This is a genomic window from Paenibacillus marinisediminis (assembly GCF_054343325.1).
In genome coordinates, this window is the sequence record NZ_JBTGUH010000001.1 from 288,358 (window position 1) to 346,028 (window position 57,671).

46 protein-coding genes, 3 tRNA genes and 1 pseudogene (2 of these 50 only partly in view) are annotated in these 57,671 nt (G+C 44.5%); 6 read left to right on the forward strand and 44 right to left on the reverse strand.

The window, feature by feature from the left end; all coding sequences use genetic code 11:
• The 3 genes from corA to ACXX53_RS01415 form a co-directional block, all read right to left on the reverse strand.
• Window positions 1–698, reverse strand: partial view of a magnesium/cobalt transporter CorA gene (corA, locus tag ACXX53_RS01405; protein WP_458566814.1) — the 5' portion only. Its footprint begins 253 nt before the window's first position; only the first 698 of its 951 coding nucleotides appear in the window; it begins with the start codon at window positions 696–698; the stop codon falls past the left edge of the window.
• Window positions 699–831: 133 nt separating this feature from the next.
• Window positions 832–1,431, reverse strand: a complete 600-nt coding sequence (locus tag ACXX53_RS01410) for a hypothetical protein (protein WP_458566815.1) — start codon at window positions 1,429–1,431, stop codon at window positions 832–834.
• 80 nt (window positions 1,432–1,511) lie between these two features.
• The gene (locus tag ACXX53_RS01415) at window positions 1,512–1,961 is read right to left on the reverse strand and encodes a hypothetical protein (protein WP_458566816.1); all 450 of its coding nucleotides are present in this window, start codon (window positions 1,959–1,961) and stop codon (window positions 1,512–1,514) included.
• A gap of 125 nt (window positions 1,962–2,086) precedes the next feature.
• Between ACXX53_RS01415 and ACXX53_RS01420 the strand changes: the two genes are divergently transcribed.
• From ACXX53_RS01420 to ACXX53_RS01430, 3 genes are all read left to right on the forward strand, one after another.
• Complete coding sequence (locus ACXX53_RS01420) at window positions 2,087–2,398, forward strand: N-acetylmuramoyl-L-alanine amidase (protein WP_458567647.1); 312 nt, start codon at window positions 2,087–2,089, stop codon at window positions 2,396–2,398.
• A gap of 613 nt (window positions 2,399–3,011) precedes the next feature.
• Window positions 3,012–3,647: a GNAT family N-acetyltransferase gene (locus ACXX53_RS01425; protein ID WP_458566817.1), complete on the forward strand. Its 636-nt coding sequence runs from the start codon at window positions 3,012–3,014 to the stop codon at window positions 3,645–3,647.
• Window positions 3,648–3,758: 111 nt separating this feature from the next.
• Window positions 3,759–5,222 (forward strand): MFS transporter, encoded by a 1,464-nt coding sequence (locus tag ACXX53_RS01430; RefSeq protein WP_458566818.1) that lies wholly within the window; start codon window positions 3,759–3,761, stop codon window positions 5,220–5,222.
• A 200-nt stretch (window positions 5,223–5,422) separates the two neighbouring features.
• Here the strand turns inward: ACXX53_RS01430 and ACXX53_RS01435 are convergent, their stop codons facing one another.
• From ACXX53_RS01435 to ACXX53_RS01445, 3 genes are all read right to left on the reverse strand, one after another.
• Complete coding sequence (locus tag ACXX53_RS01435) at window positions 5,423–7,747, reverse strand: ABC transporter permease (RefSeq protein ID WP_458567648.1); 2,325 nt, start codon at window positions 7,745–7,747, stop codon at window positions 5,423–5,425.
• 2 nt (window positions 7,748–7,749) lie between these two features.
• A complete protein-coding gene (locus ACXX53_RS01440; protein WP_458566819.1) occupies window positions 7,750–8,454 on the reverse strand; it encodes an ABC transporter ATP-binding protein in 705 nt (234 codons plus the stop codon).
• A 916-nt stretch (window positions 8,455–9,370) separates the two neighbouring features.
• Entirely contained in the window at window positions 9,371–9,928 is a 558-nt protein-coding gene (locus ACXX53_RS01445) for a DUF1697 domain-containing protein (protein WP_458566820.1), read from the reverse strand.
• Between the two features lie 442 nt (window positions 9,929–10,370).
• Here ACXX53_RS01445 and ACXX53_RS01450 point away from each other — a divergent pair, with 442 nt between their 5' ends.
• On the forward strand, window positions 10,371–11,030 hold the full coding sequence (locus ACXX53_RS01450) for a transcriptional regulator (RefSeq protein WP_458567649.1): 660 nt from the start codon (window positions 10,371–10,373) through the stop codon (window positions 11,028–11,030).
• A 234-nt stretch (window positions 11,031–11,264) separates the two neighbouring features.
• On the opposite strand, the gene ACXX53_RS01455 is transcribed toward ACXX53_RS01450, so the two are convergent.
• The 18 genes from ACXX53_RS01455 to ACXX53_RS01540 form a co-directional block, all read right to left on the reverse strand.
• Complete coding sequence (locus ACXX53_RS01455; protein ID WP_458566821.1) at window positions 11,265–12,554, reverse strand: galactokinase; 1,290 nt, start codon at window positions 12,552–12,554, stop codon at window positions 11,265–11,267.
• 111 nt (window positions 12,555–12,665) lie between these two features.
• Window positions 12,666–15,698, reverse strand: coding sequence for a glycoside hydrolase family 2 TIM barrel-domain containing protein (locus ACXX53_RS01460; RefSeq protein ID WP_458566822.1), 3,033 nt, complete (start codon window positions 15,696–15,698; stop codon window positions 12,666–12,668).
• A 39-nt stretch (window positions 15,699–15,737) separates the two neighbouring features.
• The gene (locus ACXX53_RS01465) at window positions 15,738–16,562 is read right to left on the reverse strand and encodes a carbohydrate ABC transporter permease (protein WP_458566823.1); all 825 of its coding nucleotides are present in this window, start codon (window positions 16,560–16,562) and stop codon (window positions 15,738–15,740) included.
• Window positions 16,555–17,451 (reverse strand): carbohydrate ABC transporter permease, encoded by an 897-nt coding sequence (locus ACXX53_RS01470; protein ID WP_458566824.1) that lies wholly within the window; start codon window positions 17,449–17,451, stop codon window positions 16,555–16,557. Before ACXX53_RS01470 ends, ACXX53_RS01465 begins: the two co-directional genes overlap by 8 nt.
• 78 nt (window positions 17,452–17,529) lie before the next feature.
• Window positions 17,530–18,837 (reverse strand): ABC transporter substrate-binding protein, encoded by a 1,308-nt coding sequence (locus tag ACXX53_RS01475; RefSeq protein WP_458566825.1) that lies wholly within the window; start codon window positions 18,835–18,837, stop codon window positions 17,530–17,532.
• A 197-nt stretch (window positions 18,838–19,034) separates the two neighbouring features.
• Window positions 19,035–20,822: a sensor histidine kinase gene (locus tag ACXX53_RS01480; protein ID WP_458566826.1), complete on the reverse strand. Its 1,788-nt coding sequence runs from the start codon at window positions 20,820–20,822 to the stop codon at window positions 19,035–19,037.
• Between the two features lie 15 nt (window positions 20,823–20,837).
• Window positions 20,838–22,400, reverse strand: a complete 1,563-nt coding sequence (locus tag ACXX53_RS01485) for a response regulator transcription factor (RefSeq protein ID WP_458566827.1) — start codon at window positions 22,398–22,400, stop codon at window positions 20,838–20,840.
• Between the two features lie 332 nt (window positions 22,401–22,732).
• Window positions 22,733–23,311, reverse strand: coding sequence for a Swt1 family HEPN domain-containing protein (locus tag ACXX53_RS01490; protein WP_458566828.1), 579 nt, complete (start codon window positions 23,309–23,311; stop codon window positions 22,733–22,735).
• Between the two features lie 12 nt (window positions 23,312–23,323).
• Window positions 23,324–23,962 (reverse strand): DUF5343 domain-containing protein, encoded by a 639-nt coding sequence (locus tag ACXX53_RS01495; RefSeq protein WP_458566829.1) that lies wholly within the window; start codon window positions 23,960–23,962, stop codon window positions 23,324–23,326.
• A 1,699-nt stretch (window positions 23,963–25,661) separates the two neighbouring features.
• On the reverse strand, window positions 25,662–26,627 hold the full coding sequence (locus ACXX53_RS01500) for an ABC transporter ATP-binding protein (RefSeq protein WP_458566830.1): 966 nt from the start codon (window positions 26,625–26,627) through the stop codon (window positions 25,662–25,664).
• Window positions 26,620–27,603 carry an ABC transporter ATP-binding protein gene (locus ACXX53_RS01505; protein ID WP_458566831.1) on the reverse strand — a complete coding sequence of 328 codons (984 nt, stop codon included), beginning with the start codon at window positions 27,601–27,603 and terminating at the stop codon, window positions 26,620–26,622. Before ACXX53_RS01505 ends, ACXX53_RS01500 begins: the two co-directional genes overlap by 8 nt.
• A gap of 10 nt (window positions 27,604–27,613) precedes the next feature.
• A complete protein-coding gene (gene opp4C, locus ACXX53_RS01510) occupies window positions 27,614–28,540 on the reverse strand; it encodes an oligopeptide ABC transporter permease (RefSeq protein ID WP_458566832.1) in 927 nt (308 codons plus the stop codon).
• Between the two features lie 10 nt (window positions 28,541–28,550).
• Complete coding sequence (locus ACXX53_RS01515; RefSeq protein WP_458566833.1) at window positions 28,551–29,504, reverse strand: ABC transporter permease; 954 nt, start codon at window positions 29,502–29,504, stop codon at window positions 28,551–28,553.
• 59 nt (window positions 29,505–29,563) lie between these two features.
• Window positions 29,564–31,294, reverse strand: a complete 1,731-nt coding sequence (locus ACXX53_RS01520; RefSeq protein ID WP_458566834.1) for an ABC transporter substrate-binding protein — start codon at window positions 31,292–31,294, stop codon at window positions 29,564–29,566.
• 236 nt (window positions 31,295–31,530) lie between these two features.
• The gene (locus ACXX53_RS01525; RefSeq protein WP_458566835.1) at window positions 31,531–32,346 is read right to left on the reverse strand and encodes an ArsR/SmtB family transcription factor; all 816 of its coding nucleotides are present in this window, start codon (window positions 32,344–32,346) and stop codon (window positions 31,531–31,533) included.
• 458 nt (window positions 32,347–32,804) lie between these two features.
• Complete coding sequence (locus ACXX53_RS01530; protein ID WP_458566836.1) at window positions 32,805–33,113, reverse strand: L-rhamnose mutarotase; 309 nt, start codon at window positions 33,111–33,113, stop codon at window positions 32,805–32,807.
• Window positions 33,114–33,205: 92 nt separating this feature from the next.
• The gene (locus tag ACXX53_RS01535) at window positions 33,206–35,134 is read right to left on the reverse strand and encodes a hypothetical protein (RefSeq protein WP_458566837.1); all 1,929 of its coding nucleotides are present in this window, start codon (window positions 35,132–35,134) and stop codon (window positions 33,206–33,208) included.
• A gap of 22 nt (window positions 35,135–35,156) precedes the next feature.
• On the reverse strand, window positions 35,157–35,921 hold the full coding sequence (locus ACXX53_RS01540; protein ID WP_458566838.1) for an SDR family NAD(P)-dependent oxidoreductase: 765 nt from the start codon (window positions 35,919–35,921) through the stop codon (window positions 35,157–35,159).
• A 126-nt stretch (window positions 35,922–36,047) separates the two neighbouring features.
• Between ACXX53_RS01540 and ACXX53_RS01545 the strand changes: the two are divergent.
• Window positions 36,048–36,299: pseudogene (locus tag ACXX53_RS01545) on the forward strand (transposase); the annotation flags it as partial.
• Window positions 36,300–36,613: 314 nt separating this feature from the next.
• Here ACXX53_RS01545 and ACXX53_RS01550 read toward each other — a convergent pair.
• From ACXX53_RS01550 to nrdR, 5 genes are all read right to left on the reverse strand, one after another.
• Window positions 36,614–36,688: transfer RNA gene (locus ACXX53_RS01550), tRNA-Ala, on the reverse strand.
• Window positions 36,689–36,730: 42 nt separating this feature from the next.
• The gene (locus ACXX53_RS01555; RefSeq protein ID WP_458566839.1) at window positions 36,731–37,669 is read right to left on the reverse strand and encodes an SDR family NAD(P)-dependent oxidoreductase; all 939 of its coding nucleotides are present in this window, start codon (window positions 37,667–37,669) and stop codon (window positions 36,731–36,733) included.
• A 114-nt stretch (window positions 37,670–37,783) separates the two neighbouring features.
• A tRNA-Lys gene (locus tag ACXX53_RS01560) sits at window positions 37,784–37,859 on the reverse strand.
• A 23-nt stretch (window positions 37,860–37,882) separates the two neighbouring features.
• Window positions 37,883–37,958 (reverse strand) — tRNA-Ala (locus ACXX53_RS01565).
• A gap of 1,012 nt (window positions 37,959–38,970) precedes the next feature.
• Complete coding sequence (gene nrdR, locus ACXX53_RS01570; protein WP_458566840.1) at window positions 38,971–39,450, reverse strand: transcriptional regulator NrdR; 480 nt, start codon at window positions 39,448–39,450, stop codon at window positions 38,971–38,973.
• 159 nt (window positions 39,451–39,609) lie between these two features.
• On the opposite strand from nrdR, the gene ACXX53_RS01575 reads away from it, so the two are divergent.
• Window positions 39,610–39,828 (forward strand): small, acid-soluble spore protein, alpha/beta type, encoded by a 219-nt coding sequence (locus ACXX53_RS01575; protein WP_458566841.1) that lies wholly within the window; start codon window positions 39,610–39,612, stop codon window positions 39,826–39,828.
• A 51-nt stretch (window positions 39,829–39,879) separates the two neighbouring features.
• Here ACXX53_RS01575 and ACXX53_RS01580 read toward each other — a convergent pair whose 3' ends face one another.
• From ACXX53_RS01580 to ACXX53_RS01650, 15 genes are all read right to left on the reverse strand, one after another.
• The gene (locus ACXX53_RS01580) at window positions 39,880–40,458 is read right to left on the reverse strand and encodes a lytic transglycosylase domain-containing protein (protein WP_458566842.1); all 579 of its coding nucleotides are present in this window, start codon (window positions 40,456–40,458) and stop codon (window positions 39,880–39,882) included.
• Window positions 40,455–41,063 carry a dephospho-CoA kinase gene (gene coaE / locus ACXX53_RS01585; RefSeq protein ID WP_458566843.1) on the reverse strand — a complete coding sequence of 203 codons (609 nt, stop codon included), beginning with the start codon at window positions 41,061–41,063 and terminating at the stop codon, window positions 40,455–40,457. Before coaE ends, ACXX53_RS01580 begins: the two co-directional genes overlap by 4 nt.
• Window positions 41,064–41,082: 19 nt before the next feature.
• Window positions 41,083–41,781 (reverse strand): sporulation membrane protein YtaF, encoded by a 699-nt coding sequence (ytaF, locus tag ACXX53_RS01590; RefSeq protein ID WP_458566844.1) that lies wholly within the window; start codon window positions 41,779–41,781, stop codon window positions 41,083–41,085.
• A gap of 90 nt (window positions 41,782–41,871) precedes the next feature.
• Window positions 41,872–42,702, reverse strand: a complete 831-nt coding sequence (gene mutM / locus ACXX53_RS01595) for a DNA-formamidopyrimidine glycosylase (RefSeq protein ID WP_458566845.1) — start codon at window positions 42,700–42,702, stop codon at window positions 41,872–41,874.
• 83 nt (window positions 42,703–42,785) lie between these two features.
• Window positions 42,786–45,458 (reverse strand): DNA polymerase I, encoded by a 2,673-nt coding sequence (gene polA, locus ACXX53_RS01600; protein WP_458566846.1) that lies wholly within the window; start codon window positions 45,456–45,458, stop codon window positions 42,786–42,788.
• A gap of 128 nt (window positions 45,459–45,586) precedes the next feature.
• A complete protein-coding gene (gene phoU / locus ACXX53_RS01605) occupies window positions 45,587–46,246 on the reverse strand; it encodes a phosphate signaling complex protein PhoU (RefSeq protein WP_458566847.1) in 660 nt (219 codons plus the stop codon).
• A gap of 64 nt (window positions 46,247–46,310) precedes the next feature.
• Window positions 46,311–47,084, reverse strand: a complete 774-nt coding sequence (gene pstB / locus ACXX53_RS01610; RefSeq protein ID WP_458566848.1) for a phosphate ABC transporter ATP-binding protein PstB — start codon at window positions 47,082–47,084, stop codon at window positions 46,311–46,313.
• A 12-nt stretch (window positions 47,085–47,096) separates the two neighbouring features.
• On the reverse strand, window positions 47,097–47,972 hold the full coding sequence (pstA, locus tag ACXX53_RS01615; protein WP_458566849.1) for a phosphate ABC transporter permease PstA: 876 nt from the start codon (window positions 47,970–47,972) through the stop codon (window positions 47,097–47,099).
• Window positions 47,973–47,975: 3 nt separating this feature from the next.
• The gene (gene pstC, locus ACXX53_RS01620; RefSeq protein WP_458566850.1) at window positions 47,976–48,902 is read right to left on the reverse strand and encodes a phosphate ABC transporter permease subunit PstC; all 927 of its coding nucleotides are present in this window, start codon (window positions 48,900–48,902) and stop codon (window positions 47,976–47,978) included.
• A 145-nt stretch (window positions 48,903–49,047) separates the two neighbouring features.
• Window positions 49,048–50,049, reverse strand: coding sequence for a PstS family phosphate ABC transporter substrate-binding protein (locus ACXX53_RS01625; RefSeq protein WP_458566851.1), 1,002 nt, complete (start codon window positions 50,047–50,049; stop codon window positions 49,048–49,050).
• A 107-nt stretch (window positions 50,050–50,156) separates the two neighbouring features.
• The gene (locus ACXX53_RS01630; protein ID WP_458566852.1) at window positions 50,157–51,332 is read right to left on the reverse strand and encodes a methyl-accepting chemotaxis protein; all 1,176 of its coding nucleotides are present in this window, start codon (window positions 51,330–51,332) and stop codon (window positions 50,157–50,159) included.
• A 206-nt stretch (window positions 51,333–51,538) separates the two neighbouring features.
• Window positions 51,539–52,663, reverse strand: coding sequence for a foldase protein PrsA (locus tag ACXX53_RS01635; protein ID WP_458566853.1), 1,125 nt, complete (start codon window positions 52,661–52,663; stop codon window positions 51,539–51,541).
• A 256-nt stretch (window positions 52,664–52,919) separates the two neighbouring features.
• Window positions 52,920–53,642: a response regulator transcription factor gene (locus ACXX53_RS01640; protein ID WP_458566854.1), complete on the reverse strand. Its 723-nt coding sequence runs from the start codon at window positions 53,640–53,642 to the stop codon at window positions 52,920–52,922.
• 137 nt (window positions 53,643–53,779) lie between these two features.
• Window positions 53,780–55,597 carry a two-component system histidine kinase PnpS gene (gene pnpS, locus ACXX53_RS01645; protein ID WP_458566855.1) on the reverse strand — a complete coding sequence of 606 codons (1,818 nt, stop codon included), beginning with the start codon at window positions 55,595–55,597 and terminating at the stop codon, window positions 53,780–53,782.
• Between the two features lie 993 nt (window positions 55,598–56,590).
• Window positions 56,591–57,671: the 3' portion of a fumarate hydratase gene (locus tag ACXX53_RS01650; RefSeq protein WP_458566856.1), read on the reverse strand. Its footprint extends 470 nt past the window's final position; 1,081 of the gene's 1,551 nt are visible here — the last part of the coding sequence; its start codon lies off the right edge, out of view; the stop codon is at window positions 56,591–56,593.

A 57,671-nucleotide genomic window follows, 5' to 3' on the forward strand; every position in this document is an offset into this window, starting at 1 on the left:
CGATTAGATTCAATCATCTCAGAAAGTCTCACCAAATGATCGTGAATATCAGTAAAGTAGGCTAATTGATCTTTTATGCCATGGATTTTATCTGTGTTGATGATTCGATAAAGAAGGTCTCGCATCGGTAACACCGTTTTTCTTAATTTATGCAAACTCGAGCGAATATCAAAGACACGATCCATTAACTCTTGAATGCTTTCGTCCTTGACATTGTCTTCGATTTCGTTTAATTGATCTTCTATTTGATACAAACTAGGAAAGTAATTATCCACTAATTTATCCATGATTAAATAGGCAGCAAAGATAGGCCCTTTCTTGGATACATTTTTCTGTTCAATAATGCGTTTCCAAGCTTCATCAACTTCTGTGGATTTTTTAAGATGGAAGGAAACAATAAAATTTTGACCAATAAACATATCTACTTCTTCGGCATTTAACGTTTTCTGATTTAAAGCATGTACAACAAAAAAGTGGACATCTTCGTAATGATCCAATTTCGGGCGTTGCAATACGTGTAAACAGTCTTCTATTGCCAGTGGATGAAAGTGAAAATGTGATTCCAGCAACTTCATTTCCTCTTCAGTAGGTGTATCAAAATCAACCCAGAACCATTTGACATTTTTATCATCTAGATCTGCTATGGAATGACCCTGAATGACTGTTAAGTCCTCAGTTACAGCAATTGTTCGAAGCAAAGTAACAACACCTCTCTAGGCAGGAAATCCCAATTCAGGTTATTGTGCAGCACTGCCTGTTTGTTTATACGCTCATTATACATCAGCTTGTGCTTTATGGCGTTTTGCATAAAAAATAGGAGGATCCCCCCTCCTATTTTTTATATATTTTAACGTGCAAATTGATATTTGTTATAAAGAATATTCCTCCTGTTATATCTGATGACTCCATCTTCACTTCATAATAAAAGTTATCATCGAACTTAATTATTGCTTCAGCTTCATTATAAGAGTTTAATTTTACTTTGATAAAATCCTCTAAAATAGTGTCGTCTTTTTTATACTCATCTGGTACTAAATTAGAAGCTTTTATACTTACAAACGTCTCTGCATGCCCCATCCATGAATGATGCCCTTCATAAAAAGACTTCACCGCTTCTTCTGTTATGAATTCAATTTTTCCGAGCGAGTAAGAAGGGATTCCGCTAACTGGATCATTCTTATAGTCATTAATATTTATAGTGTAGAGCGTTGTTACAATTTCTGTAATGTTCTGATCACTTGTTTTTGATTCTTTTGTTTCTTCTAGAGGCTCTTCCTTAACGCTCTCATTTGTTGCTTTATTAACTTCTGACTCAGGAACTATAGAAGTAATGTTTATTTCATCCGTATTTCCTGTAGAACAAGCAATTAACGAAGTATAAATAAGAAAAACTAACAGTATTAAACTCATCTTACGACTGTTACGACTCATTTTATTTTCTCCGATCATATTTTTATCAACTTGAAAAAAAGAACACTTTCAACTATACATTCAAACCTATACCCCAGATCTTAAACCTTCAACATAGCCAATTTGCTTTTAACTAATTGTGATGTGCTTGAGAGAGGAATCACAATCGAATCATGAAACATAAGATCATAAGAAGCTAAACTAAGCTCAGTATCAAGTTCAATATCAAATATTCCATCATTATTAGAGTCAGCATAGAAGATAAGCTTTCCATATTCATTTGTGGGAGGGCTTATCGAAACGTTGTAATTAAACACCCCATTCTTTTGCAAGTTAATTTTTCCTTCGGATAAGAATCCATGTCCATCTTCGATTAAATAAAAGATGTAATCTTGTTTATATGCCTCCACTTTACCTGACACCGTGAATTGCAAACTAGAAATGACTGGTGGTTGATCATATAACTCAATAGTTACTTTTGAAGCATTGATTTCCATACATCCAGTTACACTAATCAAACTAACAAACAATATCATTAATATTTTTCTCATGTGCACTCCCTACTTTAGATTATTTTCAGAACTGGTTGTTTTTTTAACAGAAAATCCACTGTATATACATAGATTCAAAAATTAATAATTGAAAGGATGATTGTAATGAGTTTGATAGGGGGAAAATTCTTGTTGATGCAGGACACGGCGGTACAGATAGTGGGACTAGCGGAAAGGTAGATGGAATTACGAAATATGATAAGAATTGGGCACTCATGTTTGCACAATCCGCAAAGTCGTATATTGAGAATGATGGTGCTACGGTCGTGATGACTCGAAGCAGCGATACATTTGTCAATGTCGATGCCGTAATCAGTATTCATTTTAAGGCCGGAAGTTCAACCTCTAATGGTACTGAGACCTACAGTAACCCTACGGCTAAGAATCTTGTAAAATGCAAGCACAATCCAACACTTTTAAATAGACAGGATAATTAATTGCATATAAAGTATCAGATTTTTCTATTTTTAACAATGATTCTTGAAGAGGACATACTTAAGAGCCATCTTGTTCGCGACGTAATTGGGGTCTCTCAATTTGAGAAAACATAATCGATTCGTAATTGTTGCTGTTATAATATTATTGAAAAAATAGGCAATCAAAGCAGCGAATGCTCCTCCTCCCCTTTCTGTAGCCTACAATCCACCAATAGCAACAGCAAACAGAAAATGTAGATGTTAATAATTTTCAATCTGTCACAAAGAACTGAAGATCTGCCTCAAACATGGCCAGTACCTTACCAAGAGAAATCATTACACCCGCTGCTGGCATAACAGTGAGTAGCGAATCGTTGGTTGAATAAATACTGTTACCGCTAGAAGATATCATCCTGCAAAAGGGAAACTATCTCTGTAAACCATTTTTAGTGATAGAAGACCAGGATCTTGAGCATGAAATTCGACAACTTGAACAATATGTAACACAACATCAGTACAAGCAGTCGGGGGCAATTATCATCATTGAAAAATCTTATCTTTCCATGTTCAGCAATAACGAACTGCATTATGAAATACAGGTTAACATCAATCATGTTACGGAAGGTGATACCTAATGAATCTGAACCCGATTACAATCGTTCCTTACCAAGAACAAGACCATGAGGAGGTCTGCAAACTAATCGTAGATTCATTTCAAGGAAAATTCCATTCCCTTGTCAATCTGAATGACCATGATATCTCTAAGCTATTAGCTGGCATATGGAAGGACGATGCTAGTAAACAGGTAGTGGCCAAAGAAAACGGAGAAGTTGTCGGTACTCTCAGCTTGAAATGGAAAGGCACTCGTTCCTCAGACAGAACGACTGATCAAATCCACTTTGCAGAGCTATTTAGGCAGTTTGGATATCTTAATGTATGCAAATTTATAGTAGGGCTTCAATTCTTGAACTATAAACCAAGGGAATATGAGTGTTATATTGAGCATTTGGCAGTTCGGTCAACTCATCGCAGTAAAGGAATTGGCAGACAACTGCTGCAGTGGGCACAACTTTTTGCTAATTGTCACACCGAATTTACCCACTTATCGCTGCATGTCTCAAATAAGAACAAGCGGGCGGTTAACTTGTACAAGCAGATGGCATTTGACATTGAAAAGTCCAGCTATAATGGCGTTAGGCATCTAATCTTCAAGGAGCCCGTTTGGCATTACATGACACAGAGAACCATGAGTGGCATCCATGATGAATAGTAGAATTTTCGGATTTATGTAATTTTCATTTCAATCGAACATATTTATATTTCCCGATAAGATGTTAGAATAAAGTAGTCAGTTCACATGATAAGTCAGGAGCATATTAAATTGCGGATACATCCAATCTACTTATTGCGGATCACAGGTCTGTTAGATGGTATATCATTACTTGTATTACTTAGCATCGCTATGCCCTTGAAGTATATATGGGGGATAGACGAAGCCGTAACGATTGCAGGTAGCGTTCACGGCGGGATATTTTGCTTATATGCGCTAGCTATAGTTTATACTGCTATTCGAGTCAAGTGGAGCCCACTATGGTCTGCCGCAGCACTAATCGCAGCGTTTATACCATTTGGAAACTTCGTGCTTGATAGGAAACTGAAGAAGGCGCAAGCCGAGTATAGTGTAAGGCAATTGAACAATGTCTTGCTCGTATACAGTATCGTGTTTTTTTCCTTCTTTGATTTATTTTCACAGTTGCCGATCATGAGTACATTTGCGACTTCAGTCGGTGCAAGCTCATTTATAGTCGGCTTTGTCATTGGACTATATTCGTTATCCAATACGCTCGGTAATATTATTTCCGGTATTATGACGGATAAAGTTGGACCATTCAAGATGCTAATGGTCGGATTGCTCTTATCAAGCAGCGCTCTGCTGCTTTATCAGTTCGTAGAGCAGCCCTTATTCTTGATTATCGTTCGGATCATACATGGCTTTGTAGCTGGTTTAATTGTTCCGGCTGCATTTACATTCTCAGCGAACACCACCGTAAATGATCAGCAAGGGAAAAAAGTAGCCTTTACCGGTACATTTGTAGGTCTGGCTGCTATAATCGGCCCTGCTTTCAGTGGAATTATGGCAAGTAAGATTTCCGTGCCATTCGTCTTTAACAGCGTAGCTGCAATGGGCTTCATACTTACGATCCTATCAGCCATCTTTCTTCGCAAGTATAAGATATCCAAGAAAACGAAAGAAACAAGTGTCAATCAATCATTCGGCTCGATCTTCAATGCAGGTGTTTTAAAGGCTTATGCCGGCGCCTTTTTCTTAATGTTCTCACAGGGCGTAATTGCCTATTTATTGCCCTTGCATGTTCAAGCGCTTGGATATGATTCGAGATTAAGCGGTACCTTAATGAGCACTTTTGGAATCATAGCTGTTCTCATATTCGTGCTTCCTACTAATCGTATATTCGATCGGGTTGCCTCATTCAAAACGATGGCCATTGGAATCGCACTAATGGGAATAAGTCAGCTATTGATTAGCCAATCCACGACCACATTAGCTCTCTATATCGTGTTAGGTCTATATGGTGTAGGCTTTGCCTTCTTGTTCCCATCTATTAATACGATGCTCATTAAAGCTACGCCTTCGGAGCTGCGCGGAAAAGCTTATGGTTACTTCTACGCCTTCTTCTCTCTAGGCGTTGTTGCCGGATCTTCCGTGTTAGGCTGGCTCCCCTTCAACATCACCGAAGGGTTTATCTTCACAGGTATCATTCTACTGCTGTTTGCTGCTTTCGTAGTCTTCAGCGAGCGAAGAGATGTCGCTTTGAATCACTCATGAGGAGCAGCGAAGCCTATTATGCGATGAAAACTTTAGAGGTTGGTTCAGTCTGTGCTCACTATGTGTTAGCACAGACTGAACCCCTGAGCGCATCGCTGCCTGCGAAGCTTTCCCCCGCCATTACCAGTTTCACTACCATTTCTTTAATTCACTTCGGTCACTAGCCCGCTCTAAAGCGCATCTCTTTTTCTCGACTTCCATTACTCTATACTTTTCAATGATTCAATCATATTGATTTTGTTTACTTTTCTTCGAAGTAATAAGTTAGAGAGCATGGTAAGTAAGTATGCAAGAATAACAGATACCAACAATATAACAATACTTAATTGATCTGGGATTTGCTGATGGGCACTCGAAAGTGCCTTTACAACCATTCCATACATATAGCCGCCTATCGGTAAGGCCACAATTACCGCAAATGTGGTTAGACTGATGTTTTCAAAAAATATAAGTCTGTTTATTTTATATTTTTGATAGCCTAATACCTTAAGTGTTGCAAGCTCGCGATTCCTTTCATATATGTTTATGGAAGATATCGTATAGATAGCGCCAAAGGAAAGCACGACCGCACAAATGATAAACATGATAAAGATAAAACTATTTTGCTTCAGTATATATTGGGCTGATTCCTTTAAATCATTCTTATCTGCGATTGTATCTACCTGTTGATCTTGTTCGAAGAAATTACGAACACTTGTAAGGTCTGTGGCGCTGCTGGCCTCCACTAAAAGCGAGGTTGGATTATACTTTATACCAAAGCTCTCAAGATACGCTGGTGTGCAATAAAATGTCGGGTTCGAATACTGGGTAGATATGTGTAGAACCTTCATATCGACCGTTTTATTAGCAAACTCTGGCGCGGTGAACTTGATTTGGATGATATCGCCTTCTGCAATCTGATAGTTGTCGGCATACGATTGGGGTACCAGCACACCACTGTCTTCCAAAGCAAGCCGATTGTCATTTTCATCGAAGAAATGTATGAGATTGTTTTCTTTCTTCGTAACAACTAACGTTGCATTTTTGTTCTCATCACCTTTGATGAAATCCACGGGAAAGGTGGATAAATCATAACTGCTTTTAATGCCGGAGGGTAGTTGCAACGTATCCATAGATGTTCCCGTCTTGTAATCGACTCTTAAATCATAGGTATTCACCTCTTCAATCTGGTCAGCTACTTTTTGCAAAGCCATTTGAGTACCAAAAGCAGTAATCAATAAAACCGTGCTCGCCACAACTCCAACGGAGCTCGCTAGCGCTTTTGATTTATTTAAAAAGATATTCCTCAAAATGAGCTTGTAACTGTAGGAAAGATGACTCCAAATGCCCGGAATTCTTTCGATAAGCAGCTTCTTCATCTTCTTAGGAGGTTTCGGACGCATCGCCTGAGCTGCACGTTCTTGTAGGATGGCTCTGCCACTCAAGTAACAGGACAGGATTCCAAACGCACTCGAGAAAAGGATGGGTAGAATCACAGAAGTTAAGGATACGGAGAAGATGATGTCAGGCAGTGAGTAGGCTTTTGCATTCGACGCTTTTATTAATGGAATAAATACACTAAAGGCAAGGACACAACCTAGAATGGAGCCGATGATCCCTACCAGCACGGGGTAACCCATGTAATGAAGCATGATGTTTCTGTTTCTTACACCCAACGCCTTCATGATACCTACTTGATTTCGTTGAGAATCAATGATCCGCGACATGGTAAGGAATAGAATGATCGCTTCAATGATGAAGAGAAGAAACGGGATAACCCTGCTCATCAATTTATTATTATGGATCGTTTGTTGCAGTTGAGAATAACTGAACGTCCGCTCTTTACTCATTTGGTTTACATAGGTGAGTTCTTTAGATTGTGCTTCAATGGTTTGGCCTAATTGGTCAATATCGTAACCTTCCTCAGCATCAATCAAGATTTCATTATAGTACAAGCCGCCTGCGATTTGAGGTATGGCCGCTTCCGTCATATAAGCTACACCGAAGGTTTTATGGTCTTGGATTTCGTTCTTTTTGGCATATTCCACATTCTCACCCAAGCCGCTAATGGTGAACGTCACATTTTTCTCATTCACACTTATCGGAAATTGATCGCCAACTTGGTACTGATGCTCCTTGGCATAATGGGAATCTAGCAAGATTTCATCCTTTTGTGACGGAATCCGGCCCTCAATCAGCGTAGGCGTATTGATTTCATTGTTTGCAGGGATCGAATGTATCTTTAAAGAAGCTTTCATATCTTCAAATGCTTGCGTCGCATCCAGGGTGTACCGTCCTTCGATTTTGTTTACACCTTGGATTCGGCTTAAACCCGCCACGTCCTGCTTGGAGATTTGGCTGTAATAGACATTTAAGTCGCTTAGATTATGCTCTTTAAAGTAATCCTTCGTATAAGCGCTAAGATTATCACTTAATGTGACCAGCCCCGCATAGAAAAAAGCACCCACTGCGATAACCAACACAAAGGCGATAAATTGCCCGATCGACTGTTTGATATCCCTCAATAATTTTATAAATAACTTCATCATCACCACTCGATCCCTTCAACATTCTGTTTGTTGTGATTCACCGTAACGCTTTCGATCATTCCGCTCTTCACCTTGATAATCTTATCCGCCATAGGAGCGATCGCGGAGTTATGTGTGACCAACACAACACACTTCTTCGTCACCTTGTTCAGATCTTGAAGAAGCTTTATGACGGACTTTCCAGTAACATAATCTAAAGCTCCAGTCGGTTCATCACAGAGCAACAGCAGCGGATTTTTGGCAACAGCCCTCGCGATCGCAACGCGTTGTTGTTCTCCTCCAGAAAGCTGGGAGGGGAAGTTCCTGATGCGGTCCTTCAATCCAACCTTATACAAAACATCTTTAGCATTCAGATGGTTTTTACATACTTCCGTTGCAAACTCAACATTCTCTAGCGCGTTTAAATTCGGGATTAAGTTATAGAATTGAAATACAAAGCCAACCTTCTCCCCGCGATATTTGGTTAATTTATTTTCATTAAACTTGGTGATATCTTGATTGCCAACAAACACATGGCCTGTAGTCGCCGTATCCATACCGCCAAGGATGTTCAAAATTGTGCTTTTGCCCGCACCGCTAGCACCCAGAACAACGACGAATTCTCCCTCTGATATGGAAAAATCAACACCTGCAAGAGCCTTGATCGTCACTTCTCCTACTTTGTATTCTTTCGTTACGTTTTTGAACTCGATTAACGTTTTCATTTTCACATCTCCTCTTATCGCATTTCCATCCCTATTGATCCAGATCCGAGTCAAATTACCATATTATTCAAGTTGATTATACGAAGGCAAGAGAAGAGAAACACCCATCATTAGTCTCCACTTCCGCTAGACCATAGTCGGGTTCAAACAAAAAAACCATGTCCGAAGACGTGGTTTATTTTCATTAGTTGGTGGAACCAAGGGGAATGTTGAATCCTTCCTTGTGTAAGCATTCTTTTTCAGCCCCCCAACTGGCTAGTCACCTTCGACTCTCTGATCGTCAGACTCGGCGTGTCTTGCATGGATTAGTCGAACGAAATCTGCTGATGGTAACCAGCGGGAAGCAGCGATATCGGACTTATCAACTACGCTTGGAGGACAGGAAGTAAGGTGCATAAAAGAGACGCAACACTCTAACGGACACAGTGACCGCAAAAGAAGGTTATTTCGACCTTTTGGAATTCTAACGGACACAGTTGCAGTTATTTCGTAAAAATGCCCCTTTTTACAATGATTTGGAGTAATTAAGCGCTGTAGTGACCGTTATAATCTGAAAATGGCTGCTTTTGATCAATTAACGTCCATGGTGTCCGTTAGAGTTATAGTATGACATTACATTCAGAGGCTCGACCTCTTCATATGCTGCTCAACCTTACGCAGAAAACACGCCAAATTGAATTGTCTCGTTTGTGTATTTGGTTGAGTCTGGGGGGGATATGGAAGTCCCGATTTCACCTGTCAAAAAGCGTACTCGGACGAACCTGGTTCTCGCCCCATTGGGGCTTTCCACATAATCAATAAACCACATCCAATGGACGTGGTATAAATTATTTTTCGAGGTGGAACCAAGGGGGATCGAACTTGCTTTGTATTGACTCAAAAAAAGGATTTATCTCTTATATGGTGTTGTCCGCATTCATCCTTTCAATTGTTTTTCTGTTGCCAGCATAAGCTCATATATTTTACGTGTCGTATTTACATTCCTGATCGTCATCTGCTGATACAATTTCGTACCAACCAACTTTGTCATGCTGCCTTTAGTCACGTTTATTTTGTCAATTGCCCATAGAATCGCACCTGGAGCATACTCCACCGTTTCGATCTCCGGTTTGAAGGTCAGCTTATCGAGAACGGATTCGTCATTGATATCTTCCCATAAAAAAAGGACGTCGCTCCTCATTTTATCATCGTTTGTCCATGATTCGGGGAGCGATGACATTACTTTCTTCATGTCTTCTAAACTAAGCACCAGCACTTTGATATGCAATCCGAAGGTATTCAGAATAGCTTTTTCGAGAATATGCGCTATATCATTTTTGGAGTGTTCGGCGGTTGAAAAAATGATATTGCCCGAATTGATATAAGTTACGACGTTTTTCATTCCGGCTTGCTCGAATGCTTTTTTAAGTATTTTCATATCTACTTTGTTTTTTCCGCCGACATTAATCCCGCGGAGCAGAGCAGTATAGACCATAATTACCTCCTAGATTGGTATAAATTCAGAAGGAAGTTATTTATCCTTGAATATCAATGTTAACAGAATTATGTATTGTATACGAAATATATATTCAGAACAAAAAAATGACAACTCTGCCGTTTCCATAGTTGTTTTTTGGTGGACCCTATCGGGATTAAACCGACGATCTCTTGACTGCCAGTCAAGCGCTCTCCCACTTTGGTTAGTTTAACTGCCAAGGGACGAACATTGAATGTGCTCGATTTCCTGACCCGCTTAAGCGCAACTTATTTATTTTGTTCTTGGAAAACGATTTTTCAATTGTTGTATTCATTATCATGCGTTATACTCTAATCATCATTTAATCGGCATGAAGCACATGCCGCTTCGATACGAACATTCGTTAATGACTGTCGTATTGGGGCGGCTTTTTGTTTTGCTGATGAAAGGAGATTCGGCAATGAGTTTATTTACGAGAGCTTATGAGGAATGGCTGCATAGGAACATAGCGGAAGAGAAAAACCCAAGAAGACGTGAGTTCCTTGAAAAAGGTTTGACCCATAGCACCGCGGAATTTCTTCGATCCTGTTGGTATCCAACGATCGGGAATTTCGATCATTTATACCCCGAATGGGAAGTGAAAGATATGAACAATGCAGTGCGTTATCTCGATCTAGCGTATATGCCGGGAGGGGCCAAAGGTTGCATCGAAATCCAAGACTATCGATCCCATGCCAGAGATATCGGTGTTACACGGTTCAAGGATTTATGCAAAAAACACTCGATGCTTGCTCTTGATGACTGGACGCTGCTATCAATCGCCTATCTCTCCATAGTAGAAGAACCCGGGTTTTGCAAACAACTTTTACTAGCCTTTGTCGGAAAATTCGTATCGACCTCTATGTTATCTGACTTGGATTGGGCTGAAGCAGAAACGCTTCGATTCGCCCGCCGATTGCTGCATTCTTTTTCAGCCCCCCAACTGGCTAGTCACCTTCGACTCTCCGATCGTCAGACTCGGCGTGTCTTGCATGGATTAGTCGAACGAAATCTACTGATGATAACCAGCGGGAAGCAGCGATATCGGACTTATCAATTACGCTTAGAGCTCAGGAAGTAAGGTGCATAACAGGGACGCAACACTCTAACGGACACAGCGACCGCAAAAGAGGGTTATTTCGACAATTTGAAATTCTAACGGACACAGTTACAGCTATTTCGTAAAAATGCCCCTTTTTACAATGATTTGGAGTAATTAAGCGCTGTGGTGACCGTTACAATCTGAAAAAGGCTGCTTTTGGCCAATTAACGTCCATGGTGTCCGTTAGAGTTATAGAATGACCACAGACCTTGATTACATGAAGTTATTTAAGCAGATCGAACCATGCTCTCGAACATTAATGATGTAAGTAGAAGTCCCGATTGTATCCTTTATGAACTGTGTGTATTTCTGAGCATCTTCATTCGGCAGAATAGTAAGTATGACTCCTGCGAAGCCGCCGCCATGCACACGGCATGCACCCCTACCGATAGTCTTAAGAAAAGATTCCGTGATGGCCAGCGTAACCGTAATCTCTTGATGCTGAATGTCAGAATTCAGATAACAGTTTTGCAGCCACTTCCAGGATGAGTTGCCTGAATCGGTAATCAGCTGCAGAAACCGATCCATATTTCCTTGAGCTAAAGCTTCCACTTGGGCATCAACCCTTGTGTTTTCATCGAAGAAATGCAATGCTCTAAGCACAGCTCTATCACCACATCGATTTCTTAGGACATCCAAATTGCCGTATATATCGTTTGATGTCAAGTCGCGACATACCTCTCTACCTAGTGCCTTTGCTACAGCATACATTTCATAAGGTACGGCTCCATATTCCTCTGTTAAATCGGCATGATTTCCACCGGTATTTACGATAACAAGAGAGAAGCCATTCTTCTGAAAATCAAAGTTAACAGGGGTGATGAGCGGCTCATGAGGATTTGCAAAATCAATAGCAATAAGTCCGCCATATGCACATGCCATTTGATCGAGCAACCCGGACGGTTTATTCCAATACTTATTCTCTACATACTGTCCGATCTTGGACATCGCTATCGCGTCTAGGGATCCTTCATTATAAAAAGTATTTAATATATTGCAAATCAGCATTTCGAACGAAGCAGACGAGCTTAAACCGGAAGCCGATAATACATTGGTAGTTATATAAGCATTAAAACCACCGACAGAGTATCCAGCTTCAACAAAACCTGCTACGATTCCCCGCACAAGAGACAACGTAGCTGATTCTTCTTCATTTAGTTCAAGATTAGAAATATCAACAACAAATTTGCCCGGATAACCTTCGGAAATAAACGTAATAACCGATTCCTTAACAGGAACTGCTGCCGCAATTGTATCTAAATTGATGCTTCCGGCAAGAACTTTTCCATGGTTATGATCAGTATGGTTACCTCCAATTTCACTTCGACCAGGTGATGAGAACAATGCAATTTCCCCATCTTCAAAATGCTCCTGAAACGACTTAACCAATGCTAAGTAACGATCAAGCTGGAGAGAAAGCTGATCTTGACCATATAAACTGGTAAGCAATGATCTAGCCTTATTTGTATTTAGCATCTCGATGGTATGTTCAATTGTCATCATAAATATTTTCCTCCTAAGTATGTATTGACCGATGAGAGTTCAATAAAAAAGATCGCAACCCTCAGGCTTGAAACCAGATGATAGCGATCTTTTTACAATTATTTATATAGACTACGCTTTCCGAATCCAGAACTCATATGCAAGATCCTGATCGGACTTAATATGATATTCCTCATGAACTGGAGCTCCCCAGCTGTCGTCACCGCCTACGCCCATTTGGCGACCAGCTACTGTTACAACTGTGTAATGGACTTGTGGCAGCTCATATGGATGCATGGCTTGCTCTAGCTCGAATGCGGTATATGGCAAAATATTGCATTCCACTGGTGCAGATGCAGGTGCACTAATCTGAATTCCTCGTCCTACCTGATTCGTGATATTCACACGACGCACCCCAGTCCGATTGCCCGACTCTTGCGGTACGATGTACGGAGATAAATTATCCGCTGCTTCATTCTGGAAAGTACACAATCTGGCACCATGACAACGATCGATGTAGTTCTCGTCAGGACCCATTGCATACCAGTCAAGCTTATGATAATCTGCCGACAGCTTGAAGGATACTGCGAAAATCGGCATATCTGGCAGCCCTTGAACCCCGTGATAGCTTGGCTTCACTTGAATGCTTCCATCACCATACACCGTATAGGCCACTTGTACACGGACATCTGGATGAATGTTTACCAAGTAAGTGAACGTAATCGTTGCATGATCGGCTTCTTCCACCAAAGCGGTATCGATGCATCTTGGTTTCAGACTTGCACCATACCAAGCGCCGAGATTAAAGCCCATTACTGTACCTCGATCATTATCCGTTGTTGCTCTCCAGAATAGTGGGTAAACAGGCTGTGCAATCATCTCCTGACCCGCATAATTAACTGAGGTCAAGCTTCCTGCTGTTTCGGAGAACTGGATGCTAAAGCCTTCACCCTTCACACCGATATTAACATCGCCCTTAGCTACTCGGATGGTCCCTTTCGGCTCAGATTTAGCCTTCTCCAAAACTTGTTCGAACACGAATTGTCCAAATGCCACCTCATGTCCTGCCTCTGCCCATAACGTGCTAGACTTGAGCTTCATCGACGCATTATAGGTATATTCCCCTGCTGTATCCGCGTATTGATTCCACTTCAACTCGATATATCGTTCTTCTCCTGGTGCAACGATTACGTCCATCTGACCGATATATACCTGATGCCCTTCATGACATACACTGTATTCCAGTACATAACCCGCAGTATCGATAAACAAGTTCTCATTCGTAATTTTGATGCCTGCTTGATTTGGTACAAGCTTCACATTTTGATATAAGAATTTCACTTCCTGCAGCTTAGGAGACGGTGTACGATCTGCGCAAACAATACCATCAGCAACAAAATTGTAGTCTGTTGGCCGATCACCGAAATCTCCGCCATAGGCCATAAATTCATTACCGTAACGATCTTTCTTGATTATCGTTTGGTCGATGAAGTCCCAAATAAATCCGCCTTGATACAACTGATATTTCTGTTCAAGCTCCGTATACTTATGCATACCGCCTAGTGAGTTCCCCATTGCATGGATATATTCACAGTTAATGAATGGTTTAGACGGATTATCGTTTAAGTAAGCTTCGATATCCACCGGCTTCGCATACATTCGGCTTTCCATATCGCTTGTATCATTGTAGCTTCGATCATGGAAGATACCTTCGTAATGAACAAGTCGGCTCGGATCGGTCTTACGGAAATACTCTGATACGTTGTAAATAACTTCTCCACCATACGATTCATTCCCGCATGACCAGATAATGATCGCAGGATGATTCTTGTCCCGCTCCAGCATGGATACCGCACGATCCATTACAATCGGCTGCCATTCTGGCAAATTGCCTGGGACCACCCATGATGGCTCGACAGCTCCTTGCTTCTGCCATGAACCATGTGATTCAAGGTTCATTTCATCGATCACATATAAACCATATTCATCACACAGCTCGTACCACAAGGTCTGATTCGGATAATGGGATGTACGAACCGCGTTGATATTGCTCCGCTTCATCGTTTGAATGTCCCACAGCATATCCTGTTTGGTTACAGCTCGACCGCTTCTGCAGTTGAATTCATGACGATTCACGCCTTTGAACACAATTCGCTTGCCATTAATGAGCATCAATTTATCGATCATCTCAAACTTGCGGAAGCCTACTTTTTGCGGAACGACTTCAACAAGCTGACCTGCTCCATCATAAACCTGTAAGAATAACGTATACAAATACGGCTGCTCAGCACTCCATAACTCCACCTGCTCTAGCGAGAATTGAACCTGCGCTCTATCCGTAGTTATAATAGCCTCACCACTCGCAACCGCTGCCCCACTGCGATCATACAGCTCATACTCCACTTTGCCTGCTGGCTTGCCTGTCAGCTTAAGATCTGCCGAGAAGCTGGCTCCCTTATAAGCAGCATCCAGATCTGTCCGAACGAATATATCCTGAATGTGAACCTCTGGAACCGTATAGAGATATACGTCACGGAAAATACCCGAGAAGCGCCAGAAATCCTGATCCTCTAGCCAGCTTCCTGTACTACGCTGGTATACTTCAACAGCAAGTTTATTATCACCTGCTTGTACAAATGGGGATAAATCAAACTCTGCTGGCGTAAAGCTATCCTCGCTATAACCTACAAAATGTCCATTCAGCCATACATAGAAAGCGGATTCAACACCTTGAAACGAGATAAATACAGGGCGTTCTTGCATCAACTCAGGCAACTTAAAATGCTTCACGTAGCTGCCAACTGCATTATACTCTTCTGAAATAGCAGGCGGGCGAAGCTCTTCATGACCATCCCACGGATATTGGGTATTCACATACTGTAGTGAACCGTATCCTTGCAATTGAATATGTCCGGGTACTTCAATCCCGTTCCAAGCCTCGCAGTTAAATTCCTTCGTAAAAAATTCAGCCGGACGATTAGCAGGATTCACAGCGTAATTGAATTTCCATGTACCGTTAAGACTGTGCCGCATGGACATGGAAGGAAAGCATTGCGCCTCCTCCTTGCTTGTATAGTAACGGTGGTCGGAGTGTGCAGGCACCCGATTAACTGCAAATACATTCAAATCACTCACCCATGCTAATGTCGGTTTCATTTGCTCCATTTCCTTATCCCCTTACCTTTAATATTCATCAAGCTATAATTACTTAACTGAGCCCATCATTCCTGCTACAAAATGTTTCTGCATTATAAAAAACACAGCTGCTGTTGGAATTGTAGCAATCACAATCGCCGTCATAATCACACCATAATCAGGTGCATAGCCAGCCCCTAGGTTGGATATCAACAGCGGAATGGTTGTGTTCTCAGGCGTTTGCAGTACGATCAGCGGCCATAAGTAGTTGTTCCAACTAGACATGAATGTGATAATGGCAGCTGCTGCATAGGTGGTCTTCATCGTTGGCATATAGATTTTGATGAACACGCCAAACTCATTTAAACCATCCATACGGCCCGCTTCGAGCATATCCTTCGGAAACATCTTCGTGCTTTGACGGAAGAAGAAGATCAGAAAGGCAGTCGTCATGGTTGGCAAAATAACTGCAGGAAGCGTATCGATCCCGATTGCGGGGGCGACTTTCGAAATTTGGGCAAAGAAGCGGTACAACGGTACCATCAATGCTGCGAACGGGATCATCATGGACAAGAGAATAATGTTAAAGACGATATCTCTCGATTTGCTGCGGAAGATTTGAAAGCCATAGCCTGCCATTGAGGCAATGAACAAAGCTAATATGGTTGTAATAACAGCAATTTTGGCGGAATTGAGCAGCGCCGTCGTCAAATCTGTTGTATTGAGCAAGTTTTTAAAATTCTCCATAAAATGTGTACCCGGCAGTAAGCTGCCCTTCGTTACATCGACAGACTTATTCGTAGAACTAATAATCATCCATAGAAATGGAAAGATAGATACGAACGATACGAAGCTAAGAAATAGATAAGTTAAGCAGCGTTTAATTTTATACATCTTTATCACCTGCCACTTTGAATTGAATAATTGCTAGGATTACAATCATAAAGACAATCGAATAAGAAACAGTTGCCGCATAACCAAAGTCTGCGTTGTATTTGAAAGATAGATTATAAATGTATTGCGAGATCGACAACGTTGCATTACCAGGGCCACCCTTGGTAATATTCATGACCTCATCAAATAATTGCAAGGTACCAATTGTCGAGGTAATCGATGTGAACAGAATGATTGGCTTTAACATCGGAATTGTGATGTTGAAAAATTGCCTTGGTGCATTCGCACCATCAATCCTGGCTGCTTCATATATGGATTTATCAATATTTTGCAAAGCAGATAAATAGAAAATCATATTATATCCTGTCCAACGCCATGTAATGGCGATAATAATCGTAATTTTAGCCCAGAACGGGTCGGTAAGCCACTGAATCGGATCTGCGATGAGATGTATCTTCATCAGCAGCATATTGACTAATCCATCTGCAGCAAATAGATATTTAAAAATGATTGAATAGGCTACAAGTGAAGTTACACATGGCAGGAAGATGGCCGTACGAAAAAATCCTCTTCCTTTAAGATTACTGTCATTTAGTAAAACTGAAATAAACAGTGCCAAAATGATCATTACAGGTACTTGAATAATTAAGTAGAAAAACGTATTCGATACAGCTGTAATAAATGTACTATCCGTAAACAATCGTTTGTAATTGTCGAGCCCTACAAATTGTAAGTTGGCGCCCATACCCGATTTGAACGAGAGCAGCAATGCTTCTATCATCGGATAAAAGTAAAACAGAACAATCATGGAAACTGCGATTATAATAAAGGACCATGCTGTAAGCCCTGTAGATATGTGCAAACTAAGGCCTGACTTCTTTTCTTTCACGACACCCCAGCTCCTTCCGGTATTGAATAGGAAACCTCAGACCGTTGCTTGCCTGAGGTTTCCGTCTTCATCTCTCTTCTATTTCAATTGTGCCTCAGCTTGTTTCTGAGCATCGTTTAGAACCTGATCAACATCCTTGCCCTTCAAGTAATTTTGAAGCTCAACCTTCATAATATCCTCGATAGCATAGGTGTGAATACCGTAGTTCACTTTAGGAATCGCTTTCGTCCATTCAGCAAAGTCAGCTGTAATGTTCTGTCCGCTAAAGAAGTCATCACCTGATTTATAAGCTGGTCCACTTGTTGCTGGTATATAAGTACCGATCGCACCAACGTCAGTTAATAGCTTTTGGTAGAAGTCGACATCTGCTCCGAAAGTTTTGGCTAAGAAGTCAGCTGCCACATCAGCACCATCCATATTCAGCACATACCAGGAGCTTCCGCCCAAGTTTGAAGAATTAGTAGCATTAGGAGTTTTCGTTAATTTTGGTGTTGCTGCAACTGCCCATTTGCCAGATTGGGATGCTTCAGCCTTAACAGAAGGCGTAATCCAGTTTCCTTGTACAAGAGATGCTACATTGCCGCTATTAAATCCTGCAAGCATTTGACTCCAGTCGGAGTGAATCGTCATAATGCCTTCATCCATCATCTTCTTGTAAATTTCCAAGGATTCTTTTAGTGCTTCATTTCCTGCCAGGTTAGGTGTTTTACCGTCTTCATTTAAGTACCAGGAGCCTCCCGATTGCATCATTACACGGAGAATACCAAGATCATTCGGATCTGTCGACATCATAAACTTTCCTGTTTTTTCCTTTACTTTCTTACCGATCTCAATGTATTTATCCCAAGTGATATTTTCCATATCTTTGGCTGTGTATCCAGCCTGCTCTAGGTAATCCGTTCTGTAATACAAGCCTGTTACACCAGAGTCGAATGGAACACCATATTGCTTGCCGTTAAAGCTTGTTGGACCAATTTTGTTATCTGCAAAGTCCGAAGCTTTAATCACATTGGACAAGTCATAGAACGCATCAGGATAAGACTGTAAGAAACCTTGTGCACGATAATCCTCCATAAGAATAATATTTGGAAGACCTTTCGTTGTGCCTGAATTCAAGCCTGTATTCATCTTCTGAATCGTATCCGGTTGTGCATATTCGATAATATTAATTTTTACATCCGGGTTGATTTTGGCATATGCTTCCGACGCTATGTTCAGTGCAGCAATGTTGAATTTAGGATCCCATGCCCATACTGTAATTTCCTTGGTTTCTTTGACTTTATCTCCGCCGCTTGCATCAGGTTTGTTAGCTGCATCCTTCGATCCTGATGAGCATCCAGCTAGAAGAAGCGTACCTGCCATAATAATGCACATTAGTTTCTTCAAAATCATCTACCCCTTTTGTGTAATATGATGTGAAGCTTATTTGTAAGCGTGTTCAACTTACAAATTAAGCTTATCATTCAGCTGAAAGGGTCCGTTAGGAATATATTTGTATGCATTTGTTCTTTCTTTATCAGATTGCAAGCGTTTACTTGGAGATTGTTTTCACATTGGTAATATTTTTGGAAACTATAAAAATTTTAATGGGAATCATTAATAATAAGCGGAAGGCGTATTTTAACTTTCGTCCCTTCACCAAGTTGACTCGAAATGGTTACGCCATACTCATCACCATATAGCAGCCCAATACGACTATGGACGTTCTTTACACCAATCCCTGAAAACAGCTGCCGCTTGCCTCTTATATAAGGCAGTCCCTGATGATCAGCAGCCAGTTCCATGCCATCACCGTTATCATTGACTTCACAGATCAGTGCCTCGTCTTCTTTGTGCACCATTACCTGAATCGTTCCTTCGCCTTTCTTATTGAATGCATGAAAGAACGCATTTTCAATAAAAGGTTGAATGATTAGCTTCGGCACCCGGTACTCCAAACAATCCGGAGAGATAAAATAGTACACTCGGATCCGTTCACCGTATCGAACTTGATTGATATAAACATAGCTTTTGAGAATCACCATTTCTTCCTCTATACTATTCGTCTCATTAATGTTGCCGATTGCATTCTGCAGTAGAACAATAAGTGCATTTATCGTTTCTGCTGCCTTGTCCTTGCTGCCTTGCTGAACAAGAATTTTAATCGATGCAAGCGTGTTATAGAGAAAATGTGGATTGATCTGCCGTTGCAGTGCGGCTAGCTCAGCATTGCGCTGTTCTTTTTGCGTTTCAACGAGCTTGTCGACATAATCATGGATCTCATCCAGCATATAGTTATAGGCATCGCCCAGTTCTCTAATCTCATAAGAGCCTTCGATCTTGACGTAATTGTCAAAATTGTTGCGAGTCGCCTTTGACATTTGCCTTACCAGCATCGTTAATGACCTTGTAATCTTCCGAGTGATTAAGAAGACGATGATCAGCGCAATAACAACAATAGCCGCTGTGATCACGGTAACGGTTTTGTGATCCAGAATTTGTCCCATCGCTGCCTTTTTATCAATTACATTGACCAGATAATAGCCAAATTCCGGCATGTACTCTGCGAGCACAATACTGTCTTGATCCATAACATTCACATTTAAGCTGTCAATTTGTTCCGTTACGATTTTTTGGGCAATCCCCATTAAACTCGCATCTGTCCGCCCGATCCAATCTTCACGGTTACTGGATACGACAACTCCAGAAGCATCCATGAGCGCGATATCATTACCTTCACTCGTCATATTGTTATATAGCTGCTTAAAATCTCTCTCAAACATCGTCACATACATCGTCCCATACACGACGCCTGTCGACCTCTCCATCAATGCCTTTGTGGCAATGATCAGAGGTTGGCCACGATAGTCCGGATTCAGACTGCTGTTATAGTACTGGTATATCAGCCTTTTAGGCTCTGCTTGAGCATTCATAGTTATATCATGCATCTTCAGTTCCTCATCTGACATCGGAGGTGCTATATTGCTATTCGTCGAGTAACTTCGTCCATTCACACCCAATATTTTTATGCCAACGCTATAAGAATCCAATACTGATCCGAACATCTTCACCTGCTGACTTATATCGTAATACATTCTCGCTGTTGTTACTGAGTCTACTTCCGGTCCAGTCAAAAAGAATTTAATAGAACCGCTTTGCTGAAGCTTGCCAGCTGTGGTAACAACAGAATAATTGAACGATTCAAAATTCATTTTCACCTGATTCACTACTTTGGAATTGGTAATTCCGAAAGTTTTCATGAATAAATCAGTAGTCATGTTGATCGTCAACCAGGAAGTTAATGTCGTAACCCCAGCAATACTAACGACCATGACGACAAATATTTTAAGAAATAGGCTATGCCATTTCAACTTATCGTAGATGATCCGCATATTCGTATCTCTTTTCTAGTTATTATGATTACTGCGATATTGACTAGGCGACAATTCGGTAAATTTCTTAAATACCTTACAAAAATAACTATGATCCGAAAATCCTACCATACCGCTAATCTCTGAGATCGAAGTTGCCTTATCACGAAGTAATTCTGCTGCCTTTTCAATCCGCACCCGATTCAAGTATTCATTAAATCCTTCCTTATTATTTGCTGCAAAATAGCTGGATAAATAGGAGGGATTAAAATGAAAATGCTTCGCCATTTCAGACAATGTCAGCGGTTCTGCATAATGCTTCTGTACATAGTCCAATAATCGTTTCATATTCTGATTGCTGTGATGATCTTGACTTTCGAAAACACTCGCAGCCTCATTCAGGAAGGCTTGCAACAATTCTATGGTCTGTACCGCATACAATGCTTCATCAATGGCCTTAAAATATCGATACTTCGCCTCATCTAATTCCGTTATATCCATTCCCATATTGGACATGATGATGGTGATATTAAAAATCATATTACTGAGAAACGACTTGAACTCATAGACATCCGTTCGATAATAGCGGGACATCCGCTGAGCATGCTCCAGGAGATCTTGAAAAGCTTCTTGATAGCGTCCTCGTTTCAAATCCTCTGTAAGCCCGTTTAACTGGAACTTTGAATCCACCGCCTCTACATTAGGCAATTCATTGTGTACCATAATCAGATGCTCTGGAAAATAGTATTGATATTGAAACAACTTGATAATCTGCTCTTGATAGACAGAGGCCATATCGTAAGCGTTCATGAAAACATCACTAATCGCCCAGCACATTTTCAATTCTTTGTTCGTAAATTCATTTATCGCTTTACAAGCCATACCCGAAATTCCATGCAAGTGAACATGATTCTGGTTGATGATAAAAACAGCAATATGAGGCTCTGGATAAACAGTATAGAGATTCATATGTTCCTGCTGCGAATTTGCCTCCAGTGCAATTCTAAGCTTATCTTCGATCCCTTTCCAATTAGGCTTATCTTGTCCAGACCTCAATTGACAGCTAAGGAGAGCTAATTGGCGGTAAGGCAATGCACTCTTCAGCAGTGAAGACTCACTCTCTTCGCACTCGAGGTCGTACCCTGTGATCGCTTTAGTAAGAACATGGTCAACCGATAGAGGATTATCTTGTCCATTCGGTTTTAACTGAAGTGTAGGAATGAGTGCAGCTGTTTTCTGCAATACACGCAGCAGTTCCTCAGACTCTAGCTTAGGTTTCAAAATATAATCTACCACGCCATGCTGGAAGGTCGATTTGACATAATCAAATTCACTGAAGCTGCTCAGTACGATCACTTCGATCTCTGGATATTGCATCTTCACCCTGCGTGTTAATTCCTGACCATCCATTACAGGCATCACAACATCAGTAATAATGATATGAGGATGTAACTGCTCGACCAGTTGCAAAGCTTCCTGGCCATTCGAGGCCTCCCCAACCAGCTGAAACCCTTCTTTTTCCCAATTGATATAGTGCTTGATCCCCTGTCTAACCAACAACTCGTCATCAACAATCAACACTTTGCATAGCTCGCTCATAAAAAGGACTCTCCCCCATCCTCTCTAAACTTGAACCTTTTAAAAGCGTTTACACCTAACATTATAGCAGAAGTATTAGCACATTTTTCTAGAATCCACCAAAAAGCGACAGCCTTCTCACGTGAAAGCTGCCGCTTGAAAACCTTTCTATACTACAAAAACAATTCATCAGAAACAGAGCCTTAGAGAAATCAAAAAGCACCGGAAAATCCCGGTGCTACAAGGTTTTATTTGGTGGTTCGTCAGGGACTCGAACCCCTGACCACTTCGCTGCCAGCGAAGCGCTCTCCCACCATTGGGTATTTCACTATCATAACAATACAATAAATTAATCAACCTAATTGCCGAATGAAATCTCTAGCTATGCTCTCTATTCGTTCAATTTCATACTGTGGGAGAACGCCAGTATGCATAATGACATTCCTACACATTGTTAAGTCATCCATTCGTGAAACAATCCAAGCTTGATTTGGAATAATATCCGAAAATTCATCCCAATTATTAACAATAATTTGAGCGAGATTATCAAGCATGGTATAATGAATCAATGAATCCCCTCTGGTAGAATGATATTTATTCTTTTCTTCAGCTGTTTTCAACTTATCACCAGCATCTTTAATTCTTTTTGGAACGCATTCTTCCCACCAATCTAAACCTTTCTGTTCAGCTAGTCGCTCAACAATAAAATTTCGCAAAGTATTTTCTACACAAAAAAGCAGAGTATACACTGAAGACATTTGCATTGCTTGTTGCCATAAGATTGGACTGAAGTCACTTTCAACTACCCGTGTAATTGGTGCTAGTACAACACCTTCCTTTACGCTTAGCCCTTCTTTTTGCATAGAAAACAAGGCATCCTCTGTAAGCATTGCATTAAAAATAAAATTTTTTAAATTTCTTGAGGTTTCCATCCTCCCACAACCTTACGATAAAAGATTTTCTTTAATACTTCTAAATATTGCATTATAAACAGATATATCTGTAGTAGCTGGTAGATGGATTTGAATATTATAATGAAAATCAGGTCTTATACTTTGTGTGTTTATTTTTTCTGTAGTGGAATCGGAACTAACAGCATTAGATATTTTCTTATTTTCTTCTGGGGACTCCTTTGCGTTATGTATCGCAGGAATAGACGTACTTTTAATATTAAAATCAGCATTATTGCAAAGTGCTTTAAAAGTAGTGAAAATTCTACCTACATCCTTAGCATCTTTCCCTGTTAAACGACTAATAGCACCTTTGATCTCATCATCAGGTGCCTCGTATATTTTAGTATTTATAGTAAATAATTCAGAATATAGTTCTTTTATGCGGGAGGCTAAAATTGTTTTAGCTGTAGAACCATCTCGAAGAGCATCATAATATACAGTTGGTGTACCATCATCTGTTATAAACCCTAATCTCTTAAATAATGAGGGATAAGCTTGATCATTAGAACTAGTGAACCCTAGTTGTTTCATAAATGAAATTGTAAATTTACTCGGTTTTGCAGCTGTCCGAACTTTTTCGAATACAGCCTGAACATTTTTGTTGCTCGATAGATAAGGGTACTCGGTCAAATTTAATGCCTCCTCAAAAAAATGAGAACTTATACCTCTCATTTTCTCTCATATTCTAGGTATTTCATTCAAGAGATACTTCTTCATTTGTCCTACTTTTCCCTTTAATTTATTTCTATATTCCTACAAAAATAGTTTATTTTATACTAATGAGCTTTATTAAAGCTAAAGAGTATAAATAATATACATGATAACCTGCGACAGCTCTATGCTTAGGCGCCGTGCTCCTACATTTGAAGTATGTTCTCCGAAGCTAACTCTTTCACTTCCTCCGCGCGGACTGAACCCCTGACCACTTCGTTGCCAGCGAAGCGCTCTACCAGCTGAGCTAAGTCCCCCAAGCTATACATTCCCCTTGATTACACATGTGCATCAATAGCTAACCCATAATCAACTCGTTGCACATACTCTATATTTTCTCAACGTTATCACTATTGGTCGCATACTGAGGGTAAGTTCTTGAACCGAATATATTTTCAATTGCGTAATGCCTGTCTCGCTAATGGATGGCTGTACAATCTCTCGTTTATGATTGATTAACTGCCCTGTAATATTGCGGAATTGATCGGAGGTGCAGATCTGAAAGTAATTGTCCACCATGGACTCATCTTGTTAATCGTTTCTTTGGATAATTTGACACGGTTTATCTGCAGAGCATTGACTTTAATCCCACAATCCTTATATTGCTCCGCCATCTTGAAGGTTAAGATCAACAACGCCATTTTCGAATCACCGTACAACTTATAGACGCTATAAGGCCTGTTTATTTACTAAAGCTTATGAGGAATGGCTGCAAAAGAACATTGCGGACGAGAAAAACCCAAGAAGACGTGAGTTCCTTGAAAAAGGTTTGACCCATGACACCTCGGTATTTCTTCGATCCTGTTGATATCCAACGGTCGGGAATTCGATCATTTGTTATCCGATGGGAAGTGAAGGATATGAACGATGTAGTGCGTTACCTAGATCTAGCGTATATGCCGGGAGGGGCCAAGGGTTGCATCGAAATCCAAGACTATCGATCCCACGCCAGAGATATCTGTGTTACAAGTGCAAACAACTTTTACTAGCCTTTGTCGGAAAATTCGTATCGACTCCTATGTCATATGACTTGGATTGGGCTGAAGCAGAAACGCTTCGATTCACCCGCCGATTGCTGCATTCTTTTTCAGCCCCCCAACTGGCTAGTCACCTTCGACTCTCAGATCGTCACACCCGGCGTATCTTGCTTGGATTAGTCGAACGAAATCTGTTGATGGTAACCAGCGGGAAACAGCGATATTGAACTTATCAACTACGCTGGGAGCACAAGAAGTAAAGGCATAAGAGAGACGCAACACTCTAACGGACACAGTGACCGCTAAAGAGAGTAATTTCGGCATTTTAGAATTCTAACGGACACAGTTACAGCTATTTCGTAAAAATGCTGCTTTTTTCAATGATTTGGAGTAAATAAGCGCTGTGGTGACCGTTACAATCTGAAAATGGCTGCTTTTAGCCAATTAACGTCCATGGTGTCCGTTAGAGTTATAGTATGACCATACATCCAGAGGCTCGACTTCTATCAGAATCGACACGATCATCCATGCGGCAAACCGGATTTCCGCTCGCTCGTTTTGCAATGACATGAAAATAAATGCGATGCCGAAGAACTGTATCCAAGAGAGTCCTCTATGGAGAACGATTCTTAATTCATCGATTATACCAAATGGCATGCCACATAATGATCATAGCCGACATGACGGAACACTGGCACTTCAGCCTTGCAAATCTCCGTCGCAAAAGGACAGCGAGTATGGAACTTACAACCTGATGGCGGGTTCGCCGGGCTCGGGATATCCCCTTTGAGCACGATCCTCTCCCGTTTCAGCTTCGGAATCGGAATCGGCACCGCCGAGAGCAGCGCCTTCGTGTAAGGATGCAGCGGATTGCGGAACAACTCGTCGCGCGGAGCCGTCTCCATCATCGAACCCAAATACATCACACCTATTCGTGTGCATAAATGCTCGACGACGCTTAAGTCGTGCGAGATGAACAAATAGGTAAGACCCTGCGATTCTTGGAGACCGCGGAACAAGTTAATAATCTGGGCTTGGATAGACACATCGAGCGCAGAGACCGGTTCATCGGCAATGATCAGGTCAGGGTTCAGGACAAGCGCACGTGCGATTCCGATCCGCTGCCGTTGCCCGCCGGAGAACTCGTGTGGAAATCGATCATAGTGATAGGAAGCCAAACCGCAGGCTGCAAGTACTTCTTCCACGCGGTCCCGGATTTCACCCTTCTGTAATAGTCCGTGATCGAGCAGTGCTTCTCCGATTGCATCCCCAACGCGTACGCGCGGATTGAGCGAGCTATAGGGATCTTGGAAGATCAATTGCATTTGCGGACGAAGCTTCCGCAGCTCCTTCGGAGGAAGCGTGTGAAGATCCGCCCCCTTGAACAGCACTTCACCGGAAGTCTTATCCGTTAGGCGCAGAATGGTGCGTCCCACGGTGCTCTTCCCGCTGCCTGACTCTCCTACGAGGCCGAACGTCTCACTTGCTCGGATCGACAGGCTGATATTATCCACTGCCTTTACATGACCAGACGTACGATTGAACAAACCGCCTGTAATCGGAAAATACTTCTTTAAATTTCTCACTTCAACGATAGGTTCAGACATGTTTAGCCGCCTCCTCGTATAACCAACATGCCACCTTCTGGCGATCTGCGATGTCTCTTAATTGCGGCTGTTTCGACTGGCATATCGACATGCACTGGCCGCAGCGATCATGGAAATAACATGATTCCGTAAGTGATAATGGATTCGGAACTTGTCCCGGAATCGAATACAGATGGTCCTTCCGCTGATTAATAATCGGCTTCGACTTCAATAAGCCTTGCGTGTACGGGTGTCTCGGATTACTGAAGAGCTCGACCACTTCGCCTTCCTCAACAATCTTGCCGGAATACATCACGATCACGTAGTCCGCCATCTCCGCTACGACCCCCAGATCATGGGTGATCAATAAGATCGACATATTCGAATGAGCTTTAATCTCGCGAAGCATATCCAGAATTTGCGCTTGAATCGTCACATCGAGCGCGGTCGTCGGTTCATCGGCAATGAGCAGCTTCGGATTGCAGGAGATCGCAATCGCGATCATGATCCGCTGCAGCATCCCTCCGCTGAGTTCATGCGGATACGAATCGAAAATTTGCTCCGCTCGCGAGATCCCAACCTGTTCGATCAGCTCAATCGCACGCTTACGCGCATCTTTCTTGCTGAGTTTCAGATGCTCCATGAGCGGCTCCGTAATCTGCCCTCCGATTGGCAGCACCGGATTGAGCGAAGACATCGGCTCTTGGAAGATCATTGCGATGTCGTGGCCGCGAATGGTACGCAGTTCATTTTTACTCATCTTCAGCAAATCTTCGCCTTCGAAGCCAATTCGACCGCTCACCACTTTCCCAGACGGTCCTTCGATTAATCCCATGATCGACATCGCTGTCATGCTCTTGCCGCAGCCAGACTCACCAACGATGCAGACGGTCTCCCCTTCACGCACCCGTAAGCTGATATCGTCAATCGCCTTGACCGTACCTTCCTCTGTATAGAAATACGTACGTAAATGATCGATATCTAGTGTGTTCTTCATCATCCATCACCTACTTCTTCTGTTTGGGATCCAGCACGTCCCGAAGCCCGTCACCGAATATATTAATGGCGATAACCGTTGAGAAAATCGCAAAACCTGGAGGAATCCACAGCCACGGATGCTTCTCGAAGTCAATGATGCTATTCGCCGCATCAATCATATTCCCCCATGTTGCCGTAGGCGGCATAACACCAAGACCAAAGTAACTCAGCACCGACTCCGATAGAATCGCACCGCCGATATTGAGCGTTGCCACGACAATTAAGAGTGGAAATAAGTTCGGAAGCAGATGATGGAACAGCTTTCGCCGATCCCGCAGCCCAAGGACAACGGCCGCCTGCATGAATTCACGCTCTCGGAGACTTAGCATCTGCCCGCGAACAAGCCTTGCAAGACCCGGCCAACCGACGAAACTGAGCATCATCATGACGATATACATCCGATAATCGGTCGGGATTTTCCACTCAGACAACAAGGCCCCGAGGATGAACAAGATCGGCAGACTTGGAATGGAGAGCAATAAATCCGCAATCCGCATAATCACTTGATCTACGATCCCCCGATAATAACCCGCAATCGAACCGAGCAAGCTCCCGATAAAGACCGATAGCAGCATGGATGCAAGGCCGACAGTGAGCGAGATTCGACCCGCTTGGAGCAGACGTGTCAAGACATCGCGTCCTAACATATCCGTCCCGAGCCAATGTTTGAGATTAGGCGCATTGTTCATCGCCATCACGTTCACCTTGTTATCGGTGTATGGCGAGAAGAACGGTCCAATAAAGCACGCCGCGAACATAAACACAATAAAAATAAAGCCCGATACCGCTAATTTATTCCTGAGCAGCTTCCGCATGGACTGTTTCCATAATGAGGTTCTCGCTGCACGGAGCTTGCTGCTGCGACCTATCACAACTTCGCTTTGAACCATAGACATAGGCCCCTCCTCACAGTTTCACGCGCGGATCCGCGATGTTATATAGAATGTCAGATAAGAGCGTACCGATGACCGTGAGAACAGCGATGAACATCGTAAATCCCATGAGCAGCGGATAATCTCTGGCACCAAAAGACTGCATGTACAGCTGTCCAATGCCCGGCCAATTGAATATTTTCTCGATAATGAGCGATCCGCCAAAGAGCCCCGGAAGCTCGAATCCGACGAGCGTAATCGCAGGCAGCAGCGCATTGCGCAGTGCATGACGGAACAGCACCTTCTTCTCCGTCATCCCTTTGGCACGGGCTGTTCGGATATAGTCCTGCTTAATAACGTCAATCATGTTACTGCGGAAATACCTAGTTAACGACCCGACACCTAGCAGCGTCATCACGATCACTGGCAGCGCCATATGGTTTATGACTTCCTTGACATAGGCGAGGCCCATCGCATTGCTGCCTGTCGTCATCATGCCGCCTGGCGGCAGCCACTTCAGATCGACGGCAAGCGTCTTAATCAAGAATAACCCGATGAAGAACGATGGGATCGACATCGCCGCGAAGATTCCGATCATCACAAGCGTATCGAACCAAGAGTACTGCCTGTAAGCCGAGATGACCCCAATAATTACGGCGAGCAGCCAAGTCAAGAAGGTTGAAGTAATCGCGAGCAGAAATGAATTCCAGATATATTCATTGAACAACGTCAGTACCGGCTTCTGCTGCGCTAGCGAATAACCGAAATCGCCATGCAGCGCATTTTTCATCCAGAGGAGGTACCGTTCAAATAGCGGTTTGTTAAAGCCATAAATCTCCCGAAGCTCCGCCTTGCGTTCCGCCGTCAGCTTCATATTGCTGGATACGAAATCCCCTGGCGTTAAGGCGTATAAGAAGAAGATCAGCAACGATGCACCGAGTAATATCAAGACCATATAGATCAGACGTTTTGTTAGATACGTGCTCATATATTTGGCTCCTTAATAGTCCATCCCCTGTCTGCACGACAAGGGACGGAAAGGTGATATTATTTCAAAGTCCACTCTGGTAAGCTCGCTGAGATACCTTGCGATGGATTGATTTTGATATTCTCAATACGGCCGTTGTACGCCAGGATCAACTTGCTGTAGCTCGTGAAGATGTATGGAGCATCTTCGTTAATGATTAGATACAGCTCTTTATATATCGCTTTGCGCTCTTCGATATCTGTCGTTGCAAGACCTTTCGCATAGAGCTCCTTCACTTTTGGATTGTCGTACCCTTTCACTTCGCCATCGACGAAGGACAACACGCCATCCGAAGGATCACCCAAAATCGATGTGGAGAAGGAGACGAGATCGTAGTCACCGCTCTCGAACTTCGCAATCTGCGCATTGAAGTCCGCGAATTGCTCGGCTTCCAGCTGTACGCCAATTGCTGCATAGTTTTCTTTGGCTACCGCGATGAAGATGTCTGTTCCTTTCTTCTTGGAGCCGATGAAGTGAACGCTCAACTTCTTGCCATCTTTCTCACGGATACCGTCTTTGCCTTCCTTCCAGCCTGCTTCATCCAGCAATTGCTTCGCTTTCTCTGGATCATAGTTGTAAGGGTTAATGCCCTCTTCGGTATATGACCATGAGCTCTGCTGTGTTGGGATGTTCGCAATAGTCGCCGCTCCTTGGTTCGAATCCACGTAAATCGTCTTCCGGTCCAGTCCATAGGTTAATGCTTGACGAACAAGCTTATCCTTGAGTGCTTCATGCTCCATGTTGAACTGAAGATAGCCATAGTTGCTCGCGGTGTAGGGCTCTAGGTTCAAGAAACCGAGCTTCTGGAGACGCTCAATATTGTCCGTTGTCGCTGAGAAGCTGCCGTAGTCCTGCTCGCCCGTCTCGATGAATTGGAACGCGTCGCCTTCTGTTGTTTTATAGATGAAATGTTCCGTCTTCGGCTTGCCTGCATAGTAATACTCGTTCGCTACGAAGCGTACCTCTTGACCCGGAATGAATTTCTCCAGCTTGTAAGGTCCGTTACCGAGCGGTGTGGCATGCAAATTCTTAATGTAATCCAGTTGACCAAACTTGTAATCCTTGCCGTAGTAAGCTTTGGACAATACATCCGAACCGAGTACTTGAAGCGCCGTTGCATTCACATTCTCCAAAGTTACGGAAATCGTAAGCGGGTCGATGACTTTGATTCCTTCGATAGACGGTGCTTTGCCTTCTTTGTAAGCTTTACCACCTTTGATATTCGTCGAGAGAATATCGTATTGGCCATCGTAGACTTTGTCATGCAGAATCGTCCATGTGAATGCGACATCATCTGCCGTCAATGGGGATCCATCGCTGAATTTCAAATCTTTGCGCAGGTGGTATGTATACGTTAATTGATCGTCCGAGATGTCCCAGCTCTCTGCAAGTCCAGGAATCGGAAGGCCTTTCTCATCCATTTTTACCAGCGAGGAGAAGAGGACCGAAGACACGTTGCCGTCATACCCACTCTGATGGAAATACGGTGTGAAAGCACCGCTTGGATCTGTTAAGCCGACGATAATCGTATCCGTACGTTTCTTCGCATTTTCTGGAAGCTTGGATAAATCCGTTGCTTTCACCAAGCTCGTAATGCCTCCGGTTGCCGGCGTTGTCTGCTCGGGGGTTGTCGCCGCAGCTTCCGTCTTGCCGCTATCTACTACAGGCGTCGAGGCTGGTGATGAGCAAGCAGACAACAAGAGTACTCCACTAATAATGACCGTTAGTAATGAAAATAAACCCTTTCTCATAATACGTCTCCCCGTTTCTAATAAATTGAATTAAACATATAATTCCGATACGAAAGGTGTGAATTATTTTGATTGGTTTTATTATATGAATCAAAATGTGTTCTGTAAAGAGAGAACTTAAAAAAGGTTTTGTGTAAAGAGAATATGTCCCTTCTCCATAAAATAAAACCTGTCTAAACAAAAAACGCCTCCGGTGTCCATAAAGGACGGGAAGCGTCTGGGTGAGAAACCGTATATTATTCCGACCTCGTGGTGATAAAACGATACAGAATTTCATCGATTTGCCGTACCGCCTTGAGCCGGAGACTATAATGTGTCGTAACTTCACCCTCGATATGGGCATGAATAAATCCTGCGCTGCGCAGCTTACCGATATGATCATGGGTAATCCCTTTGGATATTTTCATATGGCGTACAATTTCGGTAAAAGGCTGTGGACCCTGGTGCAAATACCGCAAAATCTTCATTCGGCTCTTCTCGCCAATCGTACGAAGAATTCGATAATGATGCGGAGAGAGCTCCCCAGGTTCATCAATATATACCCTCGCTGCATAGTGACATAGTGTTACTTTGCCAAAGTGCCAGATCACATTTAAAGGCTGAAAATGATATTGCGGAACAAGAATCAACTCTTCAAGCCCTGGAATCGGCGTGAACAGCATCCCATTCGTCGTATCATCGACGAAATCCTCTGGCGACAACTGCGTTAACATCTCAGTTCGCCGAGCCGCTTCGGCATGTAGAAGGCGAAGAATTTCCGGGTCCAACTGAAGAAAATACTCTTCATTCCACGCGGTCAACAATTGCACGGCATGCGTTCGGAAGGCCTCCATCTGCGCTGGAAATTCATTTCCGTACTGCGACAGCAGTTCGTATAACTCCCCCACGGAAAGTCCTTCAATCCACGTCACGAGCTCTTTCGGAGACGTCAAGTCCGGACAGACAAGGGCCAGCAAATAGATAAATCTCCAATCGCCATTCACCTCGATGCTATCGAGCATACTTCGAAGTTCAGGCGATAATCGCTCCTGTGTTATCTCTACCCATTCCATTGAGAGATCGATTTTTTTATAGGATTTACGGCATAAATAAGTATGCAGACTGCTAATAAATTCATGCAAGGGCGTAAAACTTACGCGTAAGCGATAATCCAATGCCACACCCCTCCGCTCCTTTCCTAATATGCGTGTGCAATCTATAATTTCTTATATATTAACAAAAACCACTTCTAATGACGTGATTCAGTTTCGTTTATGGTGGAGCCAAGGGGTAAACCCTTTAGAAAACAAAAAAAAGCCTGACCTTAAAATTCAATAAGATTCAGGCTTCTATATATTCATTTTCTTATTACTAAACGAGATTGAATTCTGTAATGCTCCACGCTGTCAAGGCACTATTTTCTAAAGAATAAGCTATATCCTCCTTCTTGTGATTTCATGTTTTAGGATGCTTTTTTCAATAGATTACGCAGAAAATGGTTCGGGCTTCGCCTTGCACATCCCTTGAAAGATCAACGATGAAGTCGATAAACCTCGGAGGCAACCTGCCATGTTTTCGAAAAGCACTCGCCGGTAAGACGATGCCACTCTTCTTCCAACCGTTGATCAACGATTCGATCGGGAAGCGCTAATGAAGAATCGGACTCAACGATCATAAACAAGACAAGCCCCTCGCGAAAAATGCGCAAAGACACGATGCCCGCCTCCCGCATATGCTTCTCGTTCCCAGCGGGAATTTCGCGATGAAGTTGTTCGTACCGTTCAACTTGATCCGGATGAAGCTGCGCTACTCTCACTTCCGTTATCACGTTTGCTGCCAAGTCCCCCACTCCTTTTCAATCGCTCGCTCACCATACGGGATTGGGTGTTTCCTATCTCTCCCCACCCGCCCGCATAGCCAGTCCCGAAGCCTTCATGAATCGATCCGTCCCCGAATGACGCTAACCTTCTCTTCACTCGGCCAAGGCATATCGTATGATGGAGCATGGACATACCGTTCCATGGTAAGCCGCAAGACGATACCGGTTCCCGATGGCAGCGATACGTGAAGCCATTTCCCCTCGATCGGGAGCGTTCCAGTCACTTGACCGGAAGCATCGACGATTTCTCCAGCGATAAACTGATGTTCTCCGAATACGCCAGCTTGCACGACTAACTCCCGATCATCGAAAAGACTTGTGTTGAACAAATGTACCGTTACCGAATCCGATGTGAGCTTCTCCACCAAGGCAGATACTCCCGGAGGCAATCCCGGTCTCCTCTCGGCTGCGTCGAAATAGCGCACGCGACCATGTTGCAGACCACCATGCGAGATATGCATTGGCCCGCCCAGCGTTAATTGTACGAGCCCTTCGAAATAGAGCGGACACATCTCCTGCCATATATGAATAGCGGAATAAATGCCTTCGTTGAAATGTTCGGTCCAACCGTGCGGATCGCCTTCCGGTGCACGCATCTTGGCGAGCTGATTGCCGATCAATTCGTAATTGGCGCTCAGAATTCGCTGCGGGTAATCCGGATTCAGTCCGCGGATGTACTGGTACCACGGCTGCGTATTACCGATGTAGTGTTTCGTTTCCCTACCAGTCTTCGGGTCTCTGCCGGAGAATGCGGGCACGATTACTTCGTTCCAATCGTGGTCTTTGGGAATGCGTTCGATACGTTCCAAGTCTTCATCAGCCATCGACGTCATCCATAAATAGATCGGGTATCTCGACTGCGCCTCACGGTAATCCGTCCAGCCGCTATCGAAATGCTTATACGGGACGACCTGCTTCCCTTCATGCTCTTTGCGCAGCTCCCAATTGCGATCAAGCTGCTCCCTTGCCAGATCGAGCCCGTTCATGTCTCCGGACAGTAATACCGTGTTCATGCACGCATTCGTGATCGGCTCGATGATCGTCATAAAACCATGCGGCCAGCGCCAACCGTAGTAGCCTCCCCACCATTTGCCGTCGTTGTATTCCCCGATCTGTCCGGACAGTCCGACATTGTCGGGAATGATGCCGCCGTTTAACCGCGCCCTTTCCTTCCACACCTCTACGTATTCGATCACCCATTTTTTCATGCTTTCATCTCCGGAAAACATGAAGGCGTGCGTAATCAAACTCGTCGCGTTCAAATTCAGCGGCACGTCGCCGCGGTTCATCCGATCATTCATCATCTCGATCAAGTGTTTGTATACTACATCATTGGACCAGGCACACTTGCCGCTCTCGAAATTCACACCGGGAATATCTTCGTACGGAGCCAAATAATCGTCGAGGATGCCTCGGTGCGTACTCCAATCTTCTTCCGTCACTACAAAGCGGGGGCCGCGGCTGCCAGTCAGCGGCGACCGAATCAGCTTAAGCTCTTTATCATAGTTCGGCGCATCCGGATCGTCTCCAGTGTACATGGCCGCGAAGTTTTTCGCTCGCTGGCGGTCTTTAAGCGTGGCTGGTCCCGCCAACCCGAGGAAATACAAATACAAATATCCTTCGCCATGATGCATCCAGTCGTAATAAGCGTCGAATTCCCGGTGCACTTGTCCGTATTCCGTCCACTGCCAAGTGATGCCATCCCATATTCTGCGGGACACCTCGTGCAGTTCGCTGCTCCCCCCCAGTACATAAAGCAGGGCCAAGTTCATAAATCCTTCATAGGGGTCGTCGGATCCATCCATACCCGGCCATTGCTCGAACCAAATCAACGAGCCGTCGGGATGAGTATACCGTTCGACGAACTCTTTAGCCGCCTTGTTCAACGTTTCAAAAAGCTGTTGCTCCTGCAAAGCCCACTGCGGAGTAACCATCCGTTCCGAGGCGTGGACATGCGCAAGCGATAGATGAGATAAAGTCATTGTGCCGTTCTCCTTCCTTGGATTAACCGAGCTGAAAGCCACCATGCAGCGGAATAAGCGCCCCGTTGACCCATGAAGCCTTCTCGCTGCATAAATACAAAGCTGCATCCGCCACCTGCTGCGGCGATCCCACATCCGCCCTTAGTTTCTCGGATTCGGCAACCTTTTCGGCCTCGGCGGGATCTTCAATCAACTGTTTAAACCATTCGTTTAGCAATGGCGTCGCAATGCCCGCCGGAAGCAAGGCGTTGCAGCGAATGCCGGTATCTTTCAAATCGAGCGCAAGTCCTGTCGTCAGATGATTGAGCGCGGCCTTGAGCGAATCGTAAACGAAATTGCCAGCGATATTTTTCTGGCTGTTTAACGAGCTGATGTTGACGATCGAACCGCGCGTTTCCTTCAAATTCGGCAGAGCCTTCTGAATTAGAAAAAAAACAGACTTTACGTTAACCGCGAAGAGGCGGTCCCAGTCCTCGTGCGTGACTGCTTCGATCGGCTTGTTGCACACCAGGGCAGCGTTGTTGATGATGATATCGATTCTGCCCCATGTCTTGACGGTCTGCTCTACGATCATATCCGGCGCGGTAGGAAGGAGCTGGTCCGCTTGCACGAAGAACGCCGTGCCTCCATCTCGCTCTATCCCTTCGACGACCTGTCGCAACTTCTCCACATCCCGTCCGCATACGACAACGCGTGCGCCTTCTTTCGCCAAGGACTCGGCGATCGCCTTGCCAATTCCGCTTCCGGCCCCCGTTACGATCGCAACTTTATTCGAAAATTCAGCCATTTCCACCATCTCCTACTCTCCACTATACAATTTCATCCAAAAGTCTATACAACAAAAAATACATTCCTATAGAAAACCTCTATTCGCTAGTAGAATTAGTACAAAACTACAAGGAGCGGATCTACTATGCCAAGACAAAGACGTACATTTACAGATGATTTTAAGAGACAGATGGTTCAGTTATTCGAGAATGGAAAATCTAGAGCTATTATTGTTGAAGAATACGAATTGAGTCCCTCTGCATTAGATCGTTGGATCAAACAATACCAACAGTTAGGATCTTTCTCAGAGAAAGATAATCGTTCTGCAGAGGAGAATGAACTCATTGCGTTACGAATAGAAAATCAACGTCTTAAGATGGAAAACGATATTTTAAAGCAAGTAGCGCTGATCGGTATTTCATTCTAGAGATACTTCTTCATTTGTCCTACTTTTCCCTTTATTTTCTTTTATATTTCGACAAAAATAGTTTATTTTCTACTAATGAGCTTTACTAAAGCTAAAGAGTATAAATAATATACATGATAACCTACGACAGCTCTATACTTAGACGCCGTGCTCCTACATTTGAAGTATATTCTCCGAAGCTAACTCTTTCACTTCCTCCGCGCGGACTGAACCCCAGGGTTCGCCCCCTAGGGGCTCTACCACAACAAAAAAACCACGTCCGATGACGTGGTTAAAATTCGTTTTGGTGGAACTATGGGCGATCGAACCCCTGACCTCTTCGCTGCCAGCAAAGCGCTCTACCGGCTGAGCAGAGTCTCACAAGCTATACATTCCACTTGATTGCACATGTGCATCAATAACTAACCCTTAATCAACTCGTTGCACATTCTCCATATTTTTTCGACGTTATCACTATTGGTCGCATACTGAGGGTAAGACCCCGAGCCGAATATATTTTTCAATTGCGTAAAGCCTGCCTCACTAATGGATGGCTGTACAATCTCTCGTTTATGATTGATTAATTGCCCTGTAACATCGCGGAATTGATCGGAGGTACAGATCTGAAAGTAATTGTCCGCCATTCCAGACGGTAAAGGATTCGTAAGATTCTGAGCCATTGCAAGCACTCTCCACCATGGACTCATCTTGTTAATCGTTTCTTTGGATAATTTGACACGGTTTATCTGCAGAGCATTGACTTTAATCCCTCGATCCTTATATTGCTCCGCCATCTTGAAGGTTAAGATCAACAACGCCATTTTCGAATCACCGTACATCTTATAAGCGCTATAAGGCCTCGAATTCCGGAATTCACCTCGCAAGTTATCGAAGTCGATTGTCCTTTTCGGATCGAAGAAATTCTTGATGTTGGTCGTGCATGCGTTGAGCACTCTTGGATCTTGAGACAGTTCTAGATGATCTGCTAATAGATTAGTCAATAGATAGGGTCCGAATGTATTCGTAGCAAATGATAATTCGATATGTTCGGGGCTAAGTTTATACTCTTTTTCACCGTGATTTAAGTAAGCGGCATTATGGATGAGGATGTCTATGTGTGGATATGCGTCTTTAACCTTTGAGCAGAAAGTACGGATAGAATCAAAAGAAGATACGTCCAGTTCTAATAGATCTACTTTCGCATTGTTCGATGCCTGAATGATATCTTGCTGCACAGCTACACTAATTCTCATATTGCGGCATGCCATAATAACTCGATATCCTTCGATCGCGAATCTTAGTGCCACTGCTTTCCCAATCCCTGAGTTAGCTCCTGTAATGATAACGATCTTATCCTCCATACCAATCGCGACCTCCAATAGGAAATTTCACCAGAAACACCTTTAGACATCCTTCATCTGCATCTCATCGGATAACAAAAAAAGACGACATCTCTGTCGTCTCTAAGTTCGATATGGTGGACCGTCAGGGACTCGAACCCTGGACCACATGATTAAGAGTCACGTGCTCTACCAACTGAGCTAACGATCCATGATGTAAGGTAGAGGTAAAGTTGGTGGAACCAAGGGGGATCGAACCCCTGACCTCTTCGCTGCCAGCGAAGCGCTCTCCCAGCTGAGCTATGGCCCCACAGAATAACATTCAGCATAGATTATACTGTTCGTAAACTGCCTTACTAGTATAGCACCATCTTAAAATGAACACAAGAAAAAATTGACTTAATGATATTTAACACCTTACAGCAAGCCAATGAACAACATAAAAGCCCTCCAGTGGGAGAGCCTTGTTTCATAAGGAAATGGGCGGTTGGCTTATTACTTGGAAGAAAGGCGCGTGCCTATGAGCGTTGCGATGCACTTAAACTCATTTTCCAATTCAGGGAGGTGATCCATTCTTGCCTATTCAATTGTGCTTGCCGTTATACTCACTTGCCAGAAGATTAGTTAGAACTTAAAGCTACAGTTCCTCTTCTTGAAGTTGTATAACTATTTGAAGCCTCCCGCCCTTTTCTTGCTACCGCAGAAGCCTTGCTTGTTATCACTTTCTCCTCTTCTGCTTAACTTTATAATACCACTTTATGTAAGCGTTTGCAATATTGAATTGTAAAAATAACATATAGAGCATTTCAGTCCTTCAGCGCACATTGTCCACCCACAACTTCAAATAAATAAGCCCTCCATCAGGAGAGCTTTAATCGTAAAGATATTGGGCGGTTGGCTTCATTGCTTGAATGAAAGGCACGTGCTTAAGAGTGTTGCTCTTGCACTTCAACATATAACCCATTCGCTTCCATATGCTACTGCTTGCGGATGTAATACTGCTCACTGCTATACTTTACTTCAAGAAGTTCTGTTCTACAACCTGAATTATAGATCTCCTTCCTGTTCTCGTATAACTACTATAAGCCTACCGCCCGTATCTTGCTTCTACAGAAGATGTGCTGGTTATTACTTTCACGTCTTCTGCTTGAATTCATTATAGCACTCTGGTTAAGCGTTTACAACACCAGCCACACAAATATCACTTCTTCGCCTTACCCTAAATTACGCTCCGACAACTCGCGATTTCAGCCCGACTTGATGATCAGCAAAAGAAGCCAACCCGCAGCCCTTCCCAGGCAGCAGACAAGCTTCTTGCATCATTATTGCTTATTCATATCGGATAGAGGATGCTTGGACAACAGCCCTGTCAATTCCTTCATAAACATGTTAATGTCTTTAAACTGACGGTACACCGATGCAAAACGGACATACGCCACTTCATCTACAGGATACAGCTGCTCCATCACTAATTCACCAATATTTCGGCTCTCAACTTCCGCTTGCGCAGTTGTTCTCAATTGCCTCTCTACCTCAGACACAATTGCTTCAAGCCTTTCCACAGATACCGGACGCTTCTCACAGGCGCGAATTAGACCTCGCAGCAACTTCTCACGGCTGAACTCTTCTCTGCTTCCGTCCTTCTTAATCACGATAAGAGGTGTTTCCTCCACCATCTCAAACGTCGTAAATCGTCGGCTGCACTCTTCACATTCACGACGACGACGAATGGACTTGTTATCATTGGCTGGCCTTGAATCCAGAACCTTAGTGCCAAAGTGGTCGCAATATGGGCATTTCATCGCGGGTGTCCTCCTTTCATAAACATATATACGGTTACTTCTTGCATGTACACGCAGTCAATCCAATACTATTCGCCAAGAAATCCCAGACCTTACCTGTAATGAACTTCGAAACTTTGCGCAAAATACAATTACAAACGGCAAGGAGGTGAATAGATTATGAGCCAGAACCGTTCCAGCAACAACTTGGTTGTTCCTCAAGCAACTGGCGCACTCGAGCAAATGAAGTTCGAGATCGCACAAGAACTCGGTATTGCTATCCCACAAGATGGCTACTATGGAAACATGGCGACACGTGATACAGGATCGATCGGTGGTTACATCACAAAACGTCTTGTCCAAATGGCAGAACAACAACTTGCAGGTCAATACAAATAAAGTATAGGCATAGCAGCGGACTAAGCGGCGCAAGCTGCTTGTCCGTTGCTACTATTCATAGGCTTTTTTATATTTATCATAATAATGGAACACGCGTTGAACATACAACCGGGTTTCGTTAAATGGTATTTGTTGACTTGCCGTTTCCAGCCGCCCATCCCAGACATCGTCTCGCAGCCACTGGCTCACATTGCCGGGTCCTGCGTTATATGCAGCGACAGCAGCGATCCAATTATTATCGAATTGTTTGATTAATGAATTCAGGTACCACGTTCCAAGCATGATATTAGGTTCAGCCTCGTACTTCAGCTGTTCTAACGTCCACTGATCCTTCACCTTCATCTGCCCCATAATCCAGGTTGCCGTGTCAGGCATCAGCTGCATCATCCCTATCGCACCTTTTCTTGATTCCTGTCCAGGTCGATAGTTCGACTCTACCCGTATTACAGATGCAACTAAAAATGGATCCACCTGATAGGCTTCCGCATTCTCCCTGATCGTATCCTCATATGGTATGGGATACATCCACTTTCCCAGCCATTGCGATTGCACAAAGAGGATAAATAATAATCCCACGAGCAGCACAAGTAAATACCGCTTACGCAGTAATTTATTTTTTACATTGCTCATAACTTTACCTTTTCATTCTTCAGTCGTCTAATCAATTGCTGCACTTGCTGGCGAGTTATTTCCACATCCGTCTCATTCTGAATAACATAATCCGCCTTCGTCCGTTTATCCTCAATATCCATCTGCGCATGAAGACGCTGTTCTGCTTGCTCTACCGTTAATCCATCCCGCTCCATTAATCGTTTCAACTGGACAGCACGCGGTACGTATACAACGATCACAGCATCGAACATGCCTTCCATTCCAGACTCATACAACAGCGGAATATCTGCAATGACCAGCTTGTCCGGCTGTTCAACTGCATATTGATCCATCAGAGCAAGCATTCTCTTGCGAATAGCAGGATGTGTAATCTGTTCTAAAGCCTTACGCTCTTGTTCATCTCGAAATACGACTTCTCCCAGCCGCTTCCGATTAAGGGAACCGTCTTGCAGCAGCATGTCCTCACCGAATCGCTCTGCAATGAGTGTCAGGGCCGGACTGCCAGGAAGCACGATCTCCCTGGCAATCTGATCCGCATCAATGAGGAGCGCACCTTCGCTCACGAACATAGCAGACACCGTACTCTTTCCGGAAGCGATTCCTCCGGTCAATCCGAGCTTCATCGTCTCACCTCATCTAAGCTTACAGCAGTTTCAGAATACCCATTAACACTAGTACACAACCTGGAAGAAAGGATAGTTTCCTCATCCAGCTCCATCTCGCTGCAAACACCGTTCCAAGCTTAAGACCCAGCTTAAGAAAAGCACCGCTGAATATAGCAATGAACGATGCCGTCCATAGCGGCGGATAACCGATCATTGCCGCGCCAATGCCAGCTCCGAAGGCATCTAATGAAAGCGCCGCTCCAAGCCACGCCGCTTCGGAAGCGCTAATCGTTCCCGAACGGTCGATATCGGCGGCGGCTGGCGTTCGCAGAATCTGAACAATAATTCCTAAGCGTCTCAATTGAACTTGAAGCACTGGCGTCGGATCCATATCAACCGCAGTGTCACAAGAGTCAGCGGCCTCAGCTGCATCGCCTTTTTCCAACTCTTCACCAGACGAAGATCGCACGAACTGAACAATAGCCAGCAGCCCGATTCCGATCAAGATCAACGCCCCGCATCTGCTTGCGAAAGCAGGCGATATCCATGTCATCAACCAGCTTCCAACTTGCATGGATAAGTACAGGACAAGTCCTGAACAGAATGCAATAACTAGAACGGATATCCATGGCATTCTCATACGGCGAATACCATAGGTCATACCGACACCAAAGCTGTCCAGACTTAACGCAAATGCCAACACAATCATCGATACAACCGGAATCATCGACTCCATTCCCCTCCCGCATTGAATCCTGACAGCACGCTTTCAAGACTCATTAGATGTCGTTATCATATGGGCGGATCGGGAAATAGGTGCAACTTGTTACGGTCTAGGCTGACATATCGGACAAGTATGGGTGCCGCGGCCTCCAACAACCGTCTTCTCAATCATGCTTCCGCAGGCTGAACAAGGCTGATTCTGACGCCCGTACACCTGCAATTGGTGCTGAAACATCCCCATCTCGCCTTGTCCATTCACATAAGACTTGATGGAAGAGCCGCCAACCTCGACGGCATCATGCAAAGTGAACCGAATAGCATCATACAGCTTGTCTACCTGCTCTTCCGTTAACTGATCAGCAGGTGTCAATGGATGAATGCCAGATCGGAACAACGCTTCATCTACATATATATTGCCAAGTCCCACAATTATATGCTGATTGAGCAATACGGGCTTAATGAAGCTTCGGCGACTCTTCAACGCTTCGCGAAGCTTCTCCTTCGTAAAGTCTGCCGATAGCGGCTCAAGGCCAAGCTTGTTAAGCGGCGGCAGCACCAGCTCATCGCCAGTCTTGAACAGATGCATCGTGCCGAATTGGCGAACATCCTTATATCTTAGCTCAGTTTGATCTTCAAAGTGAAAAATAACATGTGTGTGCTTCTCTACTGGCTCATCCGCAGCATAGACGCCATAGCGTCCTTCCATTCGAAGATGGGATACGAGCACGAGTCCATCCAGCATAATCTTCAAAAACTTGCCGCGCCGCTCTACCTGTTCAATCGTATGTCCTTCGAGAGCGGCACAGAATGATTCTATTTCAACCGGACGCTGAATGATTCGTGGCAGCGTGACAGTGACGCGCTCAATTCGCTTGCCCGCTACTAACGTGTTCAGCGTTCGCTTCACGGTTTCTACTTCCGGCAATTCCGGCATACTTATTCACCTCAACATCCACTATTAACTCTTGCTGTTCATTATAACGTATTGCCGCAATGGATGGGCGGATTGGTTGAATATTACTTCGCCTCGTACCAGTTCGTACCAACACTCACATCCGCTTTGAGTGGAACAGCTAACGTTAGCGCCTGCTCCATCACTTCCGGCACGAGTCGCTTCATCTGTTCTACTTCATCCGCAGGAACCTCGAACACCAATTCATCGTGTACCTGCAGCAGCATTCGGCTCTTCAGGTTCAGTTCCTTCAGTTTCGCATCCATCTTCACCATGGCGAGCTTGATTATATCCGCTGCTGTACCTTGAATCGGCGTGTTCATCGCCGTACGTTCCGCGAAGGAACGCAGGTTGAAGTTAGATGCCGTGATCTCCGGCAAATAGCGTCTGCGTTCCAGCAGCGTCTTGACGAAGCCGTCGTGGCGCGCTTGCTTCACGATATCGTCCATGAACTTCCGCACCCCTTGGAACGCGGCAAAGTACTGCTCAATAAACTGCGCCGCATCCTTGCGCGTAATGTTCAGGTTCTGCGACAAGCCATAATCGCTGATTCCGTAAACGATACCGAAGTTGACGGCCTTCGCTTGGCGGCGCATGTTGCTGTCTACTTGAGAAGCCTCCACGCCGAACACATCCATCGCTGTCTTCGTATGGATGTCCATGTCGTGCAGGAAAGCTTCCTTCAGATTCGTATCATCCGAGATATGAGCTAGCACGCGCAGCTCGATCTGGGAGTAGTCAGCCGCTACGATGCTCCAGTCCGCTTCAGTCGGAACGAATGCCTGTCGAATCAGACGGCCTTCTTCCATGCGAATCGGGATATTCTGCAGATTCGGAAATTGCGAGCTTAAACGTCCAGTCGCCGCAATCGTTTGTCTATAATAAGTATGGATTCGCCCTGTGTCCTTGCGAATCTCCTTTAGCAAGCCTTCAATATAAGTAGACTGCAGCTTCGTCATCGTGCGGTAATGGAGAATGAGCGGAATAATGTCATGATACGGCTCCAGCTTCTCCAGCACTTCAGCATCAGTCGAATATCCAGTCTTCGTTTTCTTGACTACCGGCAGCCCGAGCTTATCGAATAGAATCTCGCCCAATTGCTTCGGTGAGCCGATGTTGAATTCAGTTCCTGCCAGCTCATAGATACGAGTCATCGTCTGCTCGATCTGCGCTGAATATTGCTCACCGAGCTTCTTTAAGCTGGAAGCATCCACTCGAATGCCCGTCTTCTCCATGCGCGCCAGAATAGCCGACAGCGGAAGCTCGAGCTCGTAGTACAGCTTGCTCATCTCGAAGCGCTCCAGATCGTGCTTCATAAGCGGAGACAGCTGCTTCAACGTACGCGCTTTAAGCGCTGCGTGACGCGCGACGACGACGGGCTCCGGCACACGGAACTTAGCTCCCTTGCCATATACATCTTCGTCCGATTGCAGCGCAGGAAGCTCATATTTAACAGCTAGCGACTGCACCGTCGCATTCGCATCGCTTGGATCAAGCACATAAGCAGCCAGCTGCGCGTCAAAATGTGTACCTTCGTACGTGATACCCATCCAGTGCAGAATAAGCTCTGTTCCATGCAGGTCAAAGCCAACTTTATGAATCCCAGAATCTCCGAACCATTCTCGAACTGGCTTAGCCTGATCGCTCAGCAGCACATCTTGGTCTATATAATAATACGACTCATCTGAAGCGAGAACGACTCCGATAAAGTCCGCTGTATGCGGGTTCTCACCATGCGACTCCAACACGACCGTATCCAGCTTAGGCAACACCTCTAGCAATTGTGCCAGATTATCTTGCGTCACGAGGACAGGCTCAATCTCAGGCTGCAAAGAAGCTTCCTCCTGTACGCCATCACTCGATCCTGAGGACTTATCCGCAAGCTTCTCGAATCGTTCCACGACCGACTTGAATTCGAGCTTGCGCAGCATCGGCAGTGCCGTGTCGGTCTGAATGCCGTAGAATGCCATCTGCTCTCGCTCCACCTCGATCGGAACCTCGCGGAAGATCGTAGCCAGCTGCTTGCTCATGCGAGCATCATCGGCATGATTCTGAATATTCTCCTTCATCTTGCCCTTCAGTTCTTCTACATGCTCCAATACGCTTTCAACTGATCCGTACTGGTGCAGCAGCTTAAGCGCCGTCTTCTCGCCCACACCAGGAACACCCGGAATGTTGTCGGAGGTATCTCCCATTAAGCCCTTCAGATCAATGATCTGGAGCGGCTTCAGCTGGTATTTCTCTTCGATCGCCGCGGGGTCATACTTCTCGATCTCCGTTACGCCCTTGCGTGTCATTACGACTGTAACGTTCTCCGATGCTAATTGGAGCATGTCCTTATCTCCAGACACGACGAGCATTTGCTTGCCTTCCTCATCCGCCATGCGTGTCAATGTGCCGATAATATCATCCGCTTCATAGCCGCTCAATTCGAACTGTGCAATCCCGATAGCTTGAAGCATCTCTTTCATGAGCGGAAACTGCTCAGACAGCTCTGAAGGCGTCTTCGAGCGACCGCCCTTATAATCCTTATAATCGCCATGACGGAATGTAATCTTGCCCGCATCGAATGCGACAAGCATATGCGTCGGCTTCTCTTCTTCCAACAGCTTCAACAGCATAGTGGTGAACCCGTAAACAGCATTTGTATGTAAACCTTGGGAGTTGGTCAGTGGCGGCATAGCGTAGAATGCGCGGTTCGCAATACTATTACCGTCAATAACGATCCATTTTTCCATATATACAAGCACCTCAATCCATTCTCTTGTACTTCATGATAGCATAGCCCGCCCCTATTGTGAAAATCCTGGTGCACAAAAAAATCCGAACAGCACTACGGCTATCCGGATTCTTAACATAACATCGATTAACTGTTCAGGTCGGGTCTTTCATTCGTTACTAAATATACGACGCTCTCGCCAATATTCGTCGCATGGTCTGCGATTCGCTCGATATAGCGGCCGACAAAAGTCAGGTTCATCGCTTGTGAAGCATTTTGCGGATTCTCTACGACATAAGTCAGCAATTCACGGAAGATTTGCCCGTACAATTGGTCAACGAGATCATCATCTTTCGCCATCTTGTAGGCTAGATCCACATTTTCCGTCATGTAAGCTTTGGTGGACTCTTGGATCATCTTCTGTACAATTTCCGCCATCCGCGGTATATCAATGAGCGGCTTCATCAACGGCTGACCGTTCATGCGCACAACCACTTTGGAGATATCGATCGACAAGTCCCCCATACGCTCCAGATCATTCGAGATACGGAATGCTACTATAATGCGTCGCAAGTCCTTCGCTACAGGCTGCTGTTTCAGGATCAGGCGTGAGCCGATATCCATAATTTTATTTTCCAGCTCATTGAGCTCCACGTCTTCCGCAATAATCACTTTCGCGCGCTCAACATCGCCCGTCTTCAAGCAATCGATGGACTCGGACAGTGCTCGCTCAACATGTCTTCCCATCTCTTCAAGCAGTTCTCTCAATTCATCCAAGCCCAAGTCAAACTCTTTACGTCTAATCACAGTACACACTCTCTCCCCTCAAGGTTCTGATACTATTGAGCATGAGACAATTTGGTTCATTAGGTTAACCGAATCGTCCTGTAATGTAGTCCTCTGTTCGCTTGTCATGCGGATTGGAGAACAGAGTCTCTGTTTCCTGATATTCTACAACTTCACCGTTAAGGAAGAATACCGTCTGATCAGATACACGTGCTGCCTGCTGCATATTGTGCGTTACCATCACAATTGTATACTTATCCTTCAATTCTTGCACTAGCTCTTCAATCTTCAAGGTCGAGATCGGGTCAAGCGCGGAAGTCGCTTCGTCCATGAGCAGTACTTCGGGGTTAACCGCTAAAGCGCGAGCAATACATAGACGCTGCTGTTGACCGCCAGAAAGACCGAACGCGGAACGTTTCAGGAAGTCCTTAACCTCATCCCACAATACTGCTTGACGCAAGCTTTGCTCCACGATCTCGTCAAGAGTTGCCTTGTTTCGGATCCCGTGCAGACGAGGTCCATACGCTACATTATCGTAGATCGATTTCGGAAATGGATTCGCTTGCTGGAATACCATCCCTACCTTCTTCCGCAATGTTTCGACGTCAACCTCGTTGCTGTATATATCCGTTCCGCCTATATCTACCAAGCCCTCGATCCGCGTTCCGATGATCATATCGTTCATGCGGTTCAAGGTGCGAAGCAAAGTCGATTTACCGCAGCCTGACGGGCCGATAAAGGCGGTGACCGCCTTCTCTGGGATCGTCAGATTCACGTTCTTCAGCGCGTGATACGTACCGTAGTATAGATTCAGATTTTCAATATTGATTAATGTATTGTTGGCGGTAGCAGTAGACATACGCTCGTCTCCTTATATGTTTTTCTGGTATTTATTACGAATGATAATCGCTGAAATATTCATTAGGACAAGGAATACCAACAGGACGATAATACCGGCTGCCGCCAACTCTTGGAAAGCAAGCTGCGGACGCGATACCCAGTTAAAGATCTGGATCGGCATAACGGTAAATTGGTCCATAATGCTTTCGGGCAAGAATGCCACGAATGTCAGCGCACCAATCATAACAAGCGGTGCTGTTTCACCGATAGCACGGGAGAGAGCCAAGATTACACCTGTCAATATACCGGAAATAGATGATGGCAGCACTGAACGCGATACCGTCTGCCATTTGGTGGCGCCTAACGCAAAGGACGCATCACGTCTTGATCTCGGAACAGCTCGAATCGCTTCCTGAGACGATACGATAATAATCGGCAATACGAGCAGCGTCATCGTGAGTGATCCGGATAATAGACTGCGGCCAAATCCAAATGTACGAACGAAGATCGTCAAACCCAAGATACCATATACGATAGAAGGGACACCTGCCAGTGTTCCAATATTCAATTGAATGAAGCGTGTTAATGCATTTTTCTTCGCATATTCTTCTAGATAAATAGCCGCACCGACCCCGAGCACGAACGACAGCGGAGCCATAATCAGCACCATATAGATCGAGCCGACTATTGCGGATTTCATCCCAGCCTTAGAAGCAATTCGTGAAGGATAGTTCGTGAATAATTGTATATCCAATCGAGATAAGCCATCCATCATGATATCGATCAGAAGCACCATCAGTGTGATAATACCGATGGAAGTCGCTACGATGAAGATAAGGTGCAGCACCAGATCTATCTTTCGCCGATTGCTAATTTGTTTGCGATTCGCATCTTGAAATATAGACATATGCTAGTACTCCTCCCTGAACCGTCTTGCGACATACTGAGCCAATATGTTGAGCAGGAACGTGATGATGAACAACAACATCCCAACTGCGTATATCGTACCGTATTCAATAGAGCCATGCGGTATATCGCCCATGCTGACCTGAACCATATAACCCGTCATCGTTTGGACACTTTCCAATGGGTTAAGTGTCAGGTTCGGAGTCGAACCAGCCGCTACCGCAACGATCATCGTTTCACCGATTGCACGCGAGAAAGCCAATACGATGGAAGATACGATACCGGAGAATGCTGCCGGTACAACGATCTTCAATGCAACTTCAAAGCGTGTCGCGCCTAATGCGTAGGCTCCATGACGCAATGTTTTAGGTACAGCTGACATTGCATCTTCACTTAGAGACGAGATCATCGGAATAATCATAATACCCATAACAAGACCCGCACTGAGCGCGTTAAATACCCCCATTGATGGGAATATCTCTTTCAAGAGCGGTGTTACAAAAGTTAGCGCGAAGTAACCATATACGATAGTTGGAATTCCTGCTAACACTTCTAACACAGGCTTGACGAACTTGCGCACGCGTTCAGGCGCATATTCACTCAGATAGATAGCACTCGCCAAACCAATCGGCACCGCCACGAGAATGGCGATGATCGTAACTAGAAACGTGCCGCTCAATAACGGCCAAATACCGAATGACTTCGGCTCAATGATTGGACTCCAGGTCGTCCCGAACAGGAATTCTCCGATTGGAACTACCTTGAAGAAGTTGATCGTTTCCGTTAATAAGGTGTACACAATGCCGATCGTTGTCAAGATGGAGATGGCTGCGCACAAAAACAGCAGAATAGGAATCACTTTATCCGACAGATGTGTTCGCGAGTTCTTAAACGACATCTTGCCGTCCTTCTGTGTTAGTTGATCATGCATAGATGGTACCTCACTTTGCATCTTTTACAATTCGTTAACATTATATTGATGAAAATGTGATGTCCCATTCAGTGGATTACCATCGAGACATCACATCTTCATAGTTGTATGATGCTGAAGCGTTAACCGCGCTTCGTCTGCACGATTATTGGATCGATTTCAATTGCTCATCATATTTCTCTTGTGGAAGTGCTACATAACCTACATCTTGAAGCACGCTGCCTACATTTGTGAGATAGTATTCAACAAATGCTTTTACTTCAGGTTTATCAAGATATGCTTTGTTTACATATACGTACAGCGGACGGGACAGTGGTGCATAGCTGTTGTCCTTGATTGTGTCAAAGGAAGGCGATACAGTTGCCTTACCGTTGTCGATTGGAACGAGTTTCAACTTATCCTTGTTCTCTTCATAGAAGTTAAAGCCGAAGTATCCAATCGATGACTTGTCGCCTGCTACACCTTGAACAATTGCGTTTGTATCGGAAGCAAATGAGATTTGTGTGTCATTGCGCATTTCTTTGGCTTTACCGTTAATAACTTCTGTAAAGTATTCGAATGTACCATGGTCAGCGCCAGGAGAGTAGATCTTGATCTCTTCTGCAGGCCATCCTTCGCGAACGTCTGCCCATGTCTTCACTGTCGAGCCAGGACCGTAGATCTTCTTCAGCTCATCAAGTGTAAGCTTATCTACAAAGGTATTATCCTTGTTTACCACGACGGACAGACCGTCATAAGCAACTTCAAGCTCCAATACGTCGATTCCATTTTCCTTTGCTGCTGCTAATTCTTCTTCTTTAATTGGACGAGATGCGTTGGACATCGCTGTCTCACCTTTTACGAAACGCTTGAACCCACCGCCTGTTCCGGAAGTACCTACCGAAACGCGAACATCTTTATTTTCTTTGCTGAACTCTTCAGCCATTGCTTCTGTAATCGGGTACACTGTGCTTGAACCATCGATATCAATTGTGCCAGACAATTTTTCTGGTGCTGTTGTTCCAGCATTGCTTGAACCTGTGGAACTTTCAGCTCCTGGAGTATTGCCTGCTGCTGCATCTTGTTTTTTGTCTCCGCAAGCTGTCATTACAACCATTAGCGCTGTAACAAGCGCAAGCATCATGATTCGTTTTCCCCACTTTTTCAAGTGAATTCACTCCCCTTAATAATGTCCTAATTGACTAGTGTTTCTCGCTCTTTACAATTACAAGTTTATATCGCGTTTGTTAACACTGTTTGTTCGGTTTGTAAACTCTATGTAAAATTTTCAGAGCGCTCCGAACGATTTTTCAGCTGTTGATGTGCTTCTTCAGCTGTTGTCGACATACGCGAGACGGTCTGATCCATATCAGCCATTCGTTCGCGATTGTCAGAGATGGTGCGGAATAACTGATCAAATTGGTTAAGAGCTGTATCCAAACCCTTAAACGCTGAGCTTGCTTCCTTAGCACACCATTCGCTGCCCGCTACCGTGTTCTCCAGCGATTCATACATGAACTTCAATGTCACTTCAATCTGATCTGTTGCTGACTTGGTCAGCTTCGCAAGCTGACCTACTTCACTTGCTACAACCTGAAACCCTCGACCATGTTCGCCAGCACGAGCGGCCTCAATCGAAGCGTTTAGCGCCAGCATTCGGCACTTATCCGACCAGCCGCGAATCACACTGACCGCATTGGCCACAGCAAGCGTGTGCTCTCTTAATTCGAGCGTCCGTTCCTCTTGGGACTCAATCTGCTTTACGACGTTACTGAATGAAAAGGCCATTTGATCTAGTGCTTGCTTCCCTTTGAGCCTTTCGTCACTCATCTTGTCAGCATGCGCATAACCTTCTGCCGCGGCGGATTGAACCAGTCCTGCTTCCTTGCGAATCGCGCTTAATGCGAACAAAGTCGATTCCACGACGGCATATTCCTTCTTCGCATGCTTGTCCCGAACAATCTTGGACAGGGCATTCAATGACTTGGATCCAATGATGCCGTACAATCTTCCTTGTCTCGTGACAATAACACTGTCATACATACGTTCTTCAGGACGAAGCGACACGCGATCGAGCAGCTCGGAGGTACCAATCCCATACTCCACTTGCAGCATATCCGTTTCCATTAGACGAGTGATCGGCTTCTCATGAAACAGAGCGGGCGAGAATCGTTTGCTCATCGTTTCATAATATCGCTCTCGCATCACGATTCCCTGCGGGTATTCTCGCTCATCTACAACAACCAGACAGCGCAGACTCGGATCCTGCACAAATATCATTTCTGCTTCCTTCACCGATTGCTTCAGCATCATTCGCTGTGCACTCTGGATGTGATACTCATATGCCAGCTCGGATTCCAGATCAGATTCTAGTGCGAATTCCGATACGGGAGCCAACATGAGTTCCGACTTATCGCCATCCGCAAACTTAGCTTCCAACAATACGGTCAACAGCACCACTCCATCTCTACATGTTGCCTTTATTAACTTGCCTTCTTTCCCAATTTATCATTCGAATGTTAAGAGACGATTCTGCTTATGTTAATGATTTGTAAATGTAAAAGAGTGGATGAACATCATCTTGCTGAAAATAATGAAAAAGCAGAGTCTCCGATTGCTCGAATACTCTGCCTCATTATTTAAAACCAATATTTTACTTATGCTTCCAGCTTGTTTTCGATCGTTGCAGCATCATGAACCCCTTGCATCCATGTTGAGAACTTCTCACTTACCTGCTGATCCACCATCATCTTACGAATATCTTCCTTCTTCTCTTCGTAAGTTGGTGTCTTCGCTTCTTTCTTATCCGTCACTTTAATGATATGGTATCCGTACTTCGTTTGGACCACATCGCTGATTTCGCCGACCTTCAGATTAAATGCAGCTTCTTCAAATTCAGGAACCATAGCCCCGCGGCCAAAATACCCTAAATCTCCACCGTTATCTTTGGACGGGTCTTTGCTCTTCTCTTTTGCTAAAGTTGCAAAATCAGCTCCGCCCTTCAGCTCTTTCAGAATCGCATCTGCCTCTTCCTTCGTGTCTACAAGAATATGAGATGCTTTCACCTGCTCTGGCGTATGGAACTGTTCCTTATTTTCGTCGTAATATTTCTTGATGTCTTCATCTTTAATCGTAATGCTTGGCTCTATAATCTTGGTAATCTTCATTTTTCTACCGATCTGATTCTTAAAATCGTCAATGCTCATTCCGGCTTTCGCCAAAGTCATCTCGAACTGTTCTTTAGAAGGAAACTTCGCAATATAGGTTTCAAGCTCTTTCTGTACCTCTTCGTCTGTAACCTGAACCCCTGCTTTAGCTGCTTCTTGGTCAATCAATTTATCACTAATCATATTGTTCAGCACTTGCTTACCTACAAGTTTAGTCATCTGATCATTAAGCTCTTGTGCGGTTATCGATTCACCATTAACCGTCGCTACCTTTTCCTTACTGCTAGAAGGATTCATGATAAGCACAATAACGAGAGCTACAACAGCTACTGCTGTAATCCCCCAAGGCAGCACCTTCATCAAGCCATTTGGAGCTTGTCCAGCGGGTGTTGCATCCTCTTGCACTTGTTCCGTTGGAACTAAATCACCCGTCGATTCCGCATCTTCAGATAGCTGTAATTCCTCTGAGGCTTCTTGAGCAGCAGCCTCATCTTCTGCTTGTTCTGGTTCGTTCACTGCATCTTTGTCTTGCAGTTCGACGTCTGTTGTTTCTTCATTCAGAACCTTTTCTTCTTCATTCTGATTTTTTTGTTTCATTTCGTCTTGATTCGACATTTCTAACAGTTCCTCCCCTGTCTTGTGTGCAAGCTATATTTATTTCATACCTATTGAACTATAACAGATGTCAGCAGACTACACCTTAATGTAACCTTAATTACACCCGATTTCTGATATGTAAAATATGACATTCGGTAGCATTCATTTATCTCTTATGCCCAAAAATCGACATAAACATACAGAGGCTCTCTTCAAAGCTGAAATTCAGCCATGAAGAGAGCCTCTTGTCCCATATTAAAAGCAGCTTTCGCAGTTAGATCACTTTCTTGCTAACAATCAATTTATATCCTACGCCGCGGATAGAGTCGATCTGTACGGACTGCTGGTTCATCTCCAGCTTCTTGCGCAGCGAGCTAACGTGAACGTCGACCGTACGCTGCCCGCCGATATAGTCAAATCCCCAGACAGCATTCATCAGATCATCGCGCGTAACGACCGTTCCTGGGCGTTGCACCAGATAGAGCAGTACTTCGAATTCCTTCGGACGAAGCGGAATCTGCTCATTCTGCAGCGTAACTTCATATTTCTCAGGATATATTCGCACGTCGCCAATCGTGATTACTTTCTCGTCCTGATCTTTAACATACGGCAGATCGAGCGCATCAGTAGAAGAGCGTCTCAACACTGCCCCTACTCTCGCTAACAGCTCGGCAACGCCAAACGGCTTCGTAATATAGTCGTCCGCTCCGCACTTCAAGCCTTGGACAACCTCATCTTCTCCGTTGCGCGCTGTGAGTATAATGACTGGTGTTCGCACTCCAGCTTGACGCAGCTTCGTCAATATTTCAAATCCGTTCATACCAGGCAGCATAATGTCCAATATGATCAGATCAAATGGTTGATGAAGCGCAGTCTCCAGACCCTTCGTACCATGATCCACAACGGTAACGTGATAGCCTTCTATTGTCAAATTATAAGATAACAGGCGAGCCAGCGTTAGCTCGTCCTCGACAACCAATACTTTTAACTCCGACATTCTTGCCTCCAGATTGACCGACTTACTCCAATTGATAGGAAGATAGATGGTATTGCATGGTTATCTTAACACATCGTAAACTTGTCGACCATGCCTTTTTGTAAAATGGCTTCATTCTTGTCTGATAACTGCTAAATCTAGGAGTGATGCTCATGTTCTTGCAGCACAGGAAGTTTAATCGTGAATTTCGTACCTACGCCTACTTCACTCTCCACTCGAATGATACCGTGATGGCTTTCGACCAGATGCTTCACGATCGACAGCCCCAGGCCAGTTCCGCCGGAACTGCGGGAACGTCCCTTATCTACCCGGTAGAATCGCTCAAATATGCGCGGCAAATCCTTCTTCGGTATGCCAATGCCTGTATCTACAATATCAATCATCACATAATCATACTCACCGCCGCCTGCGCTGGAGCTATGAAGCGGCAGAGCCGAAAGCCTTACCTTTCCGCCTTCAGGCGTATAATTGATCGCGTTCGTTAATAAGTTCAAGATGATCTGCCGCAAGCGATCCTCGTCCGCCTCCACGTACAGATCCGCTTCTACTTGCAATCGAACATCAATATGCTTCACGCTTGCTTGTTTGCTTATCATTTCTACCGTCTGCTCGATAAAGCTAGGCAGGTGCACCGGCGAGAAGTAGAGCGGAACTCGCTTCGACTCGATCTTCGACAGCTCCAAGATGTCGCCGATCAATCGATTCAGCCGTTCACTTTCATCATGAATGATCTGCAAGAATGATTTGGCTACTTCCGGCTCATTCATCGCGCCGTTCATCAACGTTTCTGTAAAGCCCTTAACCGCGGCAATAGGCGTCTTCAATTCGTGAGATACGTTAGCGACGAATTGGCTTCTCATTCGCTCGAGACGGCGGATGTCCGTTACATCCTGCAGCAAGAGCAGTATGCCAGGCTCATCTTCCTCTGAATAGGATACAGGCACGATATTCACATCCAGTATTCGCTCTTCAGGATAATATACCGTCAATTCTTCATGCAGGAAATCCAGATGCTCCAGCACTTCTTTCGTCATAGCAGACAGCTCCAGCGGCAGCTGCACATCCGTAAACTGTTTGCCGAGCCAGTCGGCACCCTTGATGCCAAGCATCTGTTCCGCCTTGCTGTTCAATAGAACGATCTCGCCTTGACGGCTGATCATCACAATGGCATTAATCATATGCTCAAGCACGGAGCGAAGCCTGCTCTCCTTCTCACGGATTTGCGACATCTGAATCTGCAGGCTCTCCGCCATTCCATTGATAGCTGATCCTAATTGGCCGATCTCGTCTGTTCCCGTCGTCTGAGCTCGTGCGCGATAGTCCATATGTGCAATACGCAATGCCACTTTCGTCATATTCTCGATCGGAAGCGTCAGACTGCGCGCAATCCGATAGCTGATGAATACAGCTATCACAAACAAGCCCGCTAACGTTAAGCCCAGATACATCCACATGTGAACCACACTGGCCTCAATAGACTCTAAGCTGACGGCTAACCGAACATAGCCCTTGAAATGTTCAGTCCCTTTGATTGGAGCGGCAACGTAAAGCATATTACGTTTCAACGTGTCACTATAGCGAATAACAGAACCTATCTTACCTTCGGAAGCTTCCTTAATCTCCTCGCGATTCAAGTGATTGTCCATCTGATCGGCTGCCGTCTCCGAGTCGCCTACCACTTTACCATCATCGCGAACAAATGTAATCCGCGCTCCAGCGGATTCATGCAGTTCCTTAGCCCAATTCGAATAGTATTGAATTTCTTCCTGTTCACTGTCGAAGGACTGCCATGGAAATGTCTTCTCCATCACCATGACTTCCCGCTCCATGTATTGCTCCAGCTGGTCAATATGCGTATTTTTATAGGAATAGGCCATATAGATGCCTGCTAATAGTATAGATATGCCTATCAGCACTACAAATACGGTCGTTAATCGAGTTCGTAACCGGGTCATTTCCTTCTCTCCCGTTCTTAAATAATCTGTGTATGATGTAACATTTACATAAAGGCCTCTTCTTATCGTAACGATGTCCCAACCATTTGACCAGTACGCAGTTTGTGAAGCTTTTGTAAAGAGTCATCCTGATAGAAATGGATCACGCAAGATGGGCTGTCCCAAGTATGGAACAGCCCCTTGTTTTTCGGCTCGCCGATGCGGTTGTGGAGTCTGAGACGTCATTATTCAGCGCCTCAACTAAGATAGACTTTTCGATGTTGGTGAGCTCAAGGTTGTCCATCCCTAGTTCTACAGATATTCGATAAAGTCGATAGCTAACTGCAAGGGCCGGGAGCGGACACAGGAGCCGTTATTTGTGGCGAAAACCACTAATTCGCCATGCTAGCGGACTGTAGGGCCGTTATTTGATCTGAATAAGCAGTTTAGTGCTGGTTTTGAAGTAAATAGCGTCATCTGTGTCCGCAAACCCTCAAAAAATACCTCGAAATCATGAAATAGCGGCTCCTGTGTCCGTTAGTCGGACTATGCGGTCTTTATGATCATGCTGCCACGCTATGGTGCCACCCAATGATACAATCAGATTATCGCCCACTGTTTCCTGCGCTAGAAAGTTCTCCATGCAGATAGCTATCGAATAGCTGTAGAAACTACAGCCGATGTAGATTGATGCGTTGAGGAGGCAGGGAGCGGACACAGGAGCCGTTATTTGTGGCGAAAACCACTATTTCGCCATACTAACGGACTGTAGGGCCGTTATTTGGCCTGAATTAGCAGTTTAGTGCTAGTTTTGAAGCAAATAGCGTCATCTGTGTCCGCAAACCCTCAAAAAATACCCCAAAATCATGAAATAGCGGCCCCTGTGTCCGTTCAAGCGCGGGGCATACTGCCTTACTGTCACCGTATGTGCTATCGGATAAAAAAAAGAAGGGTTGACTCAAAAGTCATGAGAAAAATGACTTTTAAGACAACCCCGCAATTCATCCTATTCGTTTAAAATACCGGATCTTTAAACATAGCCAGCTTCTCGAGCGAGCTCTTGTCTACATCCGCATGCAAGCTGTTGCCATGAGCGTCCATCGTGACGATGGCAGCAAAGCCTTCGACTTGAAGATGCCACATTGCTTCCGGAATACCGAATTCCATGAAGTCCACTCCATTGACGTTCTTCATGCATTCAGCATAGTATTGAGCCGCGCCGCCGATCGCATTCAAGTAGACACCGCCATGCTCCTGAAGCGCCTTTAATGTCTTCGCTCCCATGCCGCCCTTACCAATGACCGCGCGGATGCCGAACTTCTTCATGATATCGCCTTGGTAAGGCTCCTCACGGATACTTGTAGTTGGCCCAGCGGCTTTCACATGCCATCCCGCTTCATCCTTGAGCATAACTGGCCCACAATGATAGATAACCGATCCTTCTAGATCGATCGGGCTGTCGTTGTCGATCAAATATTTGTGGAGCGCATCGCGTCCTGTGTGCATCTCTCCGTTAATAATCACGACATCGCCAACACGCAGCGCGCGCACTTGTTCCTCCGTAATCGGCGTCGTTAATACGACTTGACGGCTCTCGGAATTAGCAGCTGCTCCTGTTTGATCAGCAGCTGCCTCTTCGGCAACTGGGTTCATCGGTACCGCTGTGCCCCGTTCATACACCCATTCCTTCAGCTCGCCAGTCTGGCTGTCGAGGATCACGCCTTGGCGGCGGTAAGCCCAGCAGTTATAGGTCACCGAGACGAAAAAGCTTGCAGGCAATCGGTTCATCACGCCTACTTTACAGCCAAGCAGCGTCACTTCGCCTCCGAAGCCCATCGTTCCGATTCCTAACAGATTAGCTTTCTCCATAATATATTGTTCAAGCTGATGAAGCTCAGGTATCGGGTTCTGGTCATCCACTGTTCGGAAGAGCTGCTGCTTGGCCAGCTCATATCCAGTGGTACGATCCCCGCCGATGCCAACGCCAATAAATCCTGCGCTGCAGCCTTGACCTTGCGCTTGATACACAGCATGCATGATGCATTTGCGAATGCCATCAAGATCGCGGCCTGCTTTGCCCACTCCTTCAAGTTCA

Bases quoted from the DNA above. Each gene is read 5' to 3' on its own strand.
- pstC (WP_458566850.1), bottom strand. From the start codon at position 48,902: ATGCATGATCAACTAACACAGAAGGACGGCAAGATGTCGTTTAAGAAC.
- ACXX53_RS01580 (WP_458566842.1), bottom strand. From the start codon at position 40,458: ATGAGCAATGTAAAAAATAAATTACTGCGTAAGCGGTATTTACTTGTG.
- pnpS (WP_458566855.1), bottom strand. From the start codon at position 55,597: ATGACCCGGTTACGAACTCGATTAACGACCGTATTTGTAGTGCTGATA.
- ACXX53_RS01540 (WP_458566838.1), bottom strand. From the start codon at position 35,921: ATGGCTGAATTTTCGAATAAAGTTGCGATCGTAACGGGGGCCGGAAGC.
- ACXX53_RS01535 (WP_458566837.1), bottom strand. From the start codon at position 35,134: ATGACTTTATCTCATCTATCGCTTGCGCATGTCCACGCCTCGGAACGG.
- ACXX53_RS01525 (WP_458566835.1), bottom strand. From the start codon at position 32,346: ATGGAATGGGTAGAGATAACACAGGAGCGATTATCGCCTGAACTTCGA.
- ACXX53_RS01445 (WP_458566820.1), bottom strand. From the start codon at position 9,928: ATGGTCTATACTGCTCTGCTCCGCGGGATTAATGTCGGCGGAAAAAAC.
- ACXX53_RS01440 (WP_458566819.1), bottom strand. From the start codon at position 8,454: ATGAAAACGTTAATCGAGTTCAAAAACGTAACGAAAGAATACAAAGTA.
- ACXX53_RS01490 (WP_458566828.1), bottom strand. From the start codon at position 23,311: ATGGAAACCTCAAGAAATTTAAAAAATTTTATTTTTAATGCAATGCTT.
- ACXX53_RS01555 (WP_458566839.1), bottom strand. From the start codon at position 37,669: ATGGAGGATAAGATCGTTATCATTACAGGAGCTAACTCAGGGATTGGG.
- ACXX53_RS01575 (WP_458566841.1), top strand. From the start codon at position 39,610: ATGAGCCAGAACCGTTCCAGCAACAACTTGGTTGTTCCTCAAGCAACT.
- ACXX53_RS01460 (WP_458566822.1), bottom strand. From the start codon at position 15,698: ATGGAGCAAATGAAACCGACATTAGCATGGGTGAGTGATTTGAATGTA.
- ACXX53_RS01415 (WP_458566816.1), bottom strand. From the start codon at position 1,961: ATGAGAAAAATATTAATGATATTGTTTGTTAGTTTGATTAGTGTAACT.
- ACXX53_RS01635 (WP_458566853.1), bottom strand. From the start codon at position 52,663: ATGTCGAATCAAGACGAAATGAAACAAAAAAATCAGAATGAAGAAGAA.
- ACXX53_RS01465 (WP_458566823.1), bottom strand. From the start codon at position 16,562: ATGTATAAAATTAAACGCTGCTTAACTTATCTATTTCTTAGCTTCGTA.
- ACXX53_RS01425 (WP_458566817.1), top strand. From the start codon at position 3,012: ATGAATCTGAACCCGATTACAATCGTTCCTTACCAAGAACAAGACCAT.
- ACXX53_RS01455 (WP_458566821.1), bottom strand. From the start codon at position 12,554: ATGATGACAATTGAACATACCATCGAGATGCTAAATACAAATAAGGCT.
- ACXX53_RS01500 (WP_458566830.1), bottom strand. From the start codon at position 26,627: ATGTCTGAACCTATCGTTGAAGTGAGAAATTTAAAGAAGTATTTTCCG.
- mutM (WP_458566845.1), bottom strand. From the start codon at position 42,702: ATGCCGGAATTGCCGGAAGTAGAAACCGTGAAGCGAACGCTGAACACG.
- ACXX53_RS01505 (WP_458566831.1), bottom strand. From the start codon at position 27,603: ATGAAGAACACACTAGATATCGATCATTTACGTACGTATTTCTATACA.
- ACXX53_RS01520 (WP_458566834.1), bottom strand. From the start codon at position 31,294: ATGAGAAAGGGTTTATTTTCATTACTAACGGTCATTATTAGTGGAGTA.
- ACXX53_RS01485 (WP_458566827.1), bottom strand. From the start codon at position 22,400: ATGAGCGAGCTATGCAAAGTGTTGATTGTTGATGACGAGTTGTTGGTT.
- ACXX53_RS01450 (WP_458567649.1), top strand. From the start codon at position 10,371: ATGAGTTTATTTACGAGAGCTTATGAGGAATGGCTGCATAGGAACATA.
- polA (WP_458566846.1), bottom strand. From the start codon at position 45,458: ATGGAAAAATGGATCGTTATTGACGGTAATAGTATTGCGAACCGCGCA.
- coaE (WP_458566843.1), bottom strand. From the start codon at position 41,063: ATGAAGCTCGGATTGACCGGAGGAATCGCTTCCGGAAAGAGTACGGTG.
- ACXX53_RS01410 (WP_458566815.1), bottom strand. From the start codon at position 1,431: ATGAGTCGTAACAGTCGTAAGATGAGTTTAATACTGTTAGTTTTTCTT.
- ACXX53_RS01640 (WP_458566854.1), bottom strand. From the start codon at position 53,642: ATGTCGGAGTTAAAAGTATTGGTTGTCGAGGACGAGCTAACGCTGGCT.
- pstB (WP_458566848.1), bottom strand. From the start codon at position 47,084: ATGTCTACTGCTACCGCCAACAATACATTAATCAATATTGAAAATCTG.
- nrdR (WP_458566840.1), bottom strand. From the start codon at position 39,450: ATGAAATGCCCATATTGCGACCACTTTGGCACTAAGGTTCTGGATTCA.
- ACXX53_RS01435 (WP_458567648.1), bottom strand. From the start codon at position 7,747: ATGAAGTTATTTATAAAATTATTGAGGGATATCAAACAGTCGATCGGG.
- opp4C (WP_458566832.1), bottom strand. From the start codon at position 28,540: ATGTCTATGGTTCAAAGCGAAGTTGTGATAGGTCGCAGCAGCAAGCTC.
- ytaF (WP_458566844.1), bottom strand. From the start codon at position 41,781: ATGGAGTCGATGATTCCGGTTGTATCGATGATTGTGTTGGCATTTGCG.
- pstA (WP_458566849.1), bottom strand. From the start codon at position 47,972: ATGTCTATATTTCAAGATGCGAATCGCAAACAAATTAGCAATCGGCGA.
- ACXX53_RS01480 (WP_458566826.1), bottom strand. From the start codon at position 20,822: ATGCGGATCATCTACGATAAGTTGAAATGGCATAGCCTATTTCTTAAA.
- ACXX53_RS01515 (WP_458566833.1), bottom strand. From the start codon at position 29,504: ATGAGCACGTATCTAACAAAACGTCTGATCTATATGGTCTTGATATTA.